Source organism: Mesorhizobium sp. AR07 (genome assembly GCF_024746815.1).
GTDB lineage: Bacteria > Pseudomonadota > Alphaproteobacteria > Rhizobiales > Rhizobiaceae > Mesorhizobium.
The window spans coordinates 280,516-336,782 of sequence record NZ_CP080529.1 but is presented as its reverse complement, the minus strand read 5'-3'; the positions used below and the strand labels follow the sequence as shown (position 1 = coordinate 336,782).

General features: G+C 60.3%; 53 protein-coding genes and 6 pseudogenes (1 of these 59 running past the window's edge). 31 read left to right on the top strand and 28 right to left on the bottom strand.

Annotated features, from left to right (window positions below; all coding sequences use genetic code 11):
* From BPNPMPFG_RS42800 to BPNPMPFG_RS42790, 3 genes are all read right to left on the bottom strand, one after another.
* Positions 1-158 carry the 5' end (the start) of an ABC transporter substrate-binding protein gene (locus BPNPMPFG_RS42800; RefSeq protein WP_258599323.1) on the bottom strand. Its footprint begins 1,489 nt before the window's first position, so 158 of the gene's 1,647 nt are visible here — the first part of the coding sequence; it begins with the start codon at positions 156-158; its stop codon lies off the left edge, out of view.
* Positions 159-202: 44 nt separating this feature from the next.
* Complete coding sequence (locus tag BPNPMPFG_RS42795; RefSeq protein WP_413776980.1) at positions 203-1,006, bottom strand: 2-keto-4-pentenoate hydratase; 804 nt, start codon at positions 1,004-1,006, stop codon at positions 203-205.
* Positions 1,007-1,244: 238 nt separating this feature from the next.
* Positions 1,245-2,393: a trans-sulfuration enzyme family protein gene (locus tag BPNPMPFG_RS42790; RefSeq protein ID WP_413776987.1), complete on the bottom strand. Its 1,149-nt coding sequence runs from the start codon at positions 2,391-2,393 to the stop codon at positions 1,245-1,247.
* A gap of 250 nt (positions 2,394-2,643) precedes the next feature.
* On the opposite strand from BPNPMPFG_RS42790, the gene BPNPMPFG_RS42785 reads away from it, so the two are divergent.
* Both BPNPMPFG_RS42785 and BPNPMPFG_RS42780 read left to right on the top strand, forming a co-directional pair.
* A complete protein-coding gene (locus BPNPMPFG_RS42785; RefSeq protein ID WP_258599321.1) occupies positions 2,644-3,126 on the top strand; it encodes an Lrp/AsnC family transcriptional regulator in 483 nt (160 codons plus the stop codon).
* Positions 3,127-3,162: 36 nt separating this feature from the next.
* Positions 3,163-3,630 carry a DUF3800 domain-containing protein gene (locus tag BPNPMPFG_RS42780; protein ID WP_258599320.1) on the top strand — a complete coding sequence of 156 codons (468 nt, stop codon included), beginning with the start codon at positions 3,163-3,165 and terminating at the stop codon, positions 3,628-3,630.
* Between the two features lie 187 nt (positions 3,631-3,817).
* Here the strand turns inward: BPNPMPFG_RS42780 and BPNPMPFG_RS42775 are convergent, their stop codons facing one another.
* Positions 3,818-3,991: a hypothetical protein gene (locus BPNPMPFG_RS42775; RefSeq protein ID WP_258599319.1), complete on the bottom strand. Its 174-nt coding sequence runs from the start codon at positions 3,989-3,991 to the stop codon at positions 3,818-3,820.
* 191 nt (positions 3,992-4,182) lie between these two features.
* On the opposite strand from BPNPMPFG_RS42775, the pseudogene BPNPMPFG_RS42770 reads away from it, so the two are divergent.
* Positions 4,183-4,329 (top strand): annotated as a pseudogene (locus tag BPNPMPFG_RS42770) (DUF982 domain-containing protein); the annotation flags it as partial.
* Positions 4,330-4,389: 60 nt separating this feature from the next.
* Here BPNPMPFG_RS42770 and BPNPMPFG_RS42765 read toward each other — a convergent pair.
* A pseudogene (locus BPNPMPFG_RS42765) lies at positions 4,390-4,958 on the bottom strand (tyrosine-type recombinase/integrase); the annotation flags it as partial.
* A gap of 615 nt (positions 4,959-5,573) precedes the next feature.
* Here BPNPMPFG_RS42765 and istA point away from each other — a divergent pair.
* The 8 genes from istA (at position 5,574) to BPNPMPFG_RS42725 (ending at position 14,132) form a co-directional block, all read left to right on the top strand.
* Positions 5,574-7,103 (top strand): IS21 family transposase, encoded by a 1,530-nt coding sequence (gene istA / locus BPNPMPFG_RS42760; protein ID WP_258595114.1) that lies wholly within the window; start codon positions 5,574-5,576, stop codon positions 7,101-7,103.
* Positions 7,093-7,905, top strand: a complete 813-nt coding sequence (gene istB, locus BPNPMPFG_RS42755) for an IS21-like element helper ATPase IstB (RefSeq protein ID WP_258591881.1) — start codon at positions 7,093-7,095, stop codon at positions 7,903-7,905. The genes istA and istB overlap by 11 nt, the downstream gene beginning before the upstream one ends.
* 163 nt (positions 7,906-8,068) lie before the next feature.
* Positions 8,069-9,451 carry a group II intron reverse transcriptase/maturase gene (gene ltrA / locus BPNPMPFG_RS42750; protein WP_318036874.1) on the top strand — a complete coding sequence of 461 codons (1,383 nt, stop codon included), beginning with the start codon at positions 8,069-8,071 and terminating at the stop codon, positions 9,449-9,451.
* Between the two features lie 251 nt (positions 9,452-9,702).
* Positions 9,703-10,431: an MATE family efflux transporter gene (locus BPNPMPFG_RS42745; protein ID WP_258599318.1), complete on the top strand. Its 729-nt coding sequence runs from the start codon at positions 9,703-9,705 to the stop codon at positions 10,429-10,431.
* Between the two features lie 12 nt (positions 10,432-10,443).
* Positions 10,444-10,728, top strand: a complete 285-nt coding sequence (locus tag BPNPMPFG_RS42740) for a hypothetical protein (RefSeq protein WP_258599317.1) — start codon at positions 10,444-10,446, stop codon at positions 10,726-10,728.
* Between the two features lie 87 nt (positions 10,729-10,815).
* The gene (locus BPNPMPFG_RS42735; RefSeq protein ID WP_258599316.1) at positions 10,816-12,894 is read left to right on the top strand and encodes a coiled-coil domain-containing protein; all 2,079 of its coding nucleotides are present in this window, start codon (positions 10,816-10,818) and stop codon (positions 12,892-12,894) included.
* Between the two features lie 31 nt (positions 12,895-12,925).
* A complete protein-coding gene (locus tag BPNPMPFG_RS42730) occupies positions 12,926-13,381 on the top strand; it encodes an OmpA family protein (RefSeq protein WP_258599315.1) in 456 nt (151 codons plus the stop codon).
* Positions 13,338-14,132, top strand: a complete 795-nt coding sequence (locus BPNPMPFG_RS42725) for a tetratricopeptide repeat protein (protein ID WP_258599314.1) — start codon at positions 13,338-13,340, stop codon at positions 14,130-14,132. The genes BPNPMPFG_RS42730 and BPNPMPFG_RS42725 overlap by 44 nt, the downstream gene beginning before the upstream one ends.
* 280 nt (positions 14,133-14,412) lie before the next feature.
* Here the strand turns inward: BPNPMPFG_RS42725 and BPNPMPFG_RS42720 are convergent, their stop codons facing one another.
* Positions 14,413-14,715 (bottom strand): hypothetical protein, encoded by a 303-nt coding sequence (locus tag BPNPMPFG_RS42720; protein WP_258599313.1) that lies wholly within the window; start codon positions 14,713-14,715, stop codon positions 14,413-14,415.
* Between the two features lie 284 nt (positions 14,716-14,999).
* Here BPNPMPFG_RS42720 and BPNPMPFG_RS42715 point away from each other — a divergent pair, with 284 nt between their 5' ends.
* From BPNPMPFG_RS42715 to BPNPMPFG_RS42700, 4 genes are all read left to right on the top strand, one after another.
* The gene (locus BPNPMPFG_RS42715) at positions 15,000-15,362 is read left to right on the top strand and encodes a hypothetical protein (protein WP_258599312.1); all 363 of its coding nucleotides are present in this window, start codon (positions 15,000-15,002) and stop codon (positions 15,360-15,362) included.
* Positions 15,363-15,374: 12 nt separating this feature from the next.
* On the top strand, positions 15,375-15,695 hold the full coding sequence (locus BPNPMPFG_RS42710; protein ID WP_258599311.1) for a hypothetical protein: 321 nt from the start codon (positions 15,375-15,377) through the stop codon (positions 15,693-15,695).
* Positions 15,696-15,930: 235 nt separating this feature from the next.
* Positions 15,931-16,413, top strand: a complete 483-nt coding sequence (locus BPNPMPFG_RS42705) for a Ros/MucR family transcriptional regulator (protein WP_258599310.1) — start codon at positions 15,931-15,933, stop codon at positions 16,411-16,413.
* Between the two features lie 71 nt (positions 16,414-16,484).
* On the top strand, positions 16,485-16,985 hold the full coding sequence (locus tag BPNPMPFG_RS42700; RefSeq protein ID WP_258599309.1) for a peptide deformylase: 501 nt from the start codon (positions 16,485-16,487) through the stop codon (positions 16,983-16,985).
* Between the two features lie 74 nt (positions 16,986-17,059).
* Here BPNPMPFG_RS42700 and BPNPMPFG_RS42695 read toward each other — a convergent pair whose 3' ends face one another.
* Both BPNPMPFG_RS42695 and BPNPMPFG_RS42690 read right to left on the bottom strand, forming a co-directional pair.
* Positions 17,060-18,097, bottom strand: a complete 1,038-nt coding sequence (locus tag BPNPMPFG_RS42695) for an FAD-binding oxidoreductase (protein WP_319946069.1) — start codon at positions 18,095-18,097, stop codon at positions 17,060-17,062.
* Positions 18,098-18,221: 124 nt separating this feature from the next.
* Positions 18,222-18,527, bottom strand: coding sequence for a hypothetical protein (locus tag BPNPMPFG_RS42690; protein ID WP_258599308.1), 306 nt, complete (start codon positions 18,525-18,527; stop codon positions 18,222-18,224).
* 75 nt (positions 18,528-18,602) lie between these two features.
* Here BPNPMPFG_RS42690 and BPNPMPFG_RS42685 point away from each other — a divergent pair, with 75 nt between their 5' ends.
* The 3 genes from BPNPMPFG_RS42685 (at position 18,603) to BPNPMPFG_RS42675 (ending at position 22,939) form a co-directional block, all read left to right on the top strand.
* A complete protein-coding gene (locus tag BPNPMPFG_RS42685; RefSeq protein WP_258599307.1) occupies positions 18,603-21,698 on the top strand; it encodes an ATP-binding protein in 3,096 nt (1,031 codons plus the stop codon).
* A gap of 35 nt (positions 21,699-21,733) precedes the next feature.
* Entirely contained in the window at positions 21,734-21,982 is a 249-nt protein-coding gene (locus tag BPNPMPFG_RS42680) for a DUF4242 domain-containing protein (protein WP_258599306.1), read from the top strand.
* A 123-nt stretch (positions 21,983-22,105) separates the two neighbouring features.
* Positions 22,106-22,939, top strand: a complete 834-nt coding sequence (locus tag BPNPMPFG_RS42675) for a sulfurtransferase (RefSeq protein WP_258599305.1) — start codon at positions 22,106-22,108, stop codon at positions 22,937-22,939.
* 647 nt (positions 22,940-23,586) lie between these two features.
* Here the strand turns inward: BPNPMPFG_RS42675 and panD are convergent.
* On the bottom strand, positions 23,587-24,015 hold the full coding sequence (panD, locus tag BPNPMPFG_RS42670) for an aspartate 1-decarboxylase (RefSeq protein WP_258599550.1): 429 nt from the start codon (positions 24,013-24,015) through the stop codon (positions 23,587-23,589).
* 71 nt (positions 24,016-24,086) lie between these two features.
* On the opposite strand from panD, the gene BPNPMPFG_RS42665 reads away from it, so the two are divergent.
* The 4 genes from BPNPMPFG_RS42665 (at position 24,087) to BPNPMPFG_RS42650 (ending at position 29,190) form a co-directional block, all read left to right on the top strand.
* The gene (locus tag BPNPMPFG_RS42665) at positions 24,087-25,328 is read left to right on the top strand and encodes a DUF2252 family protein (protein WP_258599548.1); all 1,242 of its coding nucleotides are present in this window, start codon (positions 24,087-24,089) and stop codon (positions 25,326-25,328) included.
* A gap of 68 nt (positions 25,329-25,396) precedes the next feature.
* Positions 25,397-26,476, top strand: a complete 1,080-nt coding sequence (locus BPNPMPFG_RS42660) for an IS630 family transposase (protein ID WP_258590135.1) — start codon at positions 25,397-25,399, stop codon at positions 26,474-26,476.
* Between the two features lie 518 nt (positions 26,477-26,994).
* Positions 26,995-28,293 (top strand): NRAMP family divalent metal transporter, encoded by a 1,299-nt coding sequence (locus tag BPNPMPFG_RS42655; RefSeq protein WP_258599304.1) that lies wholly within the window; start codon positions 26,995-26,997, stop codon positions 28,291-28,293.
* 201 nt (positions 28,294-28,494) lie between these two features.
* Positions 28,495-29,190 (top strand): VIT1/CCC1 transporter family protein, encoded by a 696-nt coding sequence (locus BPNPMPFG_RS42650; RefSeq protein WP_258599303.1) that lies wholly within the window; start codon positions 28,495-28,497, stop codon positions 29,188-29,190.
* A gap of 56 nt (positions 29,191-29,246) precedes the next feature.
* Here BPNPMPFG_RS42650 and BPNPMPFG_RS42645 read toward each other — a convergent pair whose 3' ends face one another.
* Entirely contained in the window at positions 29,247-30,914 is a 1,668-nt protein-coding gene (locus BPNPMPFG_RS42645; protein WP_258599302.1) for a Na/Pi cotransporter family protein, read from the bottom strand.
* A 221-nt stretch (positions 30,915-31,135) separates the two neighbouring features.
* Positions 31,136-32,794 carry an NRAMP family divalent metal transporter gene (locus BPNPMPFG_RS42640; RefSeq protein WP_258599301.1) on the bottom strand — a complete coding sequence of 553 codons (1,659 nt, stop codon included), beginning with the start codon at positions 32,792-32,794 and terminating at the stop codon, positions 31,136-31,138.
* Between the two features lie 626 nt (positions 32,795-33,420).
* On the opposite strand from BPNPMPFG_RS42640, the gene BPNPMPFG_RS42635 reads away from it, so the two are divergent.
* Positions 33,421-33,696 (top strand): metal-sensing transcriptional repressor, encoded by a 276-nt coding sequence (locus BPNPMPFG_RS42635; RefSeq protein WP_258599300.1) that lies wholly within the window; start codon positions 33,421-33,423, stop codon positions 33,694-33,696.
* Positions 33,697-33,739: 43 nt separating this feature from the next.
* Positions 33,740-35,608, top strand: coding sequence for a potassium transporter Kup (locus BPNPMPFG_RS42630; RefSeq protein ID WP_258599299.1), 1,869 nt, complete (start codon positions 33,740-33,742; stop codon positions 35,606-35,608).
* Between the two features lie 180 nt (positions 35,609-35,788).
* Here the strand turns inward: BPNPMPFG_RS42630 and BPNPMPFG_RS42625 are convergent, their stop codons facing one another.
* Complete coding sequence (locus BPNPMPFG_RS42625) at positions 35,789-35,911, bottom strand: hypothetical protein (protein ID WP_258599298.1); 123 nt, start codon at positions 35,909-35,911, stop codon at positions 35,789-35,791.
* A gap of 473 nt (positions 35,912-36,384) precedes the next feature.
* Between BPNPMPFG_RS42625 and BPNPMPFG_RS42620 the strand changes: the two are divergent.
* Positions 36,385-36,555, top strand: a pseudogene (locus BPNPMPFG_RS42620) (AI-2E family transporter); the annotation flags it as partial.
* A 29-nt stretch (positions 36,556-36,584) separates the two neighbouring features.
* Here the strand turns inward: BPNPMPFG_RS42620 and BPNPMPFG_RS42615 are convergent.
* On the bottom strand, positions 36,585-36,800 hold the full coding sequence (locus BPNPMPFG_RS42615; RefSeq protein ID WP_258599546.1) for a CsbD family protein: 216 nt from the start codon (positions 36,798-36,800) through the stop codon (positions 36,585-36,587).
* 651 nt (positions 36,801-37,451) lie between these two features.
* Between BPNPMPFG_RS42615 and BPNPMPFG_RS42610 the strand changes: the two genes are divergently transcribed.
* The 3 genes from BPNPMPFG_RS42610 (at position 37,452) to BPNPMPFG_RS42600 (ending at position 39,248) form a co-directional block, all read left to right on the top strand.
* Positions 37,452-38,504 (top strand): HWE histidine kinase domain-containing protein, encoded by a 1,053-nt coding sequence (locus tag BPNPMPFG_RS42610; protein WP_258599297.1) that lies wholly within the window; start codon positions 37,452-37,454, stop codon positions 38,502-38,504.
* Positions 38,497-38,862 carry a response regulator gene (locus BPNPMPFG_RS42605; protein ID WP_258599296.1) on the top strand — a complete coding sequence of 122 codons (366 nt, stop codon included), beginning with the start codon at positions 38,497-38,499 and terminating at the stop codon, positions 38,860-38,862. The genes BPNPMPFG_RS42610 and BPNPMPFG_RS42605 overlap by 8 nt, the downstream gene beginning before the upstream one ends.
* A 98-nt stretch (positions 38,863-38,960) precedes the next feature.
* Positions 38,961-39,248 (top strand): hypothetical protein, encoded by a 288-nt coding sequence (locus BPNPMPFG_RS42600; protein WP_258599295.1) that lies wholly within the window; start codon positions 38,961-38,963, stop codon positions 39,246-39,248.
* Between the two features lie 415 nt (positions 39,249-39,663).
* Here BPNPMPFG_RS42600 and BPNPMPFG_RS42595 read toward each other — a convergent pair.
* The 3 genes and pseudogenes from BPNPMPFG_RS42595 to BPNPMPFG_RS42585 form a co-directional block, all read right to left on the bottom strand.
* Positions 39,664-40,874 (bottom strand): annotated as a pseudogene (locus tag BPNPMPFG_RS42595) (IS91 family transposase).
* A gap of 10 nt (positions 40,875-40,884) precedes the next feature.
* Complete coding sequence (locus BPNPMPFG_RS42590) at positions 40,885-41,529, bottom strand: site-specific integrase (RefSeq protein ID WP_258599294.1); 645 nt, start codon at positions 41,527-41,529, stop codon at positions 40,885-40,887.
* Positions 41,530-41,970: 441 nt separating this feature from the next.
* Positions 41,971-43,002 (bottom strand): annotated as a pseudogene (locus BPNPMPFG_RS42585) (IS110 family RNA-guided transposase).
* Between the two features lie 29 nt (positions 43,003-43,031).
* Here BPNPMPFG_RS42585 and BPNPMPFG_RS42580 point away from each other — a divergent pair.
* A complete protein-coding gene (locus BPNPMPFG_RS42580; RefSeq protein WP_258599293.1) occupies positions 43,032-43,154 on the top strand; it encodes a hypothetical protein in 123 nt (40 codons plus the stop codon).
* A 93-nt stretch (positions 43,155-43,247) separates the two neighbouring features.
* Here the strand turns inward: BPNPMPFG_RS42580 and BPNPMPFG_RS42575 are convergent, their stop codons facing one another.
* From BPNPMPFG_RS42575 to BPNPMPFG_RS42565, 3 genes are all read right to left on the bottom strand, one after another.
* Positions 43,248-44,108: an alpha/beta fold hydrolase gene (locus tag BPNPMPFG_RS42575; protein WP_258599545.1), complete on the bottom strand. Its 861-nt coding sequence runs from the start codon at positions 44,106-44,108 to the stop codon at positions 43,248-43,250.
* Between the two features lie 1,307 nt (positions 44,109-45,415).
* On the bottom strand, positions 45,416-45,604 hold the full coding sequence (locus BPNPMPFG_RS42570; protein ID WP_258599292.1) for a hypothetical protein: 189 nt from the start codon (positions 45,602-45,604) through the stop codon (positions 45,416-45,418).
* Positions 45,605-45,658: 54 nt separating this feature from the next.
* Positions 45,659-46,003, bottom strand: a complete 345-nt coding sequence (locus BPNPMPFG_RS42565) for a hypothetical protein (protein ID WP_258599291.1) — start codon at positions 46,001-46,003, stop codon at positions 45,659-45,661.
* 186 nt (positions 46,004-46,189) lie between these two features.
* On the opposite strand from BPNPMPFG_RS42565, the gene BPNPMPFG_RS42560 reads away from it, so the two are divergent.
* On the top strand, positions 46,190-46,831 hold the full coding sequence (locus BPNPMPFG_RS42560; RefSeq protein WP_258599290.1) for an ankyrin repeat domain-containing protein: 642 nt from the start codon (positions 46,190-46,192) through the stop codon (positions 46,829-46,831).
* A 351-nt stretch (positions 46,832-47,182) separates the two neighbouring features.
* On the opposite strand, the gene BPNPMPFG_RS42555 is transcribed toward BPNPMPFG_RS42560, so the two are convergent.
* The 8 genes and pseudogenes from BPNPMPFG_RS42555 to BPNPMPFG_RS42525 form a co-directional block, all read right to left on the bottom strand.
* Positions 47,183-48,067, bottom strand: coding sequence for a metallophosphoesterase family protein (locus tag BPNPMPFG_RS42555; protein ID WP_258599289.1), 885 nt, complete (start codon positions 48,065-48,067; stop codon positions 47,183-47,185).
* Positions 48,068-48,083: 16 nt separating this feature from the next.
* Complete coding sequence (locus BPNPMPFG_RS42550; protein WP_258599288.1) at positions 48,084-49,010, bottom strand: diacylglycerol/lipid kinase family protein; 927 nt, start codon at positions 49,008-49,010, stop codon at positions 48,084-48,086.
* Between the two features lie 82 nt (positions 49,011-49,092).
* Positions 49,093-51,168 (bottom strand): bifunctional DedA family/phosphatase PAP2 family protein, encoded by a 2,076-nt coding sequence (locus BPNPMPFG_RS42545; protein ID WP_258599287.1) that lies wholly within the window; start codon positions 51,166-51,168, stop codon positions 49,093-49,095.
* Positions 51,169-51,293: 125 nt separating this feature from the next.
* Positions 51,294-51,956 (bottom strand): flagellar basal body-associated protein FliL, encoded by a 663-nt coding sequence (locus BPNPMPFG_RS42540; RefSeq protein ID WP_258599286.1) that lies wholly within the window; start codon positions 51,954-51,956, stop codon positions 51,294-51,296.
* Positions 51,922-52,323 (bottom strand): phosphatase PAP2 family protein, encoded by a 402-nt coding sequence (locus tag BPNPMPFG_RS43595; RefSeq protein ID WP_413776986.1) that lies wholly within the window; start codon positions 52,321-52,323, stop codon positions 51,922-51,924. Before BPNPMPFG_RS43595 ends, BPNPMPFG_RS42540 begins: the two co-directional genes overlap by 35 nt.
* A complete protein-coding gene (locus tag BPNPMPFG_RS42535) occupies positions 52,304-53,362 on the bottom strand; it encodes a YihY/virulence factor BrkB family protein (protein ID WP_258599285.1) in 1,059 nt (352 codons plus the stop codon). The genes BPNPMPFG_RS43595 and BPNPMPFG_RS42535 overlap by 20 nt, the downstream gene beginning before the upstream one ends.
* Positions 53,363-53,383: 21 nt before the next feature.
* A complete protein-coding gene (locus BPNPMPFG_RS42530) occupies positions 53,384-53,908 on the bottom strand; it encodes a DUF982 domain-containing protein (RefSeq protein ID WP_258599284.1) in 525 nt (174 codons plus the stop codon).
* A 495-nt stretch (positions 53,909-54,403) separates the two neighbouring features.
* Positions 54,404-54,769 (bottom strand): annotated as a pseudogene (locus BPNPMPFG_RS42525) (tyrosine-type recombinase/integrase); the annotation flags it as partial.
* 375 nt (positions 54,770-55,144) lie between these two features.
* Here BPNPMPFG_RS42525 and BPNPMPFG_RS42520 point away from each other — a divergent pair.
* Complete coding sequence (locus BPNPMPFG_RS42520; RefSeq protein ID WP_258599283.1) at positions 55,145-55,432, top strand: hypothetical protein; 288 nt, start codon at positions 55,145-55,147, stop codon at positions 55,430-55,432.
* Positions 55,433-55,764: 332 nt separating this feature from the next.
* On the opposite strand, the gene BPNPMPFG_RS42515 is transcribed toward BPNPMPFG_RS42520, so the two are convergent.
* Entirely contained in the window at positions 55,765-56,001 is a 237-nt protein-coding gene (locus BPNPMPFG_RS42515; protein WP_258599282.1) for a hypothetical protein, read from the bottom strand.
* Between the last annotated feature and the right edge of the window lie 266 nt (positions 56,002-56,267).

Sequence of the window (56,267 nt, the reverse complement as noted above, 5' to 3'; positions counted from 1 at the left end):
GACAGGCCCAGCAAGCCATAGGCAGCCGCGGCCGACAGTCCCATCGTGCTGGCGATGGTCAGGAATTCGCGCCTGTCCATCCTATTGGCCATGGCCATCTCGGCCATCTGCGTGACGGCCGCAGGTACAGGCTTTTCGTTTCGATTGTGAAGGGTCATTGCACATTCCTTTCAGGGTGAAAGTTGATACCGGCAACTAATCGTCACCGGAAGGAAACTTCGATGGTGCCGAGCGGACCATAGTCAGCGTGAATATTGTCCCCGCCGGCAACGGAGACCGACCGAGCAAAAGCGCCGGACATGACGATATCGCCCTTGCGCAGGCTCTGGCCTTTTTCGAGGAGCCTATTGGCCAGCCAAGCCACACACGCGCCGGGATGCCCCATGCCGACTGCGGAAACGCCGGATTCTTCGACAAGGCCGTTGCGGGACAAAGTGGCCCCTATCCAGGCCGCATCGATGTCGTTCGGGCGAAAGCGCTGCGCGGAAAGGACAATGGCGGCAAAGGCCGAATTGTCGGCGATCGTATCCGAGATCGTGCGCGGGCTGTTCATGCGGTGATCGACGACTTCCAGGGCCGGGATGATGAACTCCGTGGCCGCCATGATGTCGTCCAACGACATGTCACGCTCGGTAATGTCGCGTCTCATGACGAAAGCAAGTTCGACCTCGACATGCGGCCTTATGAATTTGGCCGCCGAAAGCCAGGCCCCCGAATCGTAGACGGCGCCACGCATGATCCGCCCATGGATCGGTTCGGTCAGGTTCGATGCAAGTTGCGCCGATCGCAAGGTCAGGCCGATCTTGTAGCCGGCAAAGCTGGCGCCCTCCTGTTGACGGGCCTGTGCAAGGAGGTCCTGGATCCGGTATGCGTCATCCACACTAAGCTGGGGATATTCTCCGCTGAGCGGCGGCATGGCCTGCGCCTGTTGCGCGGCGCGCAAGATCGCCTCCGCCGCCTTCTGAAACTGCGAGTCAGGCTGGATAGCTGCCTGGGTCTCACGCATCTGGAGCCCCAGATCTGATCGACGATAATCTTGCCTGACGCGCGACCAAGGGCGAGGTGACGAAAGGAATCGGCGGCGTGCTCGGACTCGAAGAGTGGTGGCCGCAGCGAGACTGTTGATCAAACAACTTCATTTCTCTACCTCCATTTTTCACTTGGCTTTTTGGTCAGTTGCCGGCGATGAACGGCGGTGCCAATAATCAAGCGTGGCGCATGCACAACATTCGTGTCGTTAAGCTCTAACTGCCGATACTTGCGTCAAGCGCCGAAAACAGATCGTCGATCAGATCTGCCGTGGCCTCGATCCCGACAGACAGACGCAAGAGGCTCGGATCGACATGTGAATCCGGTCCTTCGATTGCCTCACGCCGCTCGATCAGGCTTTCTACGCCCCCCAGCGACGTTGCCGGCTTCCATATATGCGTGCGCGTCAGGACCCGGTCTGCCTGGCTCGCCCCGCCGGCGACAACGATGGAGAGCATGCCGCCGAACCCGCCCGTCATCTGGCGGGCAGCCAGAGAATGACCCGGATGCGTTGGCAGGCCGGGGTAAAAAACTGCGGTGACCTTCGGATGTCGTTCAAGTGCGTCAGCCAAAGCCATTGCAGATTCGCAAGACCGGGCGACGCGCAGGTGGAGCGTGCGCATGCCCCGCAGAAGCAGCGCGGACTGAAACTGGCCGAGGATGCCGCCGTGATAGTCGCGGTTGAATACGACCCGCTCCCAGAAGCTGTCGTTGGCCGCAGTCAGCGCCGCCCCCGCCAGGACGTCGCTGTGCCCATTCAGATATTTGGTAGCCGAGTGAACGACAATGTCCGCACCAAACTTGATCGGCTGGGTGAGTACCGGCGTCGCGACAGTGCTGTCGACGACAAGCTTGGCGCCTGCCTCGTGCGCAATTTCGGCCAGGTTCGCAATGTCATAAATATGCCAATGCGGATTGGACGGCGTCTCAAGCCAAACAAGACGCGTCACGCCCGGGATCACGGCGGCACGGACCTTGTCTTGGTCGGTCATGTCGACATGGTCGATCCGCGTGCCCCAATGGGCCGCGTACGCCTTCAGCCAGGTCTTGAGGCCGTGATACATGTCGATGGGAAACACGCAATGATCGCCAGGCCGGAGCGCCATGACGACCGCGGTCATGGCCGACATGCCTGAGCCAAACAGACGGCAGTCGGCCGCCCCCTCGAGGACTTTCAGCGTTGCCTCGGGCTTCTCCAACCCCGGATAGCCATAGCGGCTGTAGCTCCACCCAGTCGACGAATAGCCTTCGGACGGACGCAGAAAGGTCGTCGCCAGATGGATAGGAGGAACGACCGCACCGGTGAGATCGTGCCCTTCGCCGGCACCTTGGGCGAGTATTGTATCAGGGACGTAAGACGGCATGCGGACCTGTGATCCATCAAATGGGCATGAAGCGCTCGGCTCCAGGGCCGACAAGCTCTTCCCCCAACAATGGCATCCGCACGCCCTATGGTTTTCTCTTTTTTGGTACGCCAACCGGCAAATTTATAACCGGTACGCCGCGTGAGCGCATAAAACCGACATTGTCATCGCAACGTGTCGTTCTTCCGGCCTTGCTCTAGGGAACAGTTGCGCCTAGCTGGACTACCTCGGTAGCCACATGGAGCGTGCAATGTCTTCCCCCAGAGTGGGTCTGGATCGCACTGATCGAAAACTGCTGAACCTGCTTCAGCAGTCCAGTTTGCTGACCGTTCAGCAGCTGGCCGACAAAGTGGGCATTTCTCAACCGGCATGCCACCGGCGGATCCGCCGCCTGCGTGATACCGGCGTGATTGTTGGCGACGTATCCGTCGTCAACCGAGCGCATGCGGAGCGCAAGATGGCAATCTGGATTGAGATATCCCTGTCGTCCCATCAGCTTAATATGTTCAATGAGCTGCTGGATGTGTTGAGGGCTTCGCCATACATATCATGCTGCGACGTCATAACCGGCGACACAGACATACTTGTTTGCGTCAACGTCGTGGACATGGATGAATTTCGCGAAGTGACGCGCGAATTCATGCGGAGATGCCCTATCATCAAGACATACCGATCGATTACTGTGGCGCATCATGTAAAACTACAGACGATCCATTTTTTCGATGAGGCATGAATCGCCGCATCTGAAAAGTGACTGGCGATTATCCGGTTGACAAACCCAATCTACACGTTTTCTCTGCAATCAATCTACACTGATTTCCAGAATTACCTTACTCAAGAGGGAGACGTCGGCTTCGTGATCGTGGATAGCAGATTGAAGCATTTGAACACACCGGTCGCACATTCGATCTTCACCCAAAAGTTCAAGGGTACGGGCGATTCCAATGACCGGATAATCGAGCTTCCAGCTTTCTCACATAGCGACAATCATGCGGGCACTCAAATGGCCGATATGATTTGCTCTGCTATTATGACCCCTATCGTTGTTGAGACGTATTGCCGTGGGCACATCACCAGCGTCCACGTTCGACCAGGGTATGACCGGTTGAAGGCAGCGTTCGCCGGGAAGGTGCGTACTCTGCAACACCGATATAGGGAAGCGAGCGGCAGAGACCGTGGTGGGTTTACCGTTTCAGACGACATCGGCCAACGGGCTGGCGGCCTTATGTTCCGTTAGAAGGGGCGTGTCTACAAGCCCTGTAGCCATCCCCCTACGGCTGGATAGCGCTTCGTTGCTCATCATTTTAGCGGATGCTAAATATGGCAGGCGGCATACCCCCTCAAACAATGCCGCAGTGACCGACGCGGGCAAATGCTGTCTCACCGGTATCCGCGTCGGTCATTTGCCTGCGGTTGGGCAGCGCCTAGCGTTTGGCCGCGTAAGCCATTTCAGCGAGTGGCTTCAGGGTGCGAGCGTCTTTGAGAATTCTCGCGGCTTCCTCTTTGGTGAGGCCGCATTTGCGGGCGTAGTATTCCGCCTCGGTCGCTCTTTCACGATCGATTGGGGATTCGCTCTTTTGCTTTGCCTTCTTGCCCATTGGCTTTTCCCGCCGCGCCCAATGAACGAATCTTAGCATATTTGTTGATTTTGCTCCAATGAAGCGGAGCGTACCGGCCTGTCAGGTTTATTGCCACCAAGTGATTGTCGCGATGTAGGCCTTGGCCAACTATTCGATCCCCCGCTCAGAAATTTCTACCCAACATTCCCGACCTCCATTAGCTTGCCATCATGGCCCTCCATTGGTTCAACCCTCCGGTCTACGTCAGAGCCGATCGCCCAGGTATCCGCTTCGGGGTCAGCCACGTCGAGGGTGCAGCCGAGCAGCTCCTGAAGTGGACCAATCGAGGGCCCAAGTGGAAGCAGGCGGTTGAGACCTGCGTGGCTGCGATAGAAGGTAACGTGCCATCTCAGGATGCCCGTAAGGCATTCGAGGCTTCCGTCCTTCCACCACAGGTGCAGCAGGATGAGCAGACCGGCCGGGAGCATGGCGTTGCGGTACTGCCCGCCTTTGCCACGCTCGACCCGGATCATCATTCGTTCGCTGTCGATGTCGCGCACTTTGAGCATCGAGACCTCTGCCACCCGCAGGCCCGCGCCATAGGCAACCGACAGCGCGGCCTGATGCTTGAGGCAGGTGGTCGCGTCCAGCAAACGGGCCACCTCTTCGCAGCTCAGCACGACCGGCAGCTTGCGGGATGGCTCACGCGAACCATCCTGCGAGCGAGGTCCGGCCGGTCGCGCGTGTGGTCAAAGAAGAACCGTAGCGCCGACACGATGCCGTTCATGGTCGGCACCGGCACTCCGGCCTCACGCTGTTCGACCTGGAACCGACGCACGTTGTCTGCGGTCGCCGTGTCAGGTGAACGCCTCAGGAATGTCGCGAAGCGCGCGACGTCGCGGATGTAGTTGCGCTGCGTCTCGCGCGAGAAGCGCCGCATGTTCATGTCGTCGATCAGCCGCTGACGCAGCGGGCCGAGGGGGATATTGGGAATGAGCTCATTCATCTTTCGTCTCCTCAGGTTGAAGGAGACGAAATGTTCCGCCCTCGCCGGGCGACGCTCAATCGAAGCGTCAGGACAGCAGGCTGGCCGCTACCTCACCGCACGCACCAATCCCGCGCAGCGGGTTCGTTGTGTGCCCAGCATGTTCAACCGCTTGGGGGTGAGAGTCCCTTAGCCAACCTGATGGAGGTGAAGGCTTAGCAAAGCGCAAGGGCATTACCGCGAGGTGGTGTCTGAAGGAAGCGTGGAGCAAAACCGCGACCTGACGAACAGAAACCGGATATGAGGCATCCCTGGCTGGACGAGCGGGCAACGTGTCGCGAAGTCCATATCCATCAAGGGGCAGGGCTGTAGATCCGGCAGGTGCGCGGGGAAGGCGATTGAACTTACCTGGGGAGGCCTGCGTCATGTTCCGACTTCGGAACTGAGGGAACCGCAAGGTGACCTGACCGTGATGCAGGAGTCAGCAGAGGGCATAGTAGGTGATGCTGTCGGTAAGGCTAGTGATGTTGATTTCCACTAGGAACTGACCCGGCAACACAGGATATTTCCATCGAGAATTGACCCATGTTTGAACCTTGCCCCGCGTTTTTCAGCGGGGGCTACGGAGTGATCGACATGGCGTTATTGAGCGTGATCCGACGCTGGCATTTTCGAGAGCATTTATCGATCCGGGAGATTTGCCGCAGGACCGGCCTGTCTCGGAATACCATTCGCAAATACCTTCGCCTGGGCGGCGTGGAGCCGAAGTTCATGGTTCCCGAGCGGCCTAGCAAGCTTGATCCTTTTGCCGACCGATTGTCAGCCTGGCTGAAGACGGAAGCCAAAAAGAACCGCAAGCAGAAACGCACGATGAAGCAGTTGCATGCCGATCTTGTGAGCCTCGGCTATGAGGGGTCCTATGGTCGTGTTGCTGCTTTTGCTCGGGAGTGGAAGGCGGATCTGCAGAGAGAATTACAGACTTCGGGGCGTGGGACTTTCGTTCCACTAGCCTTCGATCCGGGTGAGGCTTTCCAGTTCGACTGGTCGGAAGACTGGGCGATCATCGGCAATGAACGCACCAAGCTACAGGTGGCCCACACGAAGCTCAGTTACAGCCGGGCCTTCACCGTTCGAGCTTACCTTCTGCAGACGCATGAGATGCTGTTCGACGCCCACGACCATGCTTTCCGCGTCTTAGGTGGCGTGCCTGGGCGCGGCATCTACGACAACATGAAGACCGCCATCGACAAGGTCGGGCGTGGCAAGGATCGCGACGTCAATGTCCGCTTCATGGCCATGGCCAGCCACTACCTGTTCGAGCCCGAGTTTTGCAATCCAGCGTCTGGCTGGGAGAAGGGCCAGGTCGAGAAGAATGTTCAGGATGCTCGCCATCGACTGTGGCAGCCGGTGCCACGCTTTCCTTCGCTGGAAGCCCTGAATGACTGGCTGGAGCTTCGATGCCAAGAGTTCTGGGCGCAGACCCCACATGGCAAAATGCGCGGCACCATCGCCGATATCTGGGCTGAGGAAGTGCAGGCTCTCATGCCGACGTCCCGACCGTTCGACGGCTTTGTCGAATATACCAAGCGGGTTACCCCGACCTGCCTCGTGCATCTGGAACGCAACCGCTACAGCGTTCCGGCATCCTTTGCCAATCGGCCGGTGAGTCTTCGGGTCTATCCGGACCGTGTCGTTGTCGCCGCGGAAGGTCTGATCATCTGCGAGCACCGACGCATCATCGACCGATCGCATGATCGGCCGGGACAGACAGTCTACGACTGGCGGCACTATCTGGCGGTCGTGCAGCGCAAGCCCGGTGCTCTTCGCAATGGCGCACCGTTCACCGAGCTTCCCGAAGCCTTCAGAATGCTGCAGCAGCAACTGCTCAAAAAGCCGGGTGGCGACCGTGAGATGGTCGATATCCTGGCGCTCGTGCTTCAGCACGACGAACAGGCCGTGCTGTCGGCCGTCGACATGGCGTTAAAATCCGGCGTTCCGACCAAGACCCATGTGCTGAACCTGCTGCATCGCCTGGTCGACGGAAAGTCCTCCACGCCGCCGCCGATCGACGCGCCACAGGCCTTGACGCTTACCAACGAGCCGAAGGCCAATGTCGAACGCTACGATGCCTTGAGGAAGACCTCGGAGGTGCGCCATGCGCCATAATCCTGCCAGCGGCGCAATCGTCATCATGTTGCGAAGCTTGAAGATGCACGGAATGGCGCAGGCTGTCGGTGAACTCACCGAACAGGGATCGCCGGCGTTCGAAGCCGCCATTCCCATCCTGTCGCAACTCCTCAAGGCCGAGACGGCAGAACGCGAGGTCCGATCGACAGTCTATCAGCTCAAGACCGCACGCTTTCCAGCCTATCGTGATCTGAACGGATTCGACTTCTCTAGTAGCGAGATCAACGAGGCTCTGGTTCGCCAACTCCACCGTTGCGCCTTCCTCGACGAAGCCAACAACATCGTTCTGGTCGGCGGACCCGGCACTGGAAAAACCCACGTTGCGACCGCCTTGGGTATCCAGGCGATCGAGCATCATCACAAGCGGGTTCGTTTCTTCTCCACGGTCGAGCTGGTCAATGCGCTCGAGCAGGAGAAGGCACAGGGTCGCTCAGGACAGATCGCCAACCGGCTTGTCCATTCCGATCTCGTCATTCTCGATGAGCTCGGATACCTGCCGTTCAGTGCATCAGGTGGCGCATTGCTCTTCCATCTGCTGAGCAAGCTCTACGAGCGCACAAGCGTCATCATCACCACCAACCTCAGCTTCAGCGAATGGGCCAGCGTCTTCGGCGATGCCAAGATGACGACAGCGCTGCTCGACCGACTGACGCATCATTGCCACATCCTCGAAACCGGAAACGACAGCTTCCGCTTCAAGAATAGCTCAGCTCATGAACCGAAAAACGCGAAGGAGAAAAACAGGAACTTGACCACCACACCAGACCCGAAACATACATAAAAGGCGGGTCAAATCTCGGTGGAAACGCCGGGTCAGTTCCTAGTGGAAATCAACAGCTAGTGAGGCACTCCAAGGCCGAAAGGCGGAGCAAATGGATAGGCCGAGCCGGAAACGATGATCGAAGGCCCGAACGACTGGAAGTGGCAACTAGGACTGGCAACTCATGAGTGGAAAGCGGCAGAAGACCCAGTGTTCACTGGCCCTGGCACCGAGGGATCGGGGTGAAGCCCCTGTCAACGGTTACCAAGGGGCCGAACCACTCGTGGCGAAGTCGGCACCCGAAAGCCCGGTTTGGACAGAACAGCTAATGGAGACGGTATGTAGCCGAGAGAATCTGGAAACAGCGTGGAAACGCGTTCGAAGCAACAAGGGTAGCCCAGGCGTGGATGGGATGACCATCGACGATGCCAAGGGCTACCTGCGTGAGCACTGGCCAAGCATCCGGTCTCGATTGCTTGAGGGAACCTATCAGCCGCAGCCGGTCAAGCGGGTCGAAATCCCCAAGCCGGACGGCGGGGTCAGAAAACTCGGCGTACCTTGCGTCGTCGACAGACTGATCCAGCAAGCCATGCTGCAGGTCCTCCAAGAGCAGTGGGACCCGACGTTCTCGGAGCACAGCTACGGCTTCCGCCCGGGACGCTCCGCCCATCAGGCAGTAGCCCAAGCGCAATGCTACATTGCCGAGGGTTACAGCTACGTGGTTGACCTCGACCTCGAAAGATTTTTCGACCGGGTTAATCACGATAGCCTGATGGCGCGCGTTGCCGCCAGGGTGTCCGATAAGCGTGCGCTCAAACTCATCCGTGCATTCCTCAATGCGGGGGTGATGGAGGACGGCCTGGTCCGTCCGGTGGACGAGGGGACCCCGCAAGGCGGCCCGCTCTCGCCCCTCCTAAGCAACCTCCTGCTCGACGATCTCGACAAGGAACTGACCCAACGTGGCCACCGTTTTTGCCGCTACGCCGACGACTGCAACATCTATGTTCGCAGCCGCCGCGCCGGCGAACGGGTCATGGCTTCCGTCAGCCGGTTCCTGACCAAGAAGCTGCGGCTGAAGGTCAACGAGGAAAAGAGCGCTGTGGCGCGACCGGAGGTGCGGAAGTTCCTGGGGTTCAGCATCTCGAATGACGGGAGCGAGCGGCGCATCGCGCCGAAGGCCCTCGACAAATTCAAGACGCTAATCCGGGACATGACACGCAGGACACGGGGGATCAGTCTGCCGCAGTTGATCAAAGAGCTGAAGCCATACCTCATCGGATGGCGCGGTTACTTCGGCTTCTGCCAGACCCCACGGGTGCTTACGAACTTGGAAGCGTGGATCCGCCGAAGACTACGCATGTATCTCTGGCGGCAATGGGGGAACGGGCACAACCGCTTCAAGGAACTGCGCCATCGTGGCGTCCCAAAGTTCAGTGCTGCGGCTGCCGCCGGTTCGCCGACGGAATTCTGGCGCATGTCAGGACACCCGGCGGTCCAACAGGCCCTGCGCAACCATTACTTCGAGTCTCTCGGCCTCCCTCGACTCCATGTCTCTGCCCAAGCTTAATCCGATCGAACCGCCGTGGTACGGACCCGTATGCCCGGTGGGGTGGGAGGGGTGGCGTCGCGAGGCGTCCCCCTATCCCGATCATCGGTCCGCTACGGTCATTCCAGATCTGGCAGCGGAGAGGGGCAAATGGCGCGGAGCCGCCTCTCGCGCATGACCCCGGGGCGCACCGAACGTGTTGAAGCAACCTTAGCCAAAATGGAATCAAATTCGCTCCGCAAAGATCGCTGGCGGCGGCGACGCTGTTCGGGATGATTGGCGCCGCTTTGATCCTTTTCTTTTCAGACCATTCGCAGAGGGCGCTTGAGGTCAGCAACCTTCTCGGCATGGCGGCGGTGCCTTTGATCACCGCCTATGCCCTCGGCGCCACACTCGTGCGGGCTTTCGGCGGCGTTGTCTCAGCCCTGTTGCCGGAGCGCATCGTGCGGGACGGTCTGCTGCTGGTGTTGGTGGGACTCGCCGCCGTGTCCGGACTACGGACCGTGGACGCGCCGTTGGTGATGTTGGCGGTGCTGGTAAGTTCGGGCATGACGGTTGGACTGGTGTTTATTACAGCGGTAAAGCTTCACCCGCCCGGCGACGCATCAAAGGAATGCATGCTCATCACCGGGCTCGATGTTTTCGTCAGCCGGGCCGGGGTGATGGTGCCGGGCTGGACCCACCATATCCGCGAAGCAAGAATCTTCGCGTTGGCATTGAACGTTGCGATGCTCGTGGGCCTCTCCCGCATCGCTGTCGTTACGATGTTTTCGCCGACGGCAGCTGATCTCTCTGCCCGAGGAGATCGGGAAGGCCTGCAGCGGCTGTTTTCGCGAGCCACCATGCTCTCCTCTGGTGGCGCCATCGCGATGGCCATTCCGCTGCTTGTGATTGTAGAACCATTTTTGAGCTATTTCGGCGCGGGTTTCACTGCAGGCACATCCATCGCGCGGGTTCTCATTCTGGGGTATGTCTTTGTTGCGCTGTGCGGACCTCAGTAGAGCCTCTTGACCATGACCGGAAACGAATGGGCTGCGGCAACAACCATGATCGCGGGTGCGCTGGCTAACATTGTAGCCTGTGGCTTGGGGGGCGCGCTATACGGTCCCGTGGGTGCCGCAGTGGGTGTCGCGCTTGCCTTGGCCATCTGGAACGTGGGTATGGCGATCTATATCGGCAAACGACTGAAAATCTTGCCTGGGTTGGTCTTTGCGTTGCTGTCGCTCAGGCAGAGCGCCGTCGGGAGCCGGCAATGGCATTGGTTTCTGCGGAACGCCACGACGTTTTCTATCCTCTGAACGGATGAAGCTAATGGCAGAGTTTCGCGTATTTTCTCTAAGATCCTTCGTTGAGACTTGAACCGCGGTCCGATCGGGGAGGCCATCGTGAAAGGCGAGCATTTCGGCGAACTGGTTCGATTCCCTCTGGAGTCCCGGCCGGTCGCTGAAGCGGATTCCACCTTGCTTGGTCGAATAGCTGCTGTTCCACCTGCAAGCGGCGTTGCCGAGTTGCCGAATGGCAGGGACTGGCTTCGCGTCAACTGGCAAAAAAAACTCTTGCTTGGTGTGTTGATCTTCGGGGCGACAATTACTCCTTCGACTGCGACCGGGCTATTCAAGCCAGCGAAGGTGGCAACTGACGATGCTTCCCAGCGCTACAGCACTTTGATCGCAAAGCTGGAGAGCCAATGTACCGCGTCTGCAGCTGAGATCGAAACGCTGCGGCAGCAGGCGACCGCCAATCACACGGAGCTGGCGCAGCTGCCAACGCAGGTGAGCGAAGCCGCCCGGCCGCCGTCGTCGGATGCCGCAGCGCTCGATCGCCTGCGGGCCGGGCTCGAAGCTGAGATCGAAACGCTGCGGCAGCAGGCGACCGCCGAGCGCACGGAGCTGGCGCAGCTGCGGACGCAGCTGAGCGAAGCGGCCGTGGCGCCGTCCTCGGATGCCGCAGCGCTCGATCGCCAGCTGACCGAACTTGTGAGTCAGATCGAAAAGTTGCAGCAGGTGGCGGCGGTCGACAGCACCAACCTCGCCCAGTTAGTCGAAAAGCTGCGGCAGGACGCGACCGCCGACCGCGCGGCCGTGGCGCAGCTGCGGACGCAGGTGAGCGAAGCCGCCCGGGCGCCTCCGCCGGATGCGCTCGATCGCCAGCGGGCTGAACTCATGGCTGAGATCGAAAAGTTGCGGCAGGACGCGACCGCCGACCGTGCGGCCGTGGCGCAGCTGCGAACGCAGGTGAGCGAAGCCGCCCGGGCGCCTCCGCCGGATGCGCTCGATCGCCATCGGGCTGAACTCGTGGCTGAGATCGAAAAGTTGCGGCAGGACGCGACCGCCGACCGTGCGGCCCTGGCGCAGCTGCGAACGCAGGTGAGCGAAGCCGCCCGGGCGCCTCCGCCGGATGCGCTCGATCGCCAGCGGGCTGAACTCATGGCTGAGATCGAAAAGTTGCGGCAGGACGCGACCGCCGACCGTGCGGCCGTGGCGCAGCTGCGGACCCAGGTGAGCGAAGCTTCGCGGGTACCACTGCCCGATGCGGCCGCGCTCGATGGCCAGCGGGCTGAGCTCGTGGCCGAGATCGAAAAGTTGCGGCAGGACGCGACCGCCGACCGTGCGGCCGTGGCGCAGCTGCGGACCCAGGTGAGCGAAGCCTCTCGGGCACCACTGCCCGATGCGGCCGCGCTCGATCGCCAACGGACCGAGCTCGTGGCCGAGATCGAAAAGTTCCGGCAGGACGCGACGATCGACCGCGCGACCATGGCGCAGCTGCGAACGCAGGTGAGCGACGTCGCCCGGGCACCGTCGCCGGATGCGGCGGCACTTGATCGCCAGCGGGCCGAACTCGTGGCCGAGATCGAAAAGTTACGGCAGGACGCGACGATCGACCGCGCGACCATGGCGCAGCTGCGAACGCAGGTGAGCGACGTCGCCCGGGCACCGTCGCCGGATGCGGCGGCACTTGATCGCCAGCGGGCCGAACTCGTGGCTCAGATCGAGAAATTGCAGCGGGAGGCGACGGACAATCATGCCGGCTTGGATCGCCTTGAAAAGCAGTTTGGTGAAGCATTTCATGCGCCACCGCGAGCGGCCAACACGCCTCCGTCCATCCTGCAGCCTCAAGAGCCGCCTCAGTCTACCGCATCCATCGGCACATCGCCTGATGTCGGTCTGCCCCCAGATACAACTCCCCGAGTCATTCTGCGCTTCGCGCGCAACCGTGATTCCGCGCGGACACGAGCGGAGACCCTGGAGCGGAGTCTGCGAGCCCAGGGTCTCGACGTCGTAAAATCCGGAGATTCACCCGCAAGCTCTCGGGCAAACGAAGTCATGTACTTTTATAATGAGGATCGACCGAGCGCAGAGCGTATAGCGGCTGGGCTTGCGGAAGCTGCTCTCATCCAGCGCCCATTTGCAGACGATGGTTCACTCCCCCGCCCAGGAACTATCGAAGTGGCAATCGGGCGGTAACCAGTAAGGTAGCGCAAAACAGGAGTCTGACATGAACCTCAGTTGCTTTGTTCGCCATCTCGCCTTTATTGTCCTGCTGGGAAGCACATCTGCTTTCGCCCAAACAAATCCGCCTTCGACCACGACGCCGGAAGGCTCGAAACCACAAAGTGGTGGACCGGCCCCATTGGTCATCCATTTCGGCATCGGCAGCAGCACAATTCTTCCCAAGGACAGAGCAGTCCTCGATCAAGCGTCTCGCGCCTTCAACGAGGGCAAGCCGCAAGTCATGATCGTTACGGGCTGTGCCGATCGTGTCGGAGCACCAGCGCGGAACCTCTCGCTTTCTCAGCGCAGGGCGACAGCTGTGCTGAAAGCTTTGCTCGATCGCGGACTTCCGGTCGACCGGTTCCAGGTCCTGGCGAAAGGCGAAACAGAACTCGCAGTTCCGACCGAAGAGGGTATTGCTGAAGCTGAAAACCGTCGTGTCGAGATCACCTGGCGCTAACGCCGTGCGCCGCTTCGCGACCGCGGCCAGTCTACTGCTCGCGTTTGCACAGTCGGCAACGTCGGCTAGCGCCGAGGATCCGAGTGCTTTGTTTCGCGAGGCGCTGCGACAAGACTTGATGGGCGGGTCGACAGATGCTCGGCTCGCCTTCGACATGTACCGCCGTGCTGCAGAAGCCGGTTTGCCCGAAGCACAATTCAATGTTGCCATCATGCTTGACAGCGGCCGCGGCGTGTCCCCGGATGTGGCGCAAGCCGCCACATGGTACGCGCGTGCGGCCTCTCATGGCATTCGAAGAGCGGCATATAATCTCGGCCAGCTTTACGAGGCAGGGCAGGGCGTTCCGCAAAACGTCGATCTCGCCCGTGCGTGGTTCAAAGCATCCGATCTCCCGGCTGCGCGCGCGCGCCTGACTGCCATTCGCTCTGGTGGCGCAAAGGCCGCGACGCTCTCCGCTCCAATACTCATCGCGCCTGCAGAGGGCGAGCTGATTGGCTCCGGCACAAATAGTGTCGAGCTCGTGTGGACGGCACCCCAGGAACCAGAGGGGGTGCGCTTCTTCGTGGAGTTGCGCGCACTTGTGCCATCTGGTTCAAGGGAAATCTATTCCGGCTTTGTCGATATTTCGAGCCTGAACGTGGCTCTCTCAAGTCTTAAGGGAGCCTTCGCATGGCGCGTGTTCGCCGTTGCACGAAGGGGTGGCCGCTACGCTGCCAGCGATTGGTCCTATCTGCACACCGCTGCCAACTGATGGTCTCATTTACGCCGGCCGACTTCGCCAACACCTTCATCGTTCGTGGCCCGCCATCCTGCTTCGCGCTCTGCGCTTCACAGGATCGGCTCTCTGCTAAAGACTGTTCGATCTGAGATCGAAACGAAGCTCGGCGACGGTGACCTGGAGGAGCTGGTGGTCGAAATGTCGGCCTCACGAGGTCTACCTGTCCTTTTTGATCCACGTCCGACCTAGATTGCCGGGCCGAGGAAGCCTGGAGAAGTTCTGCTCGGTGCTTCCTCTCAATTGATGACGCTCATCAGTCCCAGACGTCGAGTAGCGGTTTCGTGCGCGTCCATGCTTTCGTCCAACTATCGATCGCCGCAACATCGACTGTGACGAGCCCGCCAAGCCGTACGGTGACGCGGCCAGCCTCGTCGTCGACGTGCGTGACCTCTCCGGTAAGATGAAGCTTGTCGCCGACCTTGGCTCCGCGCGGCGCTTCGATCGAACAGGGGAAATCGTAGGATGGAATACTGACGCGGAGCCGGCCACTGTCCAGCTGCTTGATGACAGTGACGGTGAGCCTCACGTCGTCGCCGATGTCTATCTCTCGTGCCATACTATGAGATTGGTTCGGCCGCCACGGTCGTCAAGGGGCGCCCAACGACCACCAGACGTGATCGACCCAATCCACGCGCGTCAGCCCTCCCGGGTTTACCCAGTCAGCGCAGGGCGCGGGCCTCATTTTTCTCCCGACGCGGAACGAAATGCGCTTGCCTGAATTGTAGCGGGTGACTGGATCCCTCCAAACTTCTGGTCAGTGGAAAGTTCGTCGTCCCCGCGCCGGACGGCGGGCTTTTCTGCATTGGGGAACCATACAGACCGCTGAGCCGTTTGAGGTCGATGGAAAAGCAGCGCATCCGGGATGAGAAATTCAATCGCACCGACACGGAAGCGAAGCGGGTAATCGTTACGGAAGCGCAAGCTCGGGCAGCCAAAACAGCCGCGCTCAAAGCACTCCGACTTCAACGCGAGGCGACAGAGCAACAGTTGGATGCCAAACCAAAACGGACGCTTCGCAAAACGACAATGATCAGAGCGGAGCTGCCTTGCTGTTCGGGTGGTAACAGCCATCTGACCCGGCGTGCGGGGACATGCCCTGTCGGGTCGACGGGAAATTCACCTACGCGGGCGGATATATCTTCGGACAAAATGCAATCCATACCGGTTGTCGAAAAATCAGACGCGCTGCAATATCGCCTGTAAGGTTCTAACCCCATGATCGCAGCCATCGGCGAAGACCTTTACGAAGCCGCGTTCATTCCGGAAAAATGGCCGGAGGTTCTGCGCCGGGGGGATGCCGCGGGTTCTTTACCCACGACAGCAGGATTTTCTTTGAACGCTTTTGTCGCGACCAAACACAAGTTGGCGATCGGTTCCCATCCCAGAACCTTCCAAACTTCGCCAGCGGCTGCGGTGGGAACCACGATGGTGTGGGCATCAAATGCTGTACGCCAAGGCCACGATCTAACGCTCAAGGGCGCGATTACGCCTTGTCATTGTGCAGTGCAGCAACAACATGCTGCTGTGCGTTGCTGATAGGTCCGTGCGCATTTACGCCGACTACGAAGGACCCTGACATGCGATCGATTTCCGACACGATCTAGCGTTCAATGCCGACAGCGGGAGCCTTGCATGCGCGCCGACGTGAACAGCGTCGATGCCTCCTGGGCTCCTCGGCGGCTATTTCCGGTCTTGTGCAAACGGTATGCTTTCCTGTAGCGAGGTCACAGGCGGGCTACAGACAATGAGAACAGTTGAGGGAATGGCCCAAATGCCTGAAGATCTTACAGAGTCCGGCGCGGATTTGCTGGCGATGACTGCGGACATCGTTTCCGCATATGTGAGCAACAACCCGCTTCCAGTGTCGGAGCTCTCTCGCGTAATCGCCGATACCTATGCTGCGGTCAGCAAGCTGCAGGCTGCACCTCAAGCCCAACCGGAAGAGAAGTCCGCACCAGCGGTACCGATCAAGAAATCGGTGACACCCGACTTCATCATCTGCCTAGAAGACGGAAAGAAGTTCAAATCGCTCAAGCGACATATCGGCACCCACTACAACCTGTCGCCAGATGCGTACCGCGCGAAGTGGGGCCTGCCCGCCGATTATCCCATGGTTGCCGCGACCTACTCCGCTGCACGGTCGCAAATGGCTCGGGCAATAGGTCTGGGAAGAAAGGCCGCCGCACCTGAACCCGAGACATCGCCACCGCCGGCACCAGCGAAGCGCCGCAAGATCGGCGTTAAGACAACCTGACGTCCAGGACGGTCGCTGAATATCGATGGTTCGTCAGAAACGGCAGTGACCGCAAGGATATGGAGTGACGTGTGACGGTTCGGCCGATCGTGAGATTTCCCGACCGTCGCCTTCGCGCGGTGGCCGAACCCGTATCGGTCTTCGACGAGGATTTGCGCCGCCTCGCCATTGACCTCGCAGCGACGATGCACGCAGCGCCTGGCATCGGCATCACCGCCCCGCATATCGGCATTTTGAAGCGCCTGGTAGTGATCCAGGTGCCGCCAGCGGCGGAAGCTCGGACCTATGTCAATCCAGTGATCATCTGGGCATCAGACGACATGATCCGCAATGCGGAGGGTAGTGTCTCGATGCCGGGCGTCACGGAGGACGTCGAGCGACATGCCCGTGTGCGAATCCGCTGTCAGGACTTGGATGGAACCGAACAGATCGAGGAGGCTGATGGCCTGCTGGCCGTCTGTCACCAACATGAGATCGATCAACTCGACGGACTCTTCTGGATACAGAGGCTCTCGCGCCTGAAGAGGGATCGGCTGATCAAACGGTACGAGAAGCTTCTACCCATCCTGTAGCCTGCTTTGCCCGCATGGTCGCCGCCGGGTTCTGCGTATCGGCCCAGGTCGAGGACGATCAAGTTTCGAGTCAGCTACAGATCCTTCGGATCGATCGACCAGTTTGCAACCTCGCGGTCGATCTCACGCCATTGCGTGAGGTGCATCGCCGAGATTGGCGAGGGGATTTTTTCGGTGGCGGCAATATGGGCTTCGATCGCCGCATCGGGGAGGTCTTTCGCGAAGTCGCCCTTCCAGTACCATTGCAGGCCAGTCGGATAGAGCGCGTCGAACATCGTCTGGACGGTGGGGTAGGGCAACGGCCCGGCCCAGTCGATGATCGGCTTAGGCAGCGCGCCGCGAAGGGCATTCACGGCCTTCTCGGCGTACGCCGACGGGCCATTGTGGCAGATCATCAGCACGCACATCTTCTTGTTCCAGTGCTCGCGCGGGAACGGATCGCCGGGCGGCACCAGTTGCAGCCCGAGAAAGGCGTAGAAATTGTCGGGCGCGGTCTTCTCGAACTCACTGTACCAGCGCATGATTTCTCGCGCTTGGCCGAGTTCCCAGATGATCGGCCCGCCATAGACCATCTTGGCCGGATGCGCCTTGAAGAGAAAACTCGTGACCACGCCGAAATTGCCGCCGCCGCTGCGCGGCGCCCAGAGCAGATCCGCGTTGTCGGTTTCGCTCGCCGTGACGAAATTGCCGTCGGCGAGCACCACGTCGGCTTCGAGCAGGTTGTCGGCGGCGAGCCCGTACTGGCGGCTGAGATAGCCGTGGTCGCCCGAGAGCGTCAACCCGGCAACCCCGGTGGTCGAGATGATGCCGAAGGGTACTGCGAGGCCGAAAGCGTGCGTGGCGTGGTCCACTTCGCCGGTCACGCACCCCGCACCAACCCTGACCGCGCCAGCATTCGGGTCGACACGCACGCCGCGCATCTGCGACATGTCGATGATCAGACCGTCGTCGACGCTGCCGAGACCCGGGCCATTGTGGCCGCCGCCGCGGATGGCGATAGGCAGCTGGTTGGCGCGGCCAAAATTAACCGCAGTAATGACGTCGGCCACATCGGCGCATCGGGCGATGAGTAGCGGCCGCTTGTCGATCATGCCGTTGTAAAGTTTCCGCACGCCGCATCGTAGTCCGGGTGCTCGCGGCCGATGAGCGCGCCCCGGAGCGCCTGCCCGAACTGCATGATCGTTTCGCTATGCATGGTATTCCTCCTTGGTGGGTGCTTTGGAACCGACAGTCGGGCTACAGCACGCGCCTGATCGTCCATCGGGACGTGCCGGAGACCACGTAGGGCTCGAGGTCCTTGCTCCATTGTTTGTGGGCTTCGATGCCGCCGAGCTTGACCCTGGCCCGTTCGAGTTCGACGAGGCTCTCGACTTCCCAGTCGTGTTCGACGGTGGCCTCAAGGGCGCCGATAGCTCCGGTCAGCATCCGCCCGCTGAGGAGGCCAACCTGCAGCGCGATGTCCTGTGTCCATTTCAGCACAGCGTCGATGACGTTTTGCTTGTGTCCAAAACGAGCGTCGATCTGCCAGCGCGCGATCAGCATGCTGAATGTCCTTCTGGTTTGTGGCGATATGGCCTAGATTGGCGTGGTTTCGTTGGAATGATGGTTGGAGTGAGCGTGGAAACGCGAAAACCTCGGACCCGACCGCGAAAAGCCGAGCGCGATCTCTCGATCCGCCTGCTCGGCGAAATCCGGGTACAGCAGACTGGAGCGGCGATCCCGCTGCCCGCGTCGAAGCGCACCCGTGCGCTGCTCGGCTACTTGGTTGCCACGGCTGCGCCGCATTCACGCCAAGCGCTTTGCGACCTGCTATGGGACGGGCCTGACGATCCGCGCGCCTCGCTGCGCTGGAGCCTCACAAAATTGCGTCCGCAGCTGAACGAGGACGGTTTCGACCATTTGACGGCCGACCGGGAACACGTCACGTTTGTGTCTGGCGACGCCCAGATCGATGTGCAAATCCTCGGCCGACTGCTGCGGGGCGACCCGCAAGCGGCCGGACTGGATGATCTGGAAAAGGCCGCAGCGCTGCTGCAGGGGGAATTTCTCGACGGGCTCGATCTGCCCTCGTGCTATCGGTTTCATCACTGGTGCCTTGCCGAACGCGAGCGCTGGGACGCACTGCGGCGCCAGGTGTTGTCGATCCTGGTCGAGCGACTCGCCGACAACCCCGAACGCGCTTTGCCCTATGTTCGAGCCATGGTCGCCGCCGACCCGCTCTCCGAGAATTCGCATAGCCGGCTCGTCAAGCTGCTGGCCACGCTTGGGCGTCGCAAGGACGCCGATGCGCACTACCAATATGCGCGGGGCATGTTGCGCCGTGAGCTGGCCGCGCCACTGCTCGGCGAGCTCAAGCCGCCTGCGCCGCAGCACGGGCAGCCGCCGTCCTCCAGTGCGCGGACCGGACCGGACGGACGCGACTCGAACATGCCTCCGCCCAAGATCACCGGGCTCATCGGTCGCTTCGCCGAACGGCAGATCGGTACCGCCTCGATCGACGCGCTGCTGCAAAGCAAGGCGCCGGGAGCGTTGCTGTTCCTCGGCGAGCCGGGCATCGGCAAGTCGAGGCTGCTTGACTTCGTGGCTGGGGAGGCGGCCCGAAAAGGCGCCCGGGTCATTGCCGCGCGCTGCTTCGAGGCGGAGGCGGTGCGCCCGTATGGCAGCTGGATCGATGCGCTCGGCTCTATAATCGAGGACGTCACCGATCCGGCCGCACAACGCCTTCTCTCGCCATTTGGCGAGGATGGCGACCTGCCGGCGGACGATGGGGGCGGTCGGACTCGCCTATTTGCCACGGTTGCGGACCTCATCAGCGCCGAAGCCGTCCGGTGCCCCATTGTCCTCATCTTCGACGATCTGCAATGGATTGATGAGGGGTCGTCCTCATTGCTGCATTATGTCCTGCGAGCGACCCGCATGGTGGGCCGCGTGCTCTTCATCGGTGCGGCGCGCGCCGACGAGATCGAGGACAACCCCTGGTGCAAGCGGACGGTGAGCGCCCTCGCGCATGACGGCGCGCTGCAGCGCGTCCAGCTCCCGCCGCTCAGCGAAGAAGAGGCGGCCCAATTTTTTTCTGCCAAAGCCAGTGAGGATGAAGTCCGAACGGCAGTTCGAGAAAGTGGCGGCAATCCGTTGTTCCTAGTCGAACTCGCCAACGCCGGCCGGCCGGCTGCCGGACGCGACCTGGAGGCGATGATCGCCGATCGTATCGGGAGGCTGGATGCGCCAGAGCGCGATCTCATCGTCTTTGCTTCGGCGACGGCAAGGGATTTCAAGCCCGAACTGCTCGGCGCCGCCATGGACCTTCCCGAGCTTCAGCTGATCGAGCGGATCGATCGCCTGGAACGTCGCGGTCTCCTCAAGCCCGGCACTGAGGGACGCTTCGATTTCTCTCACGATTTGATCCGACAAACGACGTATCGCAGTCTGTCCCAGCCGCACCGCCGGCTGATCCATCGCCAGATTGCGCGGGCGCTGGGGAGCGCTGCGCGGCGTGACCAGACGCTGGCGGGCGAGCTGGTCTATCATGCCGGCGCTGCCGGCGATCATATGCTGGCCGTCGAAGCGTCGATTGCGGCGGGGGAGCATTGCCTGCGGCTCTTTGCCAATGCGGCGGCCGTCGACGCCGCCGACCGCGGCCTGGGGCATCTGGCGCAACTCGGCCTCGGCGCCGATCGCGCCCATGCCCAAATCGCGCTGCTCAAAGTGAAGGTATTCGCCGGCACCAGTCCCGGCCTCAGGCCAAAACCTGAACTACTCGGCGAAATCAGGCGCGCCGTCGAAACGGCCGAATTCATGGGCCTGCGCGACGACGCGGTGCTCGGCTGGCACATGATCTCGTGGTGGACACAGCGCTCGAACGACACGCTCGCGGCGCAGCAGGCAATATTGCGGGCCGAAGAGATCAGCCGGCGTACCGACGAACTGATGCGCTGCCAGCAATTGGCCAATACCGGCCGCTGCCTGCTCGAAGTCGAAGGCGATGTGAGGCTGGCGCGTAATTTCGTCGACGAAGCCGGCCGGCTTGCCGCGGCCCTCGATCAAAGCCTGGTCGAGGTCGAATGGGGTCGCGCCCTGCTCTCGCGCTGGGACGGCGATGTTGCCGCCGCCGGCGAATTGATGCGCCGCGCCGTCGCGCTGGCGCATCTCTATGAGGATCGCTGGCGTGAGATCGAATGCCTGGTTTGGGTCGCCAAACTCGCCATCGAGAGCAGCACCCATCAGGAAACACTTGCGGTCTGTGGCGAGATCGATCGCGTTGCGGCACAGAGCGGGGACGGCCCAGCGCCGGTGGCGACGGCCTTGCGAGCGCTATCCGGGCTGCTGAAAGGCGGCGACGCCGGAGAGGTCAAGCTGGGGCCCGCACTTGCTGCCCTGCGTAGCTTCGACGACAAGGCGCTGTTGTCCTACGTGCTCAACCAGACGGCCGAATGCCATCTTGCGCACAGCCGGCTCGGGCCGGCGCGTCTCGCGGCGAGCGAGGCGCTTGCCATGGCACAGATCGTGAAACGGACGACTGAGATTGTCGTGGCGAAGTCCATTCTCGTCCGTATCGCGGTGCAGGAAGGCGAGACGATCCCTGACCTGTCGAGCTTCCAGCCGATGACCGAGTCCGCCGACGCGCCGCAGTGGAGCAGCCGCGCCCGGACCGCGTTCAAGCAAGCGCAAGATTTCCTCGTCATTCCAACGCCGGTTCAAACGGGGACCGGCTAGCTTCAGCAGGTTCAGTTCGCAAGGAGAACTCGGTCATGCCGTACTTTGTCGTCGAGCGCAGCTTTGCTCAGCCTTACTCGGACGCGGACCTCAATGCCGACCTTGTCCGCGAGAAGCCGTGCCTCGAGATGTACGGGGTTACCTGGAGCCGCAGTGTGCTTGCGGCTGACCGGCTCCGGATGATCTGCGAATATGACGCTCCAGATGCCGAGAGCGTACGCAAGGCCCAGCGTCAGGCCGGCAAGGCATTCGAACGGGTTTGGCCCGGTAACGTGCTGCAGTAGGTCGGCTACCGCCGCTCACCAAGCATAACGGATCACATCCTGGTCCAGCGTACATGGACGCAGGCAGCGTTCGCTTTGTCCAAAATTCAAACGCTCTCATCGGCACCATAACGGAGATGAAAGATGGAAAAGATGGAATCGATTAGGAACGCGCCAGATGTGCGCATCGATGCCGCCTGGATCGCCGCGCGCCTCGAAGACCCGCTGGTACGAATTGTGGAGATAGACGTCAGCGCGGCGGCTTACAGCGGCGGACATATTCCCGGCGGCGTCCTGTGGAATGCCTATGCCGACCTGCGGCATCCGGGCTATCGCCCGATCGACACAGCCCAGATGCAGGACTTGCTTTGCCGGTCGGGCATCAGCGTTGAGACGACGGTTGTGGTCTATGGCTACGCGGCGCATCTCGGCTATTGGCTGCTGAAGTCGCTGGGACATGAGCGCGTCAGGCTGCTTGACGGGTCACGTGAGCAGTGGCGAGCCGCCGGATATGATTGGTCCACCGCCGTTCCGATCCCTCAACGTTCGCAATATCCGCTCTCCGACCAACGCTTATTTTGTCTATCCGAGGATGACGTCCAACTGGCGCTTGGCCGACCCGGGCCGCTGCTCCTCGATACGCGCTCGAATGCCGAATATGTCGGCGAACGCTTCTGGCCGTCGGGCGCTCCACAGCCCGCCGGGCGGGCCGGACACATCCCCGGCGCCGTCCATCTTCCCATCGAGCTGCTGCGCACGAGCGAGGGTCATTTCAGAAGCATCGACGAGATGCGACAGGTGTTGGCGGAACGCGACTTCACCCCGGAAGCCGAGATCGTCACCTACTGCACGATCGGCAATCGGGCAGCCCAGGCCTGGTTCGCGCTGCACCAGCTCCTAGGCTATCACAGAGTCAAAGTCTATTACGGCTCATGGGCCGAATGGGGAATGACCGCCGACACGCCGATCGAAACCTGACGTTTGACATGGCTGACGAGTGAACTTGAGCCCATACCTTCCACGATGCCCGTTTCTGGCGGCGCAATGTTTCCCTTCAGCGACTGGCGGTTGGCCATGTCGCGGGTGTTCAGTCGGTCCATCAAGAAGCTGCAGAGGCGCGAAATCTCCGCCGCGTCGAGGGGGCAGGGAAGGGCGCATGTCTTGCTCCGAAAATGCCCTTGCGTGAATTTTCTTTCTATCACCCGTCGCGCGGCGGTCGGGCTGGCGAGAAAGAAATTCTCAAGCCCCTCATTTCAGAGAGAATTTAGATTAAAGCGTGACACAACGTGGTCCAGCATGGCCGATGGGTATTGAGCGGGATCGTTGTGGATCAAAACACTTTGACTATAATATGCATATATATCATATACTTGTTCGCCTATCTTAGAGAGCTGGGGCCGTTAGCTGGGGTGTGTAACGAGTGACCACTTGTGATCTTTCACGCTTGGGAATGGTCGCATTTGCTCAGTACCCTGACGTCCCGATCAACTACGGATTCCGAACACCCATCCTACTCGATAGCTGCTTCGGAACGGTTGAACCGCTTTCTCCGGGAGAGACGCCACTTCCGGCGCCGTATGATGAGCAGACTGCGTCCAGCTTCGGACGATCCAGAAAACGTGGCGTCACGCCCCGGACACCAGGACAGGAATAGCCAACGCCGCGTTCGCCTCGTCAAGGATCGAGAAACTGTATCGCCCACCTGCGTCGAGATCGACTGAGTAACTCAGGCGGTCGGCGATGTGGTTGTCCTGGTCGAAAGTGACAATCCGCGGCTTCAGCGAGGTGATCTGCGTTTCCTCCAGGTAGATGGAGTTGCAGACGATGATCTGGTCTCCAGGCTGGCAAGTGCGGGCTGCCGCTCCATTGAGGATACAGCATCGTGAACCACGCTCGCCGAGAATGACATAGGTCGATATCCGCGCACCGGAATTCTTGTTCCATATCTGCACGAATTCCATGGGCAAGATCCCGGCTGCTTCGCAGTGGTCAGGGTCCAGCGTTATCGAACCATGGTAGTTGAGGTTCGCTTTGGTCACGAAGATGCCGTGCAGCTTGCCGGCGTGGTGGTCGGCAAAATCACCGCGCGACCGTTGGCTGGCGCGGTCGGCGCGGCAGGCACTCTATTCTTGCTCGTCGGTTTCTGGCATGTTTGGCCTCTTTTACGGCGCTTTCGCAACGCGGATGCAAGCTGATGAGTGTCAAGGATCGCGCTTCTTTTCTGGACTCTCTGCGAAACCTCAAGATGGCTCGGTCTCCGCAAGCTTACATACGCGGCACCACTGAGCTGTTTTATGAATGGCTCGACAGACGTTCATCGTCGATCCCCGATGGCCCCGCCGTCTGGATCTGTGGAGACTGCCACCTGGGCAACCTGGGCGCCTTGGCGGATCGCGACGGCGATGTCGCTGTTCAGATTAGGGACTTTGATCAGACTGTCATAGGCAACCCTGCGCACGATCTCATCCGCTTGGGACTTTCGCTCGCCTCGGCTGCACGGGACTCCGACCTGCCTGGCGTTACCACTGCGAGGACGCTCGAAGCGCTTGTTGCCGGATACGGGGCCGCAACTGTTGAAAGCGAGGCAAGCACACCGCACCTGCGCCAACCCAAGGATATCAGAAAGCTCCTGAAGCATTCCGTGCGCAGGCGGTGGCGAAACCTTGCCATGGAAAACTTTCAAACGAAACGCCCGGTGCTACCTCGCGATAGACGATTCTGGCCGTTGCACAGGAAGGAGCGTTCTGCGGTTCTGTCGCTTTGCAAGGAGACGGAACTCCAGGAGATCGTACTAGGATTCGAGAAGGCGAGGCCGGACAATTGGAAGGTCCTCGATGCCGCCTACTGGATCAAGGGCTGCAGCTCGCTTGGCCGCCTCCGTTGTGCGGCCCTGGTCCGAGACGGCAAGCATGGTCCGGTTTCGTTGCTGGATATCAAGGAGGCCGCATCCGCCACAGCTCCGTCGGCTTCTGGAGCAAGAATGCCGCGAGACTACGCTGAGCGGGTGATAACGGGTGCGAAGGCGCTGTCGCCCAATCTCGGCGACCGCGCGGTGGCAACCAGAATGATGAACAAGGCTGTCTTCATCCGCGAAATCACCCCGCAGGACATGAAGATCGAGATCGATCGTCTTGCTGGAGATGAGATCCAGGCTATGGCACGCTATCTGGGCGGCGTGGTGGGACACGCTCACGGTCGGCAGATGGATGGTCAAGAATGGCGATCGTGGACTGCCGAACTTGGCCGCGCGCGTAAGGAAAAGCCAGATGCTCCGTCGTGGCTTTGGTCGAGCGTGGTCGAACTTCTCTCCATCCACGACGAGGCTTATCTCGAGCATTGCCGGAAATTTGCATTGGCACACCACTAGTGGTTTCCGCCTGACATAAGAGTCCGGATCGGGATCCCCTTTTGGCTGAGCGCGTGCGAGTCTGCGGTATGCGCACAGGAATATCTCTCACCGTCTCGCCTTCTGACCATCGGCGTTTGGTTGCCCTGGTCAAAGATCGTAACAGCCCGCAGAAGCATGTGTGGCGCGCCGAGATCGTGCTGTTGAGCGCCACCGGCGCCGGCACGATCGAAATCATGGGGCGGACCGGCAAATCCAAGACCTGCGTGTGGCGCTGGCAGGAGCGCTTCGCCACGGAAGGCTTCGAGGGGCTGCTGCGCGACAAGACGCGTCCCTCGCGCATTGCGCCGCTCGGGCCTGAGATCGCTGAGCGCGTCGTGGCGCTGGCGCTCGACGACCCGCCAGGGGAAACGACGCACTGGACCGCCGACATGATGGCCAGGGCCGCCGGCATCAGCGCCAGCGCGGTGCGCCGCATCTGGAAGGCGCACGGGCTGCAGCCAAACCGCTGGCGGCAGTTCAAGCTCTCCAACGATCCGAAATTCATCGACAAGTTGCGCGACGTCGTCGGCCTCTATGTCGATCCGCCGGCCCACGCCATCGTGCTGTCGGTCGACGAGAAGAGCCAGATCCAGGCACTGGACCGCACCCAGCCCGGCCTGCCCATGAAGAAGGGAAGGCTCGGCACCATGACGCACGATTATAAGCGGCACGGCACCACCACGCTGTTTGCCGCTCTCAACGTGCTCGACGGCGCCGTCATCGGCCGCAACATGCAGCGTCACCGCCACCAGGAGTTCATCCGCTTCCTCAACGCCATCGACACCGAGGCGCCGGCCGGCAAGGCGGTCCATGTCATCCTCGACAACTACGCCGCTCACAAGCACCCCAAGGTGCGTGCCTGGCTCGACCGCCATCAGCGCTTCACCTTCCACTTCACGCCGACCTCATGCTCGTGGCTCAATGCCGTCGAGGGCTTCTTCGCCAAACTCTCCACGCGTCGTCTCAAGCGAGGCGTCTTCCACTCCGTCGTCGACCTCCAGGCGGCAATCAACCGCTTCGTGGCAGAGCACAACCAGCAACCCAAACCCTTCACTTGGACCGCCGATCCCGACAAAATCATTGCTGCCGTCAAACGTGGGCACCAAGTGTTAGATTCCATCCACTAGCGCGTCATTTCAGCCGCCTGCGGCAGTTGTGTTTTCGAGGGCAGCGAAGCAGTGCGCAGTAACTCGCAGTCGATGAGTGGCCAATCGCCATCCAGCATTGACGACAATATCCGGCGCGCGCCAATGGCGGGCAAATTTATAGCCGACGAAAAGCCTTTACCACCGTCGAGTGATTCATGGACACACCGTCTACTCACTTGATATTGGAGGCGACGGCCATCTCTTTTACCGATGCTTGTTCTCCTGAGATCTATTTCGAAAAGCGAAGCCGGTATTCCCGAGCTGATGCGTCCCGTTTTCAACATCCTATGGAATGCCTTCGGATTGCTGGCGCGACATGTACGACGGCCAAGGCATATGGCGTGGAGCGACTGCTCGCATGAGCTCGATCTGCTCGGCCCCTGCGCCTGACAATCGAAGGCCAACGACCTAATATATGTCGGAGATTCCAGGAACTATACAGTGCCGTCCACGTTCAATTCAGGGCGGCACATTGCGGGCCCGCGGAGCGTTTCCTGATGAATGTTCCCACTGCGCCTTCAAGAAGTGAGATCAAGAAACCGACACGGCCAAAGCTCCGCGATGTCATGGGGCCAGGTCTGATCACGGGCGCGTCGGACGACGACCCCAGCGGCATAGCTACCTATTCCCAGGCTGGCGCGCAGTTCGGCTACAGCTTGGGCTGGACGCTGCTGCTCACCTACCCGCTGATGGTCGCCATCCAACTGATTAGCGCGCAAATAGGCCGGGTGACCGGCCGAGGCCTTGCCGGCAACATGCGCCTTCACTATCCGGCGCCGCTGCTCTATCTGCTGGTCGGACTGCTTGTGGTCGCAAATACCATAAATCTCGGCGCCGATCTCGGTGCTATGGCGGCTGCCCTGCATCTGCTGATCGACGGCCCGATGCTGATCTACGTCGCTGGTTTCGCTGTCGTCACCGTTCTTGCCGAAGTGTTCATACGCTACTCACGTTATGCCTCGGTGCTGCGATGGCTGACCCTCTCTCTTTTTGCCTATGTGGCCACAGTGTTCGTGGTCGGCGTGCCCTGGTTGACCGTGGCGCGGAACATGGTGCTGCCGAATATCAGCCTGTCAGGCGACTATCTGACCGTCGTCGTCGCTGTGTTCGGGACCACGATTAGCCCTTATCTCTTCTTCTGGCAGGCGGGAGAGGAGGTCGAAGACGAGAAAGAGGATCCCAAGGCCAAGCCGCTAATCCAGGCGCCCCAGCAGGCGCCCCGGCAGATGGCCCGCATGCAGCTCGACACACTGGTTGGCATGGGCTTCTCCAACATCATCGCGCTGTTCATCGTGCTGACGACGGCGGCGACGTTGAACGCGCACGGCGTTACCGACATCCAGACCTCCTCCCAAGCGGCCGAGGCGCTACGGCCAATTGCCGGCCGTTTCGCCTTCACCATCTTCGCACTGGGTATCATCGGCACCGGGCTGTTGGCGGTGCCAGTGCTGGCCGGCAGCGCCGCTTATGCAGTAGGCGAGGCTCTGCATTGGCGGGTCGGTCTGGCACGCCGTCCCGGCCGCGCGCGCGCCTTCTATGGCACGATCGCGGCGGCGACCTTGGTGGGCACCGTGCTCAATTTCACCCCGCTCGACCCGATCAAGGCGCTGTTCTGGAGCGCTGTGATCAACGGCGTAGCCGCGGTGCCGATCATGGTCTTGATCATGCTGATGGCCTCGCGCCGCGTGGTGATGGGCCAGTTCACGCTAACTCGATGGCTGATGGGATTTGGCTGGCTCGCCACCGCGGTCATGGCGGTGGCGGCCATCGCCATGTTCGCGACCTGGCGCAACTGAGCGCAACATCGTGCGAGCGTTTAGGCAATACGTTGGCGGCGAGGCGATTGGGTCGGCCTTGACGCGAGTGGTTTCTTTGGCCTGAACTATGTGAATGCCAAGGGATTCTCTCGCCTTTGGCTGCGGAGAGGCATCCGGATGGCTCGACACTCCTCGCAGGGTAGAGTTGTCTGCGGCGCGCGCGAACTGGGGAGATCAAGAATGCCGTTGCGACACAAAGAACGACACTACACCGGACACATCGGATGGCTGCGTGCCGCGGTATTGGGTGCGAACGACGGCATCCTTTCGACAGCGAGTCTGGTGCTGGGTGTTGCGGCTGCCCATGGGACGCGCACGAGCGTGTTGGTCGCGGGGGTCGCTGGTCTGGTCGCGGGGGCTATGTCGATGGCTGCGGGTGAGTATGTGTCTGTTCACTCGCAGGCTGACACCGAACAGGCCGATATTGAGCGTGAGCGCGCGGAACTCGGAGCAGACGACAAGGGCGAGCATGAAGAACTAGCGGCTATCTACGTTGGACGCGGCCTCGATCGCTCGCTTGCGAAACAAGTCGCCGACCAACTCATGGCCCATGACGCCCTAGGCGCGCATGCTCGCGACGAACTCGGCATCTCCGACAGTCTCCGAGCCCGTCCGATTCAGGCGGCATTTTCGTCGGCCGCCAGTTTCGCCGTTGGAGCGGCAATGCCCCTGTTGGTTGCTGCGTTTGCCCCGGAGGCAAATCTAATTGTCTCGGTGTCCAGCGCTTCACTGCTCTTCCTTGCCCTCTTGGGCGCTTTGGCGGCGCGCGCCGGAGGCGCAGCCGTGGCGCCAGGCGCAATACGCGTCACGTTCTGGGGTGCGCTGGCGATGGGGATCACCGCCGGCGTCGGGGCCTTGTTCGGAACAGTCGTTTGAGCGGACCAAACTGGGACGGTAAACAGCCCAGGATAGGAGCTTAGTTGTTCAGGTCCTTATGCGGCCGAAACGCGTTCAGCCGCGTCGTCCTGGTTCTCCAGAGGATCGGCCAAGCCCAGCACGTCATAGGCGATGGTGGAGACATGCGAATTCACGCGCCGCAGATCACGCAGTATCGCAAGATGCAATGTGCTGGCCTCCAGTCCTCCTGGAGAACGGCCCTCCAATCTGCTCAAATGATGGCGGCCGGACGCGCGCTCCATGGCATTTAGCTGCCGCTTGGCGTCGAGCAGGAACTGTGCCGATCTGGCATCCTCGGTCATGAAGGTGGAGGCCGCCAGCTTGAGATCGTCGAGCACGCGGCCGTGGAAGGTCCGGAGGTCGGTCTCATCTTCCTTTGTCAGAACCAGACCGCGTTTTGCCTTCCGGGCCGCGGTATCGGCGAGGCTCCGCTCGATGATGTCGCCAGCATGGCCGAGATTGACCGCGAAATCGAGCACGTGGCCATGGCGCTGGGCGTCAGCCACCGACAACCCATCGGTGCCAAGCTGGGTCAGGTAAGCTTTCAGCGCTTCTTGCTGCCGATCGAGTGCCTTGCCGGAGCGAATGAGGTCCTTGATCGCCTCCAGGTCGTTTCCAGTCACGGCCTGCAAGAGACGGCGCAGCATGGCATCCACCAAGTCAGCCATGCGCAGCACCTCAGGCGACGCATTGGTCAAGGCGAGGTAGGGCGTGTCCAGTACTGCTTCATCGAGATAGAGCGGCTGGGTAACCTCCTCCGCTTTCTTCTTCTGCTCCGGCAAGGCCCGTGTGAGGAAACCGGCGGCGGGACCGAGCAAGCCGACGAAGACGATTGCCAATACCAGATTGAACGCGATGTGGAAGTTGACAACGGACGCCGCAGGATCCGGATTCAACCTCGACAGGGTCGCAGCGATCGGCTGCGCGAAGGGCAGGGCTACAATGCACCCCAACGCGCGGAAAGCGAGATTGCCGATCGGCAGCCGTCGGCTGGCTGGCTGTGCGCTTGGAGACTCGAGTACCGGCGGGATGGCGCCGCCGAGGTTGGCGCCGAGCACGAGCGCGATGGCTGCGACGGGCGTGATCACGTTGCCCGCGGCAAGCGAAGCGAGCAGCAACATAACCGCCACGCTTGAATGCGCGGCCCAGGTGAGCAACGCGGCGAGGGCGAGATCAAGCAGCGGCTCGCGAGTGAGAGCACCGAGAATTTCACCCAGCACCGGCGCGCTCTCTATTGGCTGGATGGTCAGGACCAATTGATGAAGGCCCAGCAGCATCAACCCAAGACCGATACCGACACGCCCAAGATCGTGGATCATTCCCTTCCGGCCGCGCCGGAAGGCGACATAACCGGCGATAAGCAGCGGTGGTGCGATCCAGGAGCCGTCGAAAGACAGGACTTTGACGATCAACGCGGTGCCGATATTGGCGCCCAGCATGACCGCGAGCGCCGGCGCCAGCGCCACCATGCCGTCGGCCGCAAGCGAGGTGATCATCATGGCGGTGGCGGTGCTGCTCTGGAGCAGAGTGGTCACGACCAGCCCAGCGCCAACCGCCGCGAACCGATTAGGCAAGGCACTTCCAATCACCCGGCGAAGATCCGACCCGAATGCGCGTACAACGCCACTTTGGACCATGTGCATGCCCCAAAGCAGCAAGATCACATAGCCAACCAGTTCGATGAGAGCGATGGTGGCGATCATGATGGTGTTCCTATCAGGCTCCATGTGCCGGTATTACGACGAGCCCAACACGTGGCAGTTCGGTATTCGGTTGAGTGGTTTTGTGGAGCACAGATCCTGCGCGCCAGATGCTGGCGGGCGTTGCGCAACGCCCGCCTTCGGCTAAGCCCCACATAGCACGGTGGTCGTATCGGGTCGGCTATGTCGAGCACCTGCGCAATGCAATCATTGGGCTTCCTCCGCTACTGCCCAACCGCGATCTGGATGACCTTGAAGGCAACCAAAGCGACAGCAGCGACGAGATAGGCGCGCAACACGCCCATCCAAAGCCGCTTGCTCAGGCTCAGCCTCGGGGGAGGAAGCTGGTCGAGCGGCGGCATCGTCCAGGTCACTCGCGATGCACGCATCTGAGCGGAATCAGATACATTGTCCTCAGTTGTCGTCTCGCCGCGATTCCTGCGAAACAGCGCAAAGGCTGCAAACCCCGCGATACCAAGGAATGTACCGCCGCCCAGGGCAATGAGTATCGTCTCGCCGGAGATGTTCGGGAACACAGTGGCCGCGGTCAGGATGATGGACAGCATCACCAGTACCCAGATCACCGCGCCGGTGAACACGTTCAGCCAGCGCCCATTGACCCATGGCCCGAGAACGGCCTTGTCATTGCAAAGCAGCAGCAGGAACACGGTTGCCGACGGGAGAAGTACGCCGGCGAGCGTCTGCACGGCGTTGGTCAGCAGGCCAAGCAGCGCATCACTGCCGAACAGCACCAACGCTGCCGCCACCGCGATCAGGCCGGCATAAACAGCGTAGAAGCCGCGAGCATCAGTCGCCTTGCGATGAAGGGAGTGGCGCAGCGCGAGCACGTCGCCAATCGCGTAAGCGGTTGCCAACGACACGGCGGATGCACCAATGATGCTGGCATCCAGCAAGGCAAGCGCGAACATCACGCCTGCTGCGCGGCCAGCATGTGCCTCAAGACCTGCGGCAACGGCGCCGGCATCGGTGAACTGGCCGAAGCCGGGTGTGCCCTGGAAGGCCGCTGCGGCGAACGCCATCATGGCCACCCCGCCAATCAGGACGAGGACGATACCAATCACCAGATCCGCCTTGGCATAGTTCATGAAGCGCGGAGTGATACGCTTGTCGATGACATAGCTCTGCTGGAAGAAAAGCTGCCAGGGCGCCACCGTGGTGCCGACAATCGCGATGATCAGCAGCATTACATCCGAAAGCTTCCCGTCAGCGGGAAAGCGCGGAATCACAAAATCACGCCCGACCTCGGCAAGTGGCGGGTGCACCATCATGAAGACCGGCACCAGCAGCAGGCTGAAGAAGCAAAGCGCCAGGGAAAACCGCTCGAAGCGGCGGAAGTTACCGGTGCTCGCCGCGGCGATGACAATCCCGGCGGCGACCACGATACCCCACACCCGCGGGATGCCGAGGTAGCCGAGGGCCAGGTTAACGCCGATGAACTCGGTAACGATGGTCAGCCCGTTCAAGATGAACAGATCGATGACGCTGAATGCGCCCCAGAATTTGCCGAAGCGTTCCAGGATCAGGCGGGCATGGCCAACCCCGGTCACCGCACCAAGACGCAGCACCATCTCCTGATTCACATAGAGCACTGGCACGAGCAGCAGCAGCGTCCAAAGCAACGCGGTGCCGTAGTTCTGGCCGGCCTGAGTGTAGGTGCCGAAGGCGCCGGCGTCGTTATCGCCGACCATGACGATCAGGCCGGGGCCGATGATCGCCATCAACGTAGCAAGCCGTGCCTTCCAGGTACGTCGATGTAAGGTATCGTCACGATAGATGGTGCCGAATGCACCATGGATATCACCGAGATGGGCGCTGTCGAGAACAACGGAGCGAACGGGATCGCCAAGAACAATGTGAGACATGATGGTCTCCGAAGGCAAAAGGATTGGCGCAATGCCCCACGCTATGCTGTCGTGGGGAGCGAACGGCAGGGAAGGGCGCGCCGCAGTGCAGCGGCTTGGCTTCAGTCAGGAAGGCTGAAGGGGGCTACGCGTCAGTCTGCCATCGGCAAATCAGCCGCCCATCTGGCGCAATCAGCCAGCGCGCGGTCGGCACCGCGCGAGGGTGGAGGCATGGCAATGATGGCCCGCGCACAAGCCGGAGCGCAGCGCGCGGAAACGCGGACGCAACGCGCGCCCGTTTGGTATCGACGATGAGAAAGGCAGTCATGGCCCTCTCCTTTGGTTCAAGCGGTTGCTCGAACCCGGGAGGGCCCGGCCGTTAGCCCAGGCGCGTTTGCGCGAAGGGCATGGCGGTTACAAGCACGACCCGGGCGGCGGACCAACCTGGCAGAGTGGTTGCAGCAGGCGGCAGTCGCCTACTGTCGCACTCCGGAGATTGGCTTTTAGATCGCGGGTTCATGTGATCCCTTGCTGGTTGAATCGACCCTGGCAGCACGCCAGGATATCGACAGACTCGTCGACGCAACGGAACCATCCGTAACGCCAACGAACTTGTTTTACCCTCCCCACTAGGGTAGGGTCAAGACATGAATCACACGGTCCATGTTTCTCATCCAAAAATCATCAAGCGCCTCAAAAATGCCGAGGGGCACATTCGCAGCATTGTCACCATGCTAGAGGAGGGGCGGAACTGCCTCGAGATTGCCCAGCAGCTGCAGGCCGTGGAGAAAGCGGTTCAGTCCGCCAAGAAGACGCTTATCCACGACCATCTCGATCACTGCCTGGAGAGTGCGGCCGGGGCCGACGGCGAAGCGGCAAAGGCGCCGATCGAGGAGTTCAAGGCAATTACCAAATACCTCTGAGCAAGGGGTATGATGAACGGCCACGATCTGGAGGCGATGTCGATTGTCCAAAAACGCCACAGCCAAAGCGGGCATCCCACTACTCGGTCTTGCGGCTCTGGGCATCGTCTTTGGCGATATCGGAACCAGTCCGCTTTACACCTTCAAGACAGTCCTTGACCTGACGGGCGGCCGACCCGACGCAACCACCATCCTGGGATCGGTTTCGTTGATCCTCTGGACGCTCATCATCGTTACCACGGTCAAATACGTCAATTTCGCCATGCGCGTCGACAATGACGGAGAGGGCGGCATCCTGGCCTTGATGTCGCTGCTCGGCGTGAAGAAACAGAACCGTCCTGTCATCGTCGCGGCAGGCCTGTTTGGCGCAGCGCTGATCTACGGCGACGGCGCGATCACGCCGGCGATTTCGGTTCTCTCCGCGCTTGAAGGTGTAGAGCAGATCACGCCCAGCCTGACGCCATGGGTGCTTTATGGCGCGGTCGCCATCCTGGTCGCATTGTTCGCCGTTCAGCCGCTAGGGACAGCCCGAATTGGCAGAACGTTCGGGCCGGTCATGCTGCTCTGGTTTGGTGTGATGGCTGCCATGGGTATCTATGGAATCCTGCAGCATCCAGCCGTTCTCGTGGCGATCAATCCCTATTACGGGCTGAAGTATCTGGCCTCAAATGGCTGGGCTGGCTTCCTGGTTCTTGGCGGTGTGTTTCTGTGCGTCACAGGTGCCGAAGCGCTTTACGCGGATATGGGGCATTTTGGCCCCGTTCCGATCCGACTCGCCTGGAACTTCGTGGTTTTTCCAAGCCTCGTACTCAACTATATCGGCCAAGCCGCCATCGTCTTGAATGGCGCGCCGACGGATGGCAATATTTTCTATCGGCTTTGTCCGCCCATGTTGCTGACGCCTCTCATCGTGCTCGCGACCATCGCGACCATCATTGCCAGCCAATCCATCATTACCGGGGCGTTTTCCATGACACGCCAGGCGATTCAGCTTGGCTGGATGCCGCGCTTCAACATCAGGCAGACATCGGCTGAAGGCTTTGGCCAGATCTATGTCGGCGCTGTGAACTGGTTGCTGATGATTGCCACCGTCGCCCTCACCATCGGCTTCGGCAAATCTGACAATCTGGCCGCCGCTTATGGCATCGCCGTTTCGATGACCATGCTGATGACCTCCGTTCTGTTGTTCATCGCCATGCGAGAGATATGGCGATGGAGCATGGTCGCTGCCGGTGGCGTCGCCGGACTGTTCTTGATTGTCGACAGTTCATTCTTCGCCGCCAACATGACCAAGTTCTTTCAAGGCGGTTATGTGCCGCTTGCAATTGCAATTGGTGTTTATGCGGTCATGTGGATCTGGCACCGTGGCACGAAAGCCATGCACAACAGCGTCCAGAAAACTCTGATTCCGACCGCCAGATTCCTTGCAGAGTTGCAATCCGGCACGATAGCGCGCGTACCGGGTACAGCGGTATTCCTGACGCTTTCCGCCAAAGGGGTGCCGCCCGTCATGGTCTGGCATGTACAGCTAAATCGCGCGCTGCAGGAACGCGTGATCGTGCTGCAGTGGTCCATTCTGTCCGTGCCACGGGTTGCAGCTCAGGATCGCTTCACACTCAATCAGCAGGCCCCCAATTTCTGGCATGTCGAAGCCAGGTATGGGTTTATGGAAATGCCTGATGTCCCGAGACTTCTTGCATCCTGTATGGCGGCTGGCAGTGGAATTGATCTGTCCGATGTCACCTATTACGTCGGCCACATCAGCATCGTAGCGCGCGAGGATGGCCAAGGCCTGCCCGCCTGGCAAAGGGAGCCATTCGCCGCCATGAGCCGCAATTCAGCGAAGATGAGCGATTACCTGAAAGTGCCGAACGACCGGCTTGTTGAAATTGGTCGGCAAATTCCAGTTTGAAGGTCTTTTTTGCCCTGCCTGGCTTGGGGGCCGTATCGTCGATTGCAGCAGTCCAGGTGTCGCGCCTCGTCCTGGAACCATTTCAGCCGGCGGCGAGTTCTTCTGCGGGCGGTCGGCATTCACAGATAAAAGGAAACGGTCATGGCCAAGCATCCTTCATCGGAGCATCACGTCACGGCATCAGGGCATCATGCTGCAGCCGCTCATCATCATCACCAAGCGGCTCATGAACACAATCAAGGCAGACACACCGAAGCCAAGCAGCACGCTGCTGCCGCGATGGAACACAGCGAACTCGCTCATAAGAGCTCGAGCGAAGCGCATAAGCATTCGAATAAGTAGAGTTGCCCTGTCGCTCGCCGGCTCACACCGGCGGGCGGCCTCTGTGCGACCAGCCGAGCTGGCACGCTGTCTGAATAGCCAGCCATGGAGGCCCTGTTATGGATGCGAGCGACATGCAGGCAATAGGCGATACGAAAGGAGCATCCCAATGCATCAAAGAAGGACATAGCGCGAGCCGCGTTCTTCTCGATCATTTCAAATGCGGATCAAGACGTAGGCAAATCTAAAAACTTGCAAGCTTTTGCACTGGCGGAACGCACGCAATCGGCGGAATAGCGGTACGTTTTCTTATCCTACGGCTGAGCGGCGCTGTTCGCCTTGAGGGCTTCTCTGATCTCGTGTGTTTGCTCCGAAAATGCCTAAGCGTCGGTGAATAAGTTTATCGTCTTGCTATATTTCATCGCTGCATAGTCACGGAAGTTGATAGACCCAGATATTCGTTGCTGTGGGGATTTGTTGGTGCGGTCATGGCAGTGCCTCTACTCGTCGCAATCAAGGTCTTCTGCGATCACTTCGAAGCTCTGCAGCACGTAGCAAATTTTCTGGCAGCCCAGGATAATGCGGTGCCAGCCGGAGAGAGCGCCGGTCAAACAAGAGATGGGTAAGTCTCGATAGGCCTACCCATCAATCAAATTCAGAGCTTTTTGTTGATTGCCGCCGCGGCTTTGTTGGCCGCATCCTTTACTGTAGATTTGGCGTCGCCAACCGCCTTCTCGACCTTGCCCTTGGCTTCCTGTGCGGCGCCCTCGGCGCGAAGCCGGTCGTTGCCGACTGCCTTGCCAAGCCCCTGCTTGGCGTCGCCGATCGCCTGATTGGCAATGCCGGCTGCTTTATCGCTGGTGCTTCCCATGATCGTAGCTCCTATGGTTGAAATTCGTTGAATGAGCGTTTGGGAAACGCTGACCATGGCCGCAGGTTCCACTCCGTAGCCGCTTGCTGGTGTGCAACGGCTTCGAAGAAGGAAATCACGCGCCAGCCATTGCTTGGTGGCGACAAGCGGGGACCGTTCAAAGGCACGCCGCGCCGCCCGTTAGAAGGAGCTGATAACCGTTTGTGGTCCAGAAGGCACGCGCTAGAGACCGCTCAATTCGGGCCAATCGCGGCTCGACCGATCCGTTCCAACGATGTTGGATGCTGCAGACCGGGCGGGACAGATGATATTGCCATTGCTTGGCCAGGATATGAAACCGGGAAAACCATCCTGTTCACCGTGCCGCCACGCCCGGTTGACACGGTCCGCAGCAGTCAAGGAACGCCGGCTCTGACCAATCGTTCCAGCGAGCCGTGATCAAGTTCGAGATGCCGCACCAGGCCGCAACTCGGCGACGGAATGACTCGCTAACCGACTGTCGGACGGGTACAAAGCAAGGGTCGTCAGCCTGTATATGGGCGCTGGCGCTTGAAGGAGTCGATCGCGCTTTCGCCCCCTAGCAAGCTACCAAAGAAGCCTTTGGAGACGAACGGCGTCGCCACGGGTTAGCGGGCGAGATGGATCTTCAACATGTCCAGCATAGTTGACAAGTCCGAAGAGCAGGAGGACGCCGAAGCCGAAGTCGAGGGGTTTCAGGATGACCTTGGCCCGTTCGTGGTTGCCGCCGAGACAACACGAATGGCCATGGTTTTCGCCGATGCAAAGGAACCCGGCAATCCGATCATTTTTGCCAATGACGCCTTCCTCTCCTTGACCGGATACGCCAGGGAAGAGGTCCTCGGTCAGCCGTTCAATTTCCTAATGGCGGACGCTACCGACGCCAGGGCGCTGAAACGTATCAAGATCGAGTTCGAAGCCAATGCGGAGGCGGGTACGGAAATCCTTTACAGACGCAAGGATGGCAGCGAATTCTGGGCGGGTCTTTTCGCCAGTCCTGTCCACGACAAGAGCGGCGCCATCGTCCAGTATTTTACCTCCTTCGTCGACCTGACCAAGCACAAGGAGGAGCAGGCGCAATCCAAAATGCTCATCGACGAACTGAACCATCGGGTGAAGAACACGCTCGCAACGGTGCAGTCGATCGTCTGGCAGGCATCGCGCGCCAATTCCGATCCGCGAGCGATCCGCGAAGCCGTCGAGTCCCGGCTGTTTGCGCTCTCCCGGTCGCACAATTTGCTGACCCGTGAAAATTGGCACAGCGCCGGGCTGCTCGATGTGCTCCACGATGCACTGGAACCGTTCGGCGTCACCGATGGGCGGGCGGAGCGCCTGGTGATTACCGGTGAAAACATCCGCCTTTCTACAAAGGCGGCGCTGGCGCTTGGCATCGCCTTCAACGAACTCGCGACCAACGCGGTGAAGTACGGTGCGTTTTCCAACGACAAGGGCTCGATCCGGATCGACTGGACGATCGAGCCGATGTCGGAGGGCGGCCGGCTGATGCTGTCCTGGGGCGAGAAGGATGGACCGCCAGTTACGCCACCGCTGCGAAAAGGGTTCGGCTCGCGTGTGATCGAGCGCGGCCTGACCCACGAACTCGAAGGCACTGTGCAACTCGACTATCGCCCGGACGGGTTGATCTGCACGATGAACATTCCGGTACCGGGAACTCGCGATGGATAAACTGCTTTCTGGCCGGCGTGTACTCGTTGTCGAGGATGAAATTCTGGTCCTGATGATGATCGAGGACATGCTGAGCGATCTTGGATGCCAGTCAGTGATCTCAGCCGCTACGATCGGACAGGCGATCACCCTGATCAAAGCACAGATTTTCGATGCCGCCATGCTGGACATGAATCTGGATGGCGACGATAGCAACACGGTGGCCGACGCGCTTGCCGAGCGCGGTGTGCCATTCATATATTCGACGGGTAACAGCGATCGCGATATGCGCAAAGGCTTCAGCGATCGTGCCGTCCTTCGCAAACCGTTCAGCTTTGATGAATTGACCTCCAAACTCGAGCGCCTTCTTTCTGGCTGATCGCGGAGGCAAGTCTCAATTGCTTGGCGGGCGTATCGGCCATCGTGCCTGGAACCCACCGCAATGGCGGGCGTTGTCCTCTAGCAACGGAGGACGCGATGGCGAAAGAACTCGAAGTGAACAATAACACCGCGCAAAATCAACAGCGCCAACCGCAGCAGAAGCCCGGCGACAAGCGCAACCAGCAGAAGCTTCAGGGCAAAGCTTTTCAAGTGAATGAAAACAGCGTGGAAGACCAAGAGTCCGTTCGCTCACCAGCGCACCCACAGCAGTCCAGAGACAAGCGCAACCGGTCGAAGCCTGAGGGCAAAGCTTTCCAAGTGAACGAAAACAGCGTGGAGGACCAAGAGCCCGCCCGGTCACCAGCGCCGACACGGCAGGTATGATCGTAGGCCGCCTTAGTTGGCGGTCTATTTTGCCATTCGAGCCGTGCGTGGTGATGTCGGCTTCTGTGAAGGGTTTCGGATGCCGGCCATCCACGGGCGGTGACGTTGCTCTGGCCGGCGTCCGGAAGCCTCCAGGGAAAGAACCCGCGGGATCGGGATCGCAGTCGACACTCTATGGGGATTTGACGTTTTCGCGTCGCGCAGCTGGGCCGCAGCGCTGGGCGGATGTGAACGACCGCGTCGGCGGGTGTGTGAGGCTCGGCCGGGTGGCCAACGTTGGGCGGCGGCTGTTGATGGGCGGGTGATCTCGGGGCGGTCGTTGGCATGAGTGTTGTGAGGAGGCACAAGCGCGTGTCGTCATCCGACCGCCGACGGAGTGATTGTTCGGCGTGATTGCGATGTGGTGCTCGGCTGTTCATGGCGTCCTGGCCGTACTTGCGAAGCTGAAGAATGGCGGCGCGCGGGCGTGGCCACCGCGCTCAAAGGTCTCGATGACAATCATCCTGCCGCCGCAGCATGGACAGGGCGGCCGCCAATCGGTCGGGGCAGCAGCATCGGCATTGCCGGTTTCGCTGCGTCCGGTCTCGATCGGGGGTGCTGCGAGAAGTTCGCGGGCGTGCGCGATGTTGGCCTTGCGACCGGCGCTGGCGAGCAGCCCATAGTGACGAATGCGGTGGAAGCCCGTCGGCAGCACGTGGAGCAGGAAGCGCCGCATGAACTCGCCCGGATCGAGCGTCATGGTCCGGTATCGCTCGCGCCCGCTGCGGCGGTAGTCCTTGTAGCGGAATGCGACGCCGGCCTCGTCGAGCGCGATCAGCCGGCTGTTGGAGATGGCGACGCGGTGGGTGTAGCGCGACAGGTAAGCCAACACCGCCTCAGGCCCGGCGAAGGGCGGCTTGGCGTAGACGAACCAGTTCTTCTTCCTCAATGGAGCCAGCAAGGCTTTGAACGCCTGCGTTTCGGCGAGATGCGCGAGGTCGCCGAAGAACTGAAGACGGCCGGCTGCATGGGCGTCGGAGAGCTTCGACAGGAAGAGCCGCCGGAACAACTTCGACAGCACACGCACGGGCAGGAAGAAGCCCGGCCTGCAATGCACCCAGCGCGTGCCGTCGAGCGAGATGCCGCCGCCCGGCACGATCATGTGGACGTGCGGGTGATGGGTCATCGCCGAGCCCCAGCTGTGGAGCACGGCGGTGATGCCGATGCGGGCGCCGAGGTGCCTGGGATCGGCGGCGATCGTGATCATCGTTTCGGAGGCGGCGCGGAACAGCAGGTCGTAGATCACGGCCTTGTTGTGATAGGCGATGTCGGCGACCTCGGCCGGCAGCGTGAAGACGACATGGAAGTAGCCGACCGGCAAGAGATCGGCCTGGCGCGCGGCAAGCCAGTCCCGTGCCGCCGCGCCCTGGCACTTGGGGCAATGCCGGTTGCGGCAGCTGTTGTAAGCGATACGGCTGTGGCCGCAATCCTCGCACGCCTCGACATGGCCGCGGAGGGCAGCGGTACGGCAGGTCTCGATCGCCGCCATCACCTTCATCTGGCCGAGGCTCAGATGACCGGCATGGGTCGCCAGGCGGCGCCATGGCGGTGGAAGATGTCGGCGACCTCCAGAGAGGGGCGGCTCACTGCCGCCGCGTCATCTGTCCGGTCGCGTCTCGTCCTGCGTCAGCAGCTTGATCCGGTCGAGCGGGCTCGTCACGGTGCGGATCGTGTTGGTGGCGACGCGGGCATAGAGCGCGGTGGTGTCGAGCTTGGCGTGCCCGAGCAGGACCTCCTTGCGGCCCTTGCCTTGTTCGACGCGGATCAGCATGCGCGTTGAGTCGATGTCGCTCACCTTGAGCGCCACCACTTCGGAGACCCGCAGCCCGGCACCGTAGGCCGTGCCAAGGGCAGCCTTGTACTTGGGACCCGGCGCCGCTTCGAGCAGCCGCGCGACTTCCTCCACGCTCAGCACGAGCGGCAGCTTGCGCGGTTGATGCACGACGGCGAGGCGGCGGGACAGATCGGGCCGGTCGAGCGTCACGGTGAAGAAGAAGCGCAGCGCCGAGACCGCGCTGTTGACGCCTAGCGGCTGCATGCCGGTCTGCGTCTGGTGCACTTGGAAACGGCGGAGATCCTCGGCCGTAGCCGTGTCGGGCGAGCGGCCGATGAAGGCCGCGAATCTCTTCACGCAGCGGATGTAGTCACGGCGCGTGTCCTCGGTGAAGCCACGCACGTTCATGTCTTCGATCATGCGCTCGCGCAGTGCGCTGCCGGACGGATGCGAAGGATCGGTGATCATCGGATGCTCCTCTCAAGCAGAAGGTTGACCCTTCATGCTCGGAGGCCGATGCCCGTCCGTCACCCCCTAATCATTCGCGGCCTCACCAACGCCGCCGTCTACGCGCCAGCCTCGAAACTCGCGCCCTCCCGCGCGAGCGGGTCGTCTAATCGCTCGACCGTCAAGGGGGTAAGTGCAAGGCCGTCGTCCTTTCTGTCGATTCTCGTTCGTCCGAATGCCGGGTACAGGGTCGTCTACGCGGTCGACGCGATGATCGCCGCAGGATGAGTTTCGCAGGTGAGATCTTCCTATGTTCGTTGCGCAATCTGCTTACCGAGGCAGTTGCTTCCCGCTTCGCGGAATGATCTCAGCCACGTCCCGGCAGGGACAGCTTGATGCGTCTGTAAGAACGCTGTTGGTGGAATGGTATGGCGGAATCGTCGCAGGCGAGCGACCGGGGTATCAGACAGCGGCTTGCGTTCCTCCGTGCGGATCAAACAGCTCGCCCGTCCGAAGCATCGCATGCATGATCACCGCCAGCTTGCGCGCCAACGCTACGGCCGCTCGCTTGAAGCCGAGCCGATCTTTCAGCTCCAACGCCCAGGTTCGCAGGCTGCTGGTATCCGTCGACCGGTTCAGGATAACCGCGGCCGCCTCATATAGCAGTCCGCGCAACTGATTGTCGCCACGGCGCGAGATATGACCATCATTATCGACCTCGCCGGACTGGTAGCGCCTCGGGGTCAGGCCCACCCATGCGCCCACGGCGCGCGAGTTCCTGAAGTTGGCCGGATCCTCCACCGCTGCGGCAAAGGCAGTGGCTGTGACGGTGCCTACACCGGGCACTGACATGAGCAGACGGCAGTGCTGGTCCTCACGCGCCGTCGCGGCCAGCTGCTTGCTCAGCTCTGCGATTTGGTATCGGATACCACTCCATGCGTGAAGCATTGGCACAACAATGCGCGCCAGCTTTTCTTCACCCTGCAGAAGGTCGCGAACGTTGCGTTCGAACACGCTTCCGGCGCCCTTGGGCACGACAAGGCCGAACGTCTTCATCAACCCACGGATTTGATTGGATATCTGCAAACGCACCTTAAGAAGTTAGCGCCGTGCGGTGATCAGCGTGCGGATCAGCATGCTGTCGAAACCTTTGACGCGGACCTCTCGGTAGAAGCCGACCTCGGCCAGATGTGCCAGGCCATCGGCATCGTTCGCATCGGTCTTGTTCGCGGCCATGTCGAGCGCGGCTTTGGCATGCCGCGCGTCGATGCAGATCACCGGCAGGCCCTCTGCCGTCAACGCATGGTAGAACCACTCCGACAGCGGCCCCGTTTCGAACACGACCCGCCGGACATGCGGTGCGCGCTTGCGGATCACCGCCGCAAGCAGTTGCGGATCGGACGCGCACTTGCCCCGCCAAATCCTCTTACCGTTCTGCCGGATCGATATTGCCGTCTCTTTCATGGATACGTCGAGACCGATATAGTGTTCCATCGCTGTCCTCCGTTCGGTGGATTGGCCCGGTGTCGATCGAGAGCCCGTTCTTCATCCTATCGGAGGACAGCCAGCCGGCCAGATGTTCGAACATCGCCGCCACATCTCAGGTGGCCAACCGCTACCGCGATTACTTCATGTTCGTTCAATGACGCTTTTCGGACCTCGCGTGATGTCTGACTTGAGTCCGCAATACGTATCAACGCGGACATCCGCCGACGCGCCTGAATTTATGGGTTCGTGCTCTAGATGGAACTTAAGAATGCCAGGATTTCTGCCGCGAGCACCTCTGGCGCTTCTTCGGCCATATGGTGTCCGCATGCGATGCCCTTTCCCCGCAGGCTCGTCGTCCACGGGCGCCATACGCCGAGAACGTCGCCATAAAGCCGTTCCAGATCATCGCGCATCGACCACAGAACCAGGGTGGGACATTGGACCCGTCGGCCAGCCTTTCGGTCATCCGCGTCGTGCAGACGGTCGATCGAGAGGCCCGCCCTATAATCCTCGACCATCCCATGGATGACACGAGCGTCGAGAATTGCCGTCCTGTAGACCGCAAACGCCTCCGCGCCCATCTGATCGGCGGAACCGCCATACCAGGCTTGCGGGTTGACCATGATCGCCTGTTCCGGCTTGTCGGGCTGGGCAGAGAAGAACCAGTGCCACCATTCGGTGGCGAAGCGGGCGTCACATCGCTCGAGTGCTTCCAGGATGGGAACGCCGTCCAGAACGATGAGATGCGTTACCGCGGACGGATGATCCATCGCCGCCCGGAAAGCGGTATAGCTTCCGCGATCGTGCCCGGCGACGGCGAATTGGTCAAAACCCAGATGGCGCATAAGCGCGACACAGTCTCCTGCTTTCGCGCGCTTGGATGATCCTGCATGGTCGTGGCTATCCTCGGGAATCGAAGACTGCCCGAAACCGCGAAGGTCAGGACAAACAACCGTATGGCTTTCGGCGAGAAGCGGCGCAACGCGATGCCAGGTGGCATGTGTACGTGGGTGGCCATGGAGAAGCAGGACCGGTGGTCCTGAACCGCCGTGCCTCACCCGAAGCGTCGCCTCGGGCAGCTGGATTGTCTCAAGTTGAAAACCTTCGAACATCAAGATGCTAAACCTTGGCTGCGGTCGGAGGTTCCACATCCAACATCGGGCTTTGGATCCGCGTTGTTCATTGGGGCCGTGTGGCGACCAAGAGCCAGGCTGCCTGCATGGGTCGGCAACGATCAGCAAGCGATAAGCGACCGCTCTGCCTTGTTTCAATGACAACCGGAGGTCGGACTGGTCATCACGTATAGCACCCTCACCAACAAACTATGGCTGGTCGAACGGTGCAGCCCGAGATTTGTGCCGGAACCTTCTACCGCTACCGACGGTTGATGTACCAAGCTGGGCGGGCGGAAAAGCCAAAGTCGAGCCAGAGCGATAGAAAAAATGAATGAGCTCAACCAAGTACAGTCCGAAATCGTCACCGCTGACCTGCTCTTCGCGAGGATCATGCATGACTATAATTACCAAGCTTCTAAGCAAAGTCAGGGCTCTCGCGAAAGGCCGTGGTGGGGTCCGCAGTTAGAGGCTATCCCGTCCACCCTGCTGTTGAGGTGCTTTGGAGCGTTGGACGAGGCAAGCGTTGACTTCAGCAGGATCATTGCAAGCTCGCGCCAAGGTCGACATTAGGCCAAGGATGTTGAGGCAAACGGTTCAGTTCTTCATGAAGCTGGCATCAAGGACGTCTGCCTCCATCGCCGCGGATACGAAGGCCCTTTGAACGTCCCTTGGGCTGCGCCGTACCATCCTGGCTTCTATCAGTGCGGCCAGAGCCGCGATTGCCATTTGCCGTCGGTCAGAGCCATAGGAGGCGCATATGGATATCACCACAATTTTGGTCATCGTTCTTATTGCTATTCTGCTAGGCGGCGGCTTCTACGGTCGTAGGCGCTGGTACTAAACGACGAAGGTCATCGTCGAGTCCGGAACCTCTTGGTCCCGCACTTCGTTTCAATGCGGAGAAATAAATCAGGAGGCACGAGCCAATGGACAATCGGCACAACAGCATTTTGGAGGCTCGGTGGCTTCTTGCCGTACCCCTCTCGCTTGTCCTTTCGGTCCTTTTGGCCGGTTTCATCCCTTGCCTGAACCGCGTTGGCAGCCGCTCGGTCGGAAAGTTATCAACCTGTCGCTGCCATCAGGAACGTTAGCCTGCGCTAAAGAGTCATAGTGGCAGCGATATCTCCCGGATATTGCTGCTGGATCGGGGCCCGTACCCTGATCGGCCTGCGTCCTCCGCCAGAGGCGCAGGCTTTTTTGTTTCGTCCTGGAACAGGCATGATCTGCTCCACCGGGTGAAGGAAGATCTGTTCGACCTGGAGTCAGCCGGCCCACTGAAGCACCGCGACCACGATCCAGACGATTTAGTTGCCGCCTGCTTGACTGAATACAACCGTGCCGTCGTCTTTGCGAACTTCCACCGCTACGATACCGTCATTCTGCTTTCGAGCAACAAATGTCGCCAGCGCGTGATCTCGTGCGGCTTTCTCGGCATCGAAGGGCGTCTTTTCAACGATGCCCTCTTTCCCGTACCAAATCACCAGATAGGCCACCGCTGGGACGCTCCCTCTGCAGACGCTTCGAAGCTTGCCGGTTCCTAGCAAACTTCAGTCGAGAAATTCGATCTTCTTGAACGCCATCATTTTCCCCATGACTTCCCCGGCATCGTTGAGTTGTTGGCCTTGCCCGACAGTAACGGTTACACGCTTGCCTTTGTAACGCGACGGCATAGAGGTACGCTCGTTCCAGTTCGCGCACTCAGGAGCCACGCACAGACCAACTTGCTCGGCCTTCTTCGTATCGACAATCGTCAGATAGCAATTGTCTCCGCATTCGAAGCTACGAATGTTGCCTGTCATGGTTCGGTCTTTGGCGACGGAAGGTGCCGACTGCGCCAGCACAATGACCGCAACGAAAAGGGCCGAGGCGGATAAGGACGACATCTGTTTCATTGAAGGAGCCTGCCGCAACCAGCGCCGGCGCGCAAGCTAGTGGTCAAAATCTGACGCTTGGTACCCGGCGTGGCGCTCCTCCATCGATCAGGATCGGCGCCGAGGTTTCGCCGACAAGAGAACCCTAGGGTGGTGAGCCGCCGTTGCCGGACGTACACTTAGTCAGTGAATTCCCAAACAAAGGGCTTGAAGCAGACGATGATGGATGACGCTTCACTCCGGCGCCTCATGAAGGCGATCGCATCGGCTGACGGGGCGGCGGTGCTCGGCTTGCTGACCGCCTTTCCTGCCCTCGCGAGGGCGACCCTGAAGAAGGGCGCGACGCGGGCGGCGGCGACGGATAACTTTCTGAACGAGATTAAGCACTACGTTTATACTGGCGACACTGCACTTCACGTCGCAGCGGCGGCCCATCGGCCTGAGATCGCGCGAGAGCTAATCAGCCTTGGCGCGGACGTCGCCGCGAGAAACCGGCGGGGCGCGACGCCGCTCCACTATGCGGCTGACGGAATTCCGGGGTCGCCCAGGTGGAATCCGGTCCCCCAGTCCGTGACCGTCGCCTTGCTGATCGCGTCAGGGGCCGATCCGAACGCTATCGACCAAAACGGCGTCACGCCTTTGCATCGCGCCGTCAGAACTCGGTGCGGGGCAGCGGCGAGCGCACTCCTGGATGGCGGCGCGGACGCATTACGCAAGAACGGGAATGGTTCGACGCCAATGATGCTTGCGACACGGCAGACCGGCCGTGGCGGCAGCGGCTCGCCAGAGGCAAGGACGCAGCAGGCGGAGATCATCCGACTACTTGAGCGCTACGGCATGACCCCATAGACGCAAACGCCTTGCCCCTGACTGATCTTGGAATGTCCGGAATGGGTCGCGAACTGCCCGGAGCGCCCCGCCGGAAAGCCGCCATCCATGAGTCAGCGAGACCGCCTGTTCCATCAGGCACCAAGCGTCAGATTTTGACCACAACTAGCGCCGGCAATAGGAACGGATGTGAGGCGCAGATGATCGACCGACTGGAAGCCGGCCGATCCTTTGAGTTTGCTTCACGATCAACCAAAACACGCGAACGAAGCCTGCAAGGCCGCCGTCCCCCGAGTATCAGCAGAATGTCGGCTACGATGAGCGCGGCAAATTCGTTGAGTCAAGAGATTGGCCATAGTCGCAAAAAAGCTGCTATCCGTGTTTCCGATCGTCGGCCCGTACAATCTCGTCGTCGGCGTTTTGTACAAGCGTCGGGATAGTTGTCCCACCTGTCGGCGCCCAGCCTGACCGTCCCAGCCTGAAGCTTTTGCTCGTCGATCTGACGAATCTCACCTCGTCGAGGTCCCATGCCCGACACTCCAGATGGATCTCTGGCCGCTCGATGCGAATGAGATTGAAAGAATTTGCTTCTTGCCGGCGGCGTGAGGAAATCGCTGTGCCAGCTTGGATCAGCAAGGCGGAGTAGCCTTCAATATCGTATCGGACCGCACTCGAACCCATGCGGTTCAGATGCAGATGTCCCGACAGGATCATATCGACGCGGCTTTGTGAAAATACTCCCATCGCCATCCTCGCCCGCCCGACGATACCGTCATCGTCATTCGCACTGGCCCCTTCGAAGGGATGGTGTGTCACCACGATCCGTGTCGTCTCATCCGGCTGATCGGCAAAACGTCGTCTCACCCACGTGAGTTGCTCGCTGTTGATACGGCCTCCCTTGATCGTTAACGACCGAGCGGTGTTTATCCCAGCGACGGCCAGTTCCGGATCGGCATAGAACGGGTCGGTATCCGCTGTGATATAGCGCTTGTAACGCGATAGTGGGGTGAAGGCGCGCGCGAACAGGTTGTAGAGCGGGACATCATGGTTGCCCGGCACGACGAGCTGCGGGTATGGCAACGTGTCGAGAAATGCGCGTGCCTGCGCGAATTCTTGCTTGCGTGCGCGCTGCGTCATGTCTCCCGAGACGACAACAATGTCAGTGTCGGCTGCGCGAACCTCGGCAGCGAGTGCATCGGATACTGTCTGGTCAATCCTGCCAAAATGCAGGTCGGAAAGGTGGGCAATCGTCTTCATCAAGCCCTCACCAGAATCATGCGTTTCGAGGGGTGGCCTTCGTCAAGACGGGTGCCAGAACCCGCAGTGCACCAGGTCGTATCCGATAATGCACCGGAGTTGTCGCCTCGACGGTTTCACCGTCCATCGCAATTCGCATGTGTCGTCGGTGCGCCCTGATCTCAAGACTTTGCACCCGGAATAGTTCCACATCGTGGACTGGGTCGATCAAACGGAAGGCGACCTTGAAGGGTAGTAGCGCAAGTCCCCACCAGGACTGTCGCTTCACGACGTAGACGCACAGTTCCCCGGACGCGAGACTACTGCGGTGGCCGAGATTGCTCAAATCGTAGAAATTGTTGCCAACGAACACGCAGAGGGTCCGCTGTTCTCGCCCCTTGTCGTCGATTGAGATTCTAACCCTTTGCCAGGATGATGCCTTGAGCGTCAAGAGAAGCGCCGGGCCGAGAGCAGCAAACTTTCCCACCCCTTTCCGCTTTTGCTCCGCGGTCCGTTCAGCGACAAGAAACGGATAAATGCCGATGGACGAGTTATTGAGGAAGACCCGGCCGTTCACCTCCGCAACATCGATTTCCTGCACGTGGCCCGCGGCAATTATGTCCATGGCCGCTTCCAGATCATTCGGCAAACCGAGATCCCTGGCGAAATGATTGAGGGTGCCCAGCGGCAAGACGCCAAGCACAACATTCGTCCCCGCAATTGCCGAAGCCACGGAGCCGAGGGTGCCATCGCCCCCGCCGACCACGAGGGTCCTTGGTTTGCTGCCGGGTGATTTCGCCGTGACAAAGCTGTGGGCCATCTCCGCGATCTGGCTCCCACCCGCCATTCGCACCTCGGCTTCCAATCCGCGCGCCTGAAACCCGTTTCGAACGAATGCTTCGACATCGTAGTCGGCTCGCTGAATTGTGCCGGCGTTTGCATTGAGGAGGACCAGGACTGTCATGTGCGCGCCATTTGAGAAGGAGTGAAACTGGTATCGTCTGCTCGTCTCATGCATTTCGATATTGCGTCATGAATCCTCTCGGTCAGGGGCTGGGAGCGCCTCCCTGCAAAACTCCCGTTCCTGGATTGGCCGGAATACTTCCGTCACGGGCCAGCAGAACCTGACCATCCCAAACGGGGGTTGAACCAAGATCGGGCCGGGTCACCAGGCGGCCGGTGTCGAGAGACGCAGCAAGAAGGTCGCGGGGGCCGTTCGCGTCGGGCTGCGCCAGTGCCAGCGTGAAGAGCGGGAAGCGATTGCCCAGCCGCTCGTCGACAACGGACCCGATCCAGAGTTCCGTCAGATGGCCGTTTCGCAGGTCAATGTCGGTCGCCCACACGCGAAGCACGAAGCGCGAACCGGTCCCGCCCAACTCGCCGCGCGGATGGACCAGCGTGAGGCTCGGCAAGCGCCCGCGCTCCATATAGGGCGACGTTGGCAGGGCCATCGGATCGGGGCGCGGCGTGAACCAAGCGAGAGCGCCGGTCAACGTCCACGAAGCCGGCGAGCGCCAGCCCTTTTGCAGCAAATCTGCCTCAAGGCGCTTCAGGCTGCCGGCCCACTGGAAGGTAATCGGTTCTTCCGTCTCGCCTTCGAAGTCGATCCGCTGCACAGGCAATTGCTGCCAATCCCGCTCCCACCATTCGGCAGCGAGGATCGTCGGTGCCTGATATCGCACCGCGTAGCGTTCCATGTCCGCAGCGTGACGGCGGTAGACATTGAATCCGCCTGCGACGACCAGGCCGGCGCAGGCCACGACCAGGAGACCTCCGGCGCCCTTTTCGGACGGTTGATGATACAAATAGGCAATGCAAAGCAGGGCCAGCCATGCCGTCGCGAACGCCAGTCCGCCCGCCACATCGGAAAACCAATGGGCGCCGAGGTAGAGCCGGGAGAAGGCGATCAAGGCCACCAAAATGGCCGCTGCAAGCGCGACCGGAAGGCCCCAAGCTGGTCGGGCGCGCCGGGCGATCAGGAAAGCCAGAAAACCATACAGGACGGCGTTTTCCGTACTGTGGCCGCTTGGAAAGGAAAAATCGCTCCAACCGGAATAGAGGTTCTCGGTGGGACGCGCACGGTGTAGTGCCACCTTGATGCCCGTGTTGATGGCTGCAGCGCCGCCGATGGCGGCCACCCAGTAGGCGGCGGTGCGCCAGGCGCGCTTCCAGGCCAGCCACAAGAACACGACGACGGCAATCGCAATCACCACCGTTGTGTCGCCGAGTTCCGTGAAGCCGACCATCAAGGAATCGCCCAACGGCGTTCGCAGGTCTTGAAGGATGCGATAGACGGCGGCGTCGGTGCGTACCAGCGGATCTCCGCTGACGACGTCCTCGAGGATGCCGAAGAAAGTCCAGGCGGCCACGACGAGCAGCAGTGCCAGCACCGCGAGGATCTTCGTTTCCTTCTGGGCCGGATCGAGCAAAGAGCGGATTTGGCTGCTCGTCCAGTCATCGCGGGCGTGCGCCCAGCCGCGCAGCCGTTCCAGATTGGCCACAAGGATGGGAATGCCCCGGCGTACCGTGTGACGGACAATCCAAACAATGACCCACAGGACAAAAATCACCGCGACAAGGAGCACCGCGAGCCGGCCTGCGGCAGCGCCGGCAACGCTGAAATATGCGCCGACGAAGACTCCAGGCAGGATGTGCGACGGCGCCCAGACAAACGCCGAAATGATGTTGGCGTAGTAAAACCGGCGGGCAGGCATTTGCAACATGCCTGCCACGAGCGGGATGAAGGCGCGCACGCCCGGTGTGAAGCGCGCCAGAAAGACGCTCTTGCCGCCGTGCCGTTCGAAGAATGCCTCGCTGCGCGCGATGAGTTCAGGATATCGGTTCAACGGCCACCGCAGCAGGATTTCACGGTGGTATCGATTGCCCAACCAGAAGGACAAGCCATCGCCGACGATCGCGCCCAGAAAGGCCGCGATCAACATCGGCCAGAGCGTTAAGACACCACTCGGGACGAGAGCGGCAAGGCCGACAATGATGGCCGTTCCAGGAACGACGGCGCCAATGATGGGAATGGACTCCGACAGAGCCAGCAGAAAGATCGCCGCGTGCGCGAGATGCGGGTGCGAAGCGATGTAATTTGTGAGCGCCGAGAAAAAGGACATTCATAGTGCCTCATTCTGACCGAAAATCCGGAGCAACGCTGTTTCTTCGATCGTATCCGATTGTTGCCGGGACGGTCTACGGAACGGAGCACGCCTGCGGCGAGTGCCTTTGACGGCGGAGGTGCTCATTGGGAATTTTCGCCGCTGATCAGCCCCGGCGGATTTGCGAAATCTTCGTGAATGAGCTGCTCGGAGCCAGGGATGAATTTCCCGTCATGGTCGTAGCGAAGCACAACGACAGTGTCGAAAACGTTGTCAGGCCAGTAACCGTCGGGCAACAGCGCGTGAGGGTCTCCACCCAACGCTTCCATGATCTGCGGCAATGTGCCGTGATGCCAGGCAATAAGCACGGACTTTCCGTGGGTTTCGCTCGTCAACACATGAACAAGGCCTGCAAGGTCCTTGTTGCTGAATCTCAGATCGATGGGAACTCCAAGAGCCTGGCTTAAGGGCGTCAGTGTCAGACGCTCGCGCGCACTGTTTGGGGAATCGGCGGTTGCTATCAGCGTGTCGGGTCGAAACTCGACACCATCGAGCATGAGATGCTGAAAATATCCCACATAGGCCTGTGCGCGTGCCTCCCCCGCAGGAGATAGTCCCGTCCCGCTATCAGGCTTTTCGGCATGACGTATGATCAGCACCGTCGCATCTGCGAGTCCCGACGATGTTGTTTCGAAAGCAGCACCGGTGGAAGCCGGCGTCACGAGTGACGGGATTAGTAGCGCAAAGATGCGGCCAAGCATGCTGGTGCGATTAAACAGGTTTCGTGAAAAGGAGTCGTGCAACATTTGTGCGCCTTCTCAACTTTGAGCCGCGGCCTTTGCCATGACATTGCGAATTTCGCTGACACTCATTTACAGAATTCCGGTCACCCATCGATCGATGCGAGTGTCCTCCCGATAAACTATCCGGACCAGCCCGGCGGCAATAAGCGCGGTCGCGATACCCACCCAGGATGTCGCCGACATAATGGGTCCCGACATAGACACGGGAAATCACAAGGAGCAGGGCGGCAGCGAAGAACCACAGCGCCTTGCTAACACGAGCGTTGAACACATAGCTGAAGACAATGGCAAAGCTGGCGGTTGCGTGGTCCGATGGAAACGACGCTTGGTGGGGCGATCGAGATTTGGTGTCACTCAGCGACCTTGCCAAGCGTATCAGCAACAACCGCCCCTCTCTGACCCATTGGCAATGGCGACCCGGTGGTTGAATCGCGTGCAGTCTGATGTTCCATTTCGGCGTCGATCGCGGCCCCGACAATGAGGATAATCACCGAAATCCAGGTCCACATCATTAAACCGACCACGGCGCCCAACGATCCGTAGGTCACATTGTAGTTGGCGAAATGCTGGAGATAGAATGAGAACAGCCACGATGCGGCTAACCAGACCAACGTCGCCATCGCGGCGCCCCAGCTCAGCCAGCGCCATTTGGCTTTTTCCCGGCTTGGGCCGAACCGGTAAATCAGCGATATTCCGGTGAGTATGGCCAGCATGAGGATTGGCCACCGCCCCACCGCGAAGAGCACTTCTGCCCATTTGTCGAGATACAAATACGACAAGATGACGGGGACGACACCGACGGTCAGAAGCAAAACGATTCCGATCATCAAAGCACCAATGGTGAATGCGATCGACATGAAGTTCAGTTGGATAAAACTGCGTTTTTCAGTTTCCTCGTAAGCGATGTTCATAGCGTCGAACAACGCCTTGATACCGCTATTTACACTCCATAGCGCAATAGCCAGGCCGACAAAAAATCCTACCCCAAGCGCGCTGGTGTTCTGACGTGCCAGCGCCTGCAGTTGCTGGCGAATGAGATCGATGCCGCCCGAAGGAAGCAGGCCGGCGAGATAGGAAACGTGATCGGCCACGGTCACCGGATCGGCGACAAACCCGTATAGTGACATGAAGGCCGCTAGGGCCGGAAATAGTGCGAGTAGCAGGTAAAAGGTGGCGCCTGCTGCGACCAGCATGATGCGGTCCTTGTTGAATTCCTCCCACACACGCCAAGCGATGTCCCTCCATCCTAGGGCAGGAATCTCGGATGGCCATTCCGCCTCCCTGCCTCGCTCTTGCCCGTACTCACCTACAGTCGTTGGCTGATCCTTGGAAGAACGAGCAGCGTGGCGCTCGGCCTCCCTGTCAATCAGCGATTTGCTTTCGGCGGGCCCAGAAGTTTTTGCTGACATTTCGAACCGGTACATCCATCGTCAGGCGGACTTATCAACCAGAATTCCGGCGTATTCTGCCAAGGCCACAAACACATCACGCGCCTGATCAGGGGTGGCCTTCCCTTCAATCGCTCCCTCGATCGTCTCCCTGGCCGATTGATAGTAAGGTCCGCGTTTCGAATGAGGCCAATCCACCAGAACCTCGCTGGCGCCGTTCACCGATTTTACTTCCCTCACCGAGGCGCTGCCGTGAGGACGAATGCTGACGCAGCTTTCGAAAATGATGCGCTTGGGATCTGATGTTTGGGTATGGCTGTCGTTGAAAGGAATCCCAGCTTCGCGCGCGGCCTGCAAAAAACGAATTTTCGCATCTTCTGCTGAACGGTATCCTTCCAAGACTTTTTCGGCGGTTTCGAAGGCGTCCCGATGGATAGCGGTGCGCTCTCCAGGCCAATCGCCGCTTGCAAGGATGGCTGAGGCATCGTTGGCGGACCTTATCCGCTGCAGCTTGCCGTTGGCGGTTAGACGTATGGTTACAGGCTCGATAAGCAGCTTGTCGTCCATACAATATCCCATCTCGTCGACGCCAACGTCGTTAGGAGTAACGAAACGAACGAACACCGGTTCCGAGCAGTCTTCCAACAAACCAAAATCTCATCGTTGGTTGGCGTCCACCCAAAGTTTGGCGGGCGCGCCGCGCAACTCGTCGGGCACCAGGCGTCGGCTAGCGCGAGGATCCCCGCATCCGGTATCGCACCGCGGGACCCACTCTCAATGGCGATATGAACCGAACGGAAACGCATTGAGTGAATCCACTGCAAGACGCGCCAAACGGCGAGCGCCTGGCAAAGGGGCGCAAAGCTGCCGTTCAACAGACGCAGTGAGAAAGACCGGACCAGGCCGAAAGCAGCAGTCGGGTGATATCCAAAACACGCCAGAAACGGATGCTCGGCAAGACCTTGGCGGCACCCGCGCGTCGCGGCCAGACGTCGTCGAGTTTCTGCAACTCAACGGCTCGAGTTCTTGGCTACCTTCGGCCAGGACGGTAGTCGCCCTTGGTCAGGCGGCAGCGTGGCCTCCTTCGCGCGTTGAAGAGTTCGTCTGTCCAAGGAAGTGGGCAAGCGCTGACTTCCTGGAAGCCCGATCGAGCGCATAGGAGGTGTGGCTGAAGGCGACGCCGTCCAGCAGGCCCTGAATGTAGCCGGCGATGCTGTCAGCCGCCATAATGAACGCGGTGTCCACGGTGTGAATGTAGCGGCTCGTCACCGTCCCTCGGGAATGACCGACCAAGGCGGCGATCGTCGCCTCGGTGAACCCAAGGTCATTGGCGATGCTGGCGAAGCTGTGCCGTAAAACATGCGGTGTGATGCCAGCCAACGCGGTATTTTCGAGTAGCTTCGTCCAGTGCCTGGGGAAGCTCCCGAATGGCGTGCAAAATCGCTTGGCACTCCGCGCAACTTCGCTTGGCACCAACTTGAGTTCGTTAACGGCAGTTTGTGCAGCGGGACGTTCTCGTTTTGAGGCTGACAAATTTGCCTCCTCCCAGTTGTATGACTGCTCAGGCCAACCTCTGATCAATCCCCCAAAGCCCACTGTTTGCCTTGGCCGCGGGCTCCCTTTCTGTCCGCGTCAGTCCGACGAGATGGCGCAAGCCGTTAGGCATTTTAGGAGCTGGCAGTTCACCTTGTACGACTTCTGGTGATTGAAACTTGCGCAATATCGCCCTTTCGCCAGAGAACGTTTTCGTGAACGGCCCGTTTTTGAGTTGATCGTTGCAATGACGGTCAGAGGATACCCAAAATGAATATCAAGAAGCTCAGCGTGGGCGCCATCGCGCTTTCAATGATCACCGGTGCCGCACTCGCCGGCACCACCACCGGAACGTCGGCACTCGATGATCCGGCGAAAATGTCTCCATTCTTCACCGATGCCGGCATGAAGACCATGAAGTCTGATACGGAAATCAAAACCACATGGATGGCGATGAAGAAGGAAGACCGCGCCGAGATGGTGAAGGAATGCGGTGACGCCGCAATGTCCAAGGCGCACGGTGATTTCTGCAAGACGACCAAGCAGCTTGGCGAATAAGCCAACCAATAGCGGTTCAAGGTGGCGGTCCTTGCGGTCCGCCACCTATTTATTCTGGCATGAAGGCCTGGCTTCATCCGACTCGGACTTTTTTCCTTGCCAATCCCTTTCTGGGCCGGCGCGCCGGTCTTGCCCTGAAGCTGGTCACAAAGCCGCTTCCTGAGTTGAGCAGAGCAATGGCTCCAGGCCCGCAACATTGCGCTACTGGCCAGAGCCACTGCGGCGCCGGCAAACTTTTTTCGTGCCATTTGTCTGTGATGATATGTATGAAGCGCTTGATGGTCTCGATCGCCCTGATTGCCGTAGTGCTCTACGTTCACCAGTCGCATAGCCTAGTTAGGTTCTAGCGTTTCTTCGGCCTGATCTCCTCGAAACCGCCCTTCTCGACGATCTGCTTCAGCACGGCTTCTGCCTTGGTTTTGTCCTTCGATGCCTATCCGGCGCGCCAGCACTTCAACGGAAGCATCCAGCCCTTGGACGGCGGTGTGAAGGGCTACAGTCGCCGCCGCCAGATGATCTTCTGGCTTGCCGTTGTCGTTGGCTAGCTCTGTGCGTTGAGGCAGCTTCATTCGCGAATTATGCGCCTTGTCGCGACTTCGGTCTATGCCGGGCTGGAACGATTGTTTAGTGCCGGCGTTCCTTGACTGCTGCGGACCGCGTCAACCGGGCTTGGCGGTACGGTGAACAGGATGGTTTTCCCGGTTTCATATCCTGGCCAAGGAATGGCAATACCATCTGTCCCGCCCGGTCTGCAGCCGACGGGCGACGAAAACGCCGGGCGGGTGCTGAACGTGGCTCCTAATTTTCAAGCGGCGGTTTTTTGCTGTCTCCCTTG

Coding starts and splice junctions, on each gene's coding strand:
- BPNPMPFG_RS42795 (WP_413776980.1), bottom strand. CDS start 1,006: ATGCGTGAGACCCAGGCAGCTATCCAGCCTGACTCGCAGTTTCAGAAG.
- BPNPMPFG_RS42790 (WP_413776987.1), bottom strand. CDS start 2,393: ATGCCGTCTTACGTCCCTGATACAATACTCGCCCAAGGTGCCGGCGAA.
- BPNPMPFG_RS42785 (WP_258599321.1), top strand. CDS start 2,644: ATGTCTTCCCCCAGAGTGGGTCTGGATCGCACTGATCGAAAACTGCTG.
- BPNPMPFG_RS42775 (WP_258599319.1), bottom strand. CDS start 3,991: ATGGGCAAGAAGGCAAAGCAAAAGAGCGAATCCCCAATCGATCGTGAA.
- istA (WP_258595114.1), top strand. CDS start 5,574: ATGGCGTTATTGAGCGTGATCCGACGCTGGCATTTTCGAGAGCATTTA.
- istB (WP_258591881.1), top strand. CDS start 7,093: ATGCGCCATAATCCTGCCAGCGGCGCAATCGTCATCATGTTGCGAAGC.
- ltrA (WP_318036874.1), top strand. CDS start 8,069: ATGAGTGGAAAGCGGCAGAAGACCCAGTGTTCACTGGCCCTGGCACCG.
- BPNPMPFG_RS42745 (WP_258599318.1), top strand. CDS start 9,703: ATGATTGGCGCCGCTTTGATCCTTTTCTTTTCAGACCATTCGCAGAGG.
- BPNPMPFG_RS42740 (WP_258599317.1), top strand. CDS start 10,444: ATGACCGGAAACGAATGGGCTGCGGCAACAACCATGATCGCGGGTGCG.
- BPNPMPFG_RS42730 (WP_258599315.1), top strand. CDS start 12,926: ATGAACCTCAGTTGCTTTGTTCGCCATCTCGCCTTTATTGTCCTGCTG.
- BPNPMPFG_RS42720 (WP_258599313.1), bottom strand. CDS start 14,715: ATGGCACGAGAGATAGACATCGGCGACGACGTGAGGCTCACCGTCACT.
- BPNPMPFG_RS42715 (WP_258599312.1), top strand. CDS start 15,000: ATGGAAAAGCAGCGCATCCGGGATGAGAAATTCAATCGCACCGACACG.
- BPNPMPFG_RS42710 (WP_258599311.1), top strand. CDS start 15,375: ATGATCGCAGCCATCGGCGAAGACCTTTACGAAGCCGCGTTCATTCCG.
- BPNPMPFG_RS42705 (WP_258599310.1), top strand. CDS start 15,931: ATGCCTGAAGATCTTACAGAGTCCGGCGCGGATTTGCTGGCGATGACT.
- BPNPMPFG_RS42690 (WP_258599308.1), bottom strand. CDS start 18,527: ATGCTGATCGCGCGCTGGCAGATCGACGCTCGTTTTGGACACAAGCAA.
- BPNPMPFG_RS42680 (WP_258599306.1), top strand. CDS start 21,734: ATGCCGTACTTTGTCGTCGAGCGCAGCTTTGCTCAGCCTTACTCGGAC.
- BPNPMPFG_RS42675 (WP_258599305.1), top strand. CDS start 22,106: ATGGAAAAGATGGAATCGATTAGGAACGCGCCAGATGTGCGCATCGAT.
- BPNPMPFG_RS42660 (WP_258590135.1), top strand. CDS start 25,397: ATGCGCACAGGAATATCTCTCACCGTCTCGCCTTCTGACCATCGGCGT.
- BPNPMPFG_RS42655 (WP_258599304.1), top strand. CDS start 26,995: ATGAATGTTCCCACTGCGCCTTCAAGAAGTGAGATCAAGAAACCGACA.
- BPNPMPFG_RS42650 (WP_258599303.1), top strand. CDS start 28,495: ATGCCGTTGCGACACAAAGAACGACACTACACCGGACACATCGGATGG.
- BPNPMPFG_RS42645 (WP_258599302.1), bottom strand. CDS start 30,914: ATGATCGCCACCATCGCTCTCATCGAACTGGTTGGCTATGTGATCTTG.
- BPNPMPFG_RS42640 (WP_258599301.1), bottom strand. CDS start 32,794: ATGTCTCACATTGTTCTTGGCGATCCCGTTCGCTCCGTTGTTCTCGAC.
- BPNPMPFG_RS42635 (WP_258599300.1), top strand. CDS start 33,421: ATGAATCACACGGTCCATGTTTCTCATCCAAAAATCATCAAGCGCCTC.
- BPNPMPFG_RS42625 (WP_258599298.1), bottom strand. CDS start 35,911: ATGAGCGAGTTCGCTGTGTTCCATCGCGGCAGCAGCGTGCTGCTTGGC.
- BPNPMPFG_RS42615 (WP_258599546.1), bottom strand. CDS start 36,800: ATGGGAAGCACCAGCGATAAAGCAGCCGGCATTGCCAATCAGGCGATC.
- BPNPMPFG_RS42610 (WP_258599297.1), top strand. CDS start 37,452: ATGTCCAGCATAGTTGACAAGTCCGAAGAGCAGGAGGACGCCGAAGCC.
- BPNPMPFG_RS42605 (WP_258599296.1), top strand. CDS start 38,497: ATGGATAAACTGCTTTCTGGCCGGCGTGTACTCGTTGTCGAGGATGAA.
- BPNPMPFG_RS42600 (WP_258599295.1), top strand. CDS start 38,961: ATGGCGAAAGAACTCGAAGTGAACAATAACACCGCGCAAAATCAACAG.
- BPNPMPFG_RS42590 (WP_258599294.1), bottom strand. CDS start 41,529: ATGATCACCGATCCTTCGCATCCGTCCGGCAGCGCACTGCGCGAGCGC.
- BPNPMPFG_RS42575 (WP_258599545.1), bottom strand. CDS start 44,108: ATGTTCGAAGGTTTTCAACTTGAGACAATCCAGCTGCCCGAGGCGACG.
- BPNPMPFG_RS42565 (WP_258599291.1), bottom strand. CDS start 46,003: ATGAAACAGATGTCGTCCTTATCCGCCTCGGCCCTTTTCGTTGCGGTC.
- BPNPMPFG_RS42555 (WP_258599289.1), bottom strand. CDS start 48,067: ATGAAGACGATTGCCCACCTTTCCGACCTGCATTTTGGCAGGATTGAC.
- BPNPMPFG_RS42550 (WP_258599288.1), bottom strand. CDS start 49,010: ATGACAGTCCTGGTCCTCCTCAATGCAAACGCCGGCACAATTCAGCGA.
- BPNPMPFG_RS42545 (WP_258599287.1), bottom strand. CDS start 51,168: ATGTCCTTTTTCTCGGCGCTCACAAATTACATCGCTTCGCACCCGCAT.
- BPNPMPFG_RS42540 (WP_258599286.1), bottom strand. CDS start 51,956: ATGTTGCACGACTCCTTTTCACGAAACCTGTTTAATCGCACCAGCATG.
- BPNPMPFG_RS42535 (WP_258599285.1), bottom strand. CDS start 53,362: ATGTCAGCAAAAACTTCTGGGCCCGCCGAAAGCAAATCGCTGATTGAC.
- BPNPMPFG_RS42530 (WP_258599284.1), bottom strand. CDS start 53,908: ATGGACGACAAGCTGCTTATCGAGCCTGTAACCATACGTCTAACCGCC.
- BPNPMPFG_RS42520 (WP_258599283.1), top strand. CDS start 55,145: ATGAATATCAAGAAGCTCAGCGTGGGCGCCATCGCGCTTTCAATGATC.
- BPNPMPFG_RS42515 (WP_258599282.1), bottom strand. CDS start 56,001: ATGAAGCTGCCTCAACGCACAGAGCTAGCCAACGACAACGGCAAGCCA.